The sequence below is a fragment of the Amycolatopsis vastitatis genome (assembly GCF_002234595.1).
Classification (GTDB): Bacteria; Actinomycetota; Actinomycetes; order Mycobacteriales; family Pseudonocardiaceae; genus Amycolatopsis; species Amycolatopsis vastitatis.
Window position 1 is genome coordinate 229,035 of sequence record NZ_NMUL01000030.1, and the last position, 57,149, is coordinate 286,183.

At 71.7% G+C, this 57,149-nt stretch carries 51 protein-coding genes (2 of these 51 cut by a window edge); 37 read left to right on the forward strand and 14 right to left on the reverse strand.

Going from position 1 to position 57,149, the window contains the following annotated elements; translation table 11 throughout:
* Together CF165_RS27875 and CF165_RS27880 are read left to right on the forward strand one after the other, a co-directional pair.
* Window positions 1-709: the 3' portion of a class II fructose-bisphosphate aldolase gene (locus CF165_RS27875; RefSeq protein WP_093950528.1), read on the forward strand. The gene continues 116 nt to the left of window position 1, outside the view; only the last 709 of its 825 coding nucleotides appear in the window; its start codon lies beyond the left edge, outside the window; it ends in the stop codon at window positions 707-709.
* Window positions 710-802: 93 nt separating this feature from the next.
* Window positions 803-1,051, forward strand: coding sequence for a hypothetical protein (locus tag CF165_RS27880; RefSeq protein WP_143268685.1), 249 nt, complete (start codon window positions 803-805; stop codon window positions 1,049-1,051).
* A gap of 1 nt (window position 1,052) precedes the next feature.
* On the opposite strand, the gene CF165_RS27885 is transcribed toward CF165_RS27880, so the two are convergent.
* From CF165_RS27885 to CF165_RS27900, 4 genes are all read right to left on the reverse strand, one after another.
* Complete coding sequence (locus CF165_RS27885) at window positions 1,053-2,726, reverse strand: MOSC and FAD-binding oxidoreductase domain-containing protein (RefSeq protein ID WP_093950530.1); 1,674 nt, start codon at window positions 2,724-2,726, stop codon at window positions 1,053-1,055.
* A gap of 72 nt (window positions 2,727-2,798) precedes the next feature.
* Window positions 2,799-3,209: a hypothetical protein gene (locus tag CF165_RS27890; protein WP_093950531.1), complete on the reverse strand. Its 411-nt coding sequence runs from the start codon at window positions 3,207-3,209 to the stop codon at window positions 2,799-2,801.
* 114 nt (window positions 3,210-3,323) lie between these two features.
* Window positions 3,324-4,367, reverse strand: coding sequence for a hypothetical protein (locus tag CF165_RS27895; protein ID WP_093950532.1), 1,044 nt, complete (start codon window positions 4,365-4,367; stop codon window positions 3,324-3,326).
* Between the two features lie 6 nt (window positions 4,368-4,373).
* On the reverse strand, window positions 4,374-4,895 hold the full coding sequence (locus CF165_RS27900) for a DUF3313 domain-containing protein (protein ID WP_143268686.1): 522 nt from the start codon (window positions 4,893-4,895) through the stop codon (window positions 4,374-4,376).
* A gap of 170 nt (window positions 4,896-5,065) precedes the next feature.
* On the opposite strand from CF165_RS27900, the gene CF165_RS27905 reads away from it, so the two are divergent.
* From CF165_RS27905 to CF165_RS27920, 4 genes are read left to right on the forward strand one after another with little or no spacing between them, the layout of a single operon-like run.
* Window positions 5,066-5,506, forward strand: coding sequence for a tautomerase family protein (locus CF165_RS27905; protein ID WP_093950534.1), 441 nt, complete (start codon window positions 5,066-5,068; stop codon window positions 5,504-5,506).
* Entirely contained in the window at window positions 5,499-6,515 is a 1,017-nt protein-coding gene (locus tag CF165_RS27910) for a zinc-dependent alcohol dehydrogenase (RefSeq protein WP_093950535.1), read from the forward strand. The genes CF165_RS27905 and CF165_RS27910 overlap by 8 nt, the downstream gene beginning before the upstream one ends.
* Window positions 6,508-7,632, forward strand: a complete 1,125-nt coding sequence (locus CF165_RS27915; RefSeq protein ID WP_240521829.1) for an alcohol dehydrogenase catalytic domain-containing protein — start codon at window positions 6,508-6,510, stop codon at window positions 7,630-7,632. The genes CF165_RS27910 and CF165_RS27915 overlap by 8 nt, the downstream gene beginning before the upstream one ends.
* Window positions 7,629-8,117, forward strand: a complete 489-nt coding sequence (locus CF165_RS27920) for a tautomerase family protein (protein ID WP_093950537.1) — start codon at window positions 7,629-7,631, stop codon at window positions 8,115-8,117. The genes CF165_RS27915 and CF165_RS27920 overlap by 4 nt, the downstream gene beginning before the upstream one ends.
* Here CF165_RS27920 and CF165_RS27925 read toward each other — a convergent pair.
* Both CF165_RS27925 and CF165_RS27930 read right to left on the reverse strand, forming a co-directional pair.
* Window positions 8,111-9,121, reverse strand: a complete 1,011-nt coding sequence (locus CF165_RS27925) for an SMP-30/gluconolactonase/LRE family protein (protein WP_093950538.1) — start codon at window positions 9,119-9,121, stop codon at window positions 8,111-8,113. The genes CF165_RS27920 and CF165_RS27925 overlap by 7 nt on opposite strands.
* 38 nt (window positions 9,122-9,159) lie before the next feature.
* A complete protein-coding gene (locus CF165_RS27930) occupies window positions 9,160-10,740 on the reverse strand; it encodes a PQQ-dependent sugar dehydrogenase (RefSeq protein ID WP_439098523.1) in 1,581 nt (526 codons plus the stop codon).
* A gap of 344 nt (window positions 10,741-11,084) precedes the next feature.
* Between CF165_RS27930 and CF165_RS27935 the strand changes: the two genes are divergently transcribed.
* Window positions 11,085-11,528: a hypothetical protein gene (locus CF165_RS27935; RefSeq protein WP_093950539.1), complete on the forward strand. Its 444-nt coding sequence runs from the start codon at window positions 11,085-11,087 to the stop codon at window positions 11,526-11,528.
* A 10-nt stretch (window positions 11,529-11,538) separates the two neighbouring features.
* Here CF165_RS27935 and CF165_RS27940 read toward each other — a convergent pair whose 3' ends face one another.
* The gene (locus tag CF165_RS27940; RefSeq protein WP_093950540.1) at window positions 11,539-12,447 is read right to left on the reverse strand and encodes an SDR family NAD(P)-dependent oxidoreductase; all 909 of its coding nucleotides are present in this window, start codon (window positions 12,445-12,447) and stop codon (window positions 11,539-11,541) included.
* 129 nt (window positions 12,448-12,576) lie between these two features.
* On the opposite strand from CF165_RS27940, the gene CF165_RS27945 reads away from it, so the two are divergent.
* From CF165_RS27945 to CF165_RS27990, 10 genes are all read left to right on the forward strand, one after another.
* Complete coding sequence (locus CF165_RS27945; protein ID WP_093950541.1) at window positions 12,577-13,242, forward strand: TetR/AcrR family transcriptional regulator; 666 nt, start codon at window positions 12,577-12,579, stop codon at window positions 13,240-13,242.
* Window positions 13,243-13,665: 423 nt separating this feature from the next.
* Window positions 13,666-14,838, forward strand: coding sequence for a 5-aminolevulinate synthase (gene hemA / locus CF165_RS27950; protein ID WP_093950542.1), 1,173 nt, complete (start codon window positions 13,666-13,668; stop codon window positions 14,836-14,838).
* Window positions 14,839-14,854: 16 nt separating this feature from the next.
* Window positions 14,855-15,700, forward strand: a complete 846-nt coding sequence (locus CF165_RS27955; protein ID WP_093950543.1) for a TauD/TfdA dioxygenase family protein — start codon at window positions 14,855-14,857, stop codon at window positions 15,698-15,700.
* A gap of 68 nt (window positions 15,701-15,768) precedes the next feature.
* Window positions 15,769-16,665, forward strand: coding sequence for a 3-oxoacyl-ACP synthase III family protein (locus CF165_RS27960; RefSeq protein ID WP_240521832.1), 897 nt, complete (start codon window positions 15,769-15,771; stop codon window positions 16,663-16,665).
* Window positions 16,662-17,837 carry an ATP-grasp domain-containing protein gene (locus tag CF165_RS27965; protein WP_093950545.1) on the forward strand — a complete coding sequence of 392 codons (1,176 nt, stop codon included), beginning with the start codon at window positions 16,662-16,664 and terminating at the stop codon, window positions 17,835-17,837. Before CF165_RS27960 ends, CF165_RS27965 begins: the two co-directional genes overlap by 4 nt.
* On the forward strand, window positions 17,834-19,702 hold the full coding sequence (locus CF165_RS27970) for a phenylacetate--CoA ligase family protein (RefSeq protein ID WP_093950546.1): 1,869 nt from the start codon (window positions 17,834-17,836) through the stop codon (window positions 19,700-19,702). The genes CF165_RS27965 and CF165_RS27970 overlap by 4 nt, the downstream gene beginning before the upstream one ends.
* Before the next feature lie 11 nt (window positions 19,703-19,713).
* Window positions 19,714-21,036 (forward strand): hypothetical protein, encoded by a 1,323-nt coding sequence (locus tag CF165_RS27975; RefSeq protein WP_093950547.1) that lies wholly within the window; start codon window positions 19,714-19,716, stop codon window positions 21,034-21,036.
* Window positions 21,036-22,286 carry an MFS transporter gene (locus CF165_RS27980; RefSeq protein WP_093950548.1) on the forward strand — a complete coding sequence of 417 codons (1,251 nt, stop codon included), beginning with the start codon at window positions 21,036-21,038 and terminating at the stop codon, window positions 22,284-22,286. Before CF165_RS27975 ends, CF165_RS27980 begins: the two co-directional genes overlap by 1 nt.
* Window positions 22,283-23,278 carry an MDR family NADP-dependent oxidoreductase gene (locus CF165_RS27985; protein ID WP_093950549.1) on the forward strand — a complete coding sequence of 332 codons (996 nt, stop codon included), beginning with the start codon at window positions 22,283-22,285 and terminating at the stop codon, window positions 23,276-23,278. Before CF165_RS27980 ends, CF165_RS27985 begins: the two co-directional genes overlap by 4 nt.
* A gap of 46 nt (window positions 23,279-23,324) precedes the next feature.
* The gene (locus tag CF165_RS27990; RefSeq protein WP_093950550.1) at window positions 23,325-24,938 is read left to right on the forward strand and encodes a peptide ABC transporter substrate-binding protein; all 1,614 of its coding nucleotides are present in this window, start codon (window positions 23,325-23,327) and stop codon (window positions 24,936-24,938) included.
* A 76-nt stretch (window positions 24,939-25,014) separates the two neighbouring features.
* On the opposite strand, the gene CF165_RS27995 is transcribed toward CF165_RS27990, so the two are convergent.
* The 3 genes from CF165_RS27995 to CF165_RS28005 form a co-directional block, all read right to left on the reverse strand.
* Complete coding sequence (locus tag CF165_RS27995) at window positions 25,015-26,787, reverse strand: ABC transporter substrate-binding protein (RefSeq protein ID WP_158226842.1); 1,773 nt, start codon at window positions 26,785-26,787, stop codon at window positions 25,015-25,017.
* A gap of 145 nt (window positions 26,788-26,932) precedes the next feature.
* The gene (locus tag CF165_RS28000; protein ID WP_093950552.1) at window positions 26,933-28,126 is read right to left on the reverse strand and encodes a cytochrome P450; all 1,194 of its coding nucleotides are present in this window, start codon (window positions 28,124-28,126) and stop codon (window positions 26,933-26,935) included.
* Between the two features lie 105 nt (window positions 28,127-28,231).
* Entirely contained in the window at window positions 28,232-28,570 is a 339-nt protein-coding gene (locus CF165_RS28005) for a hypothetical protein (RefSeq protein ID WP_093950553.1), read from the reverse strand.
* A gap of 276 nt (window positions 28,571-28,846) precedes the next feature.
* Between CF165_RS28005 and CF165_RS28010 the strand changes: the two genes are divergently transcribed.
* The 17 genes from CF165_RS28010 to CF165_RS28090 all read left to right on the forward strand — a co-directional run bounded on the left by CF165_RS28010 (window position 28,847) and on the right by CF165_RS28090 (window position 48,295).
* Entirely contained in the window at window positions 28,847-29,917 is a 1,071-nt protein-coding gene (locus tag CF165_RS28010) for a hypothetical protein (protein WP_143268687.1), read from the forward strand.
* A 44-nt stretch (window positions 29,918-29,961) separates the two neighbouring features.
* Window positions 29,962-30,387 carry a hypothetical protein gene (locus tag CF165_RS28015; RefSeq protein ID WP_143268688.1) on the forward strand — a complete coding sequence of 142 codons (426 nt, stop codon included), beginning with the start codon at window positions 29,962-29,964 and terminating at the stop codon, window positions 30,385-30,387.
* A 63-nt stretch (window positions 30,388-30,450) separates the two neighbouring features.
* Window positions 30,451-31,653: an ROK family transcriptional regulator gene (locus CF165_RS28020; protein ID WP_093950556.1), complete on the forward strand. Its 1,203-nt coding sequence runs from the start codon at window positions 30,451-30,453 to the stop codon at window positions 31,651-31,653.
* A 223-nt stretch (window positions 31,654-31,876) separates the two neighbouring features.
* Window positions 31,877-33,055: an ROK family protein gene (locus tag CF165_RS28025; RefSeq protein ID WP_093950557.1), complete on the forward strand. Its 1,179-nt coding sequence runs from the start codon at window positions 31,877-31,879 to the stop codon at window positions 33,053-33,055.
* Window positions 33,052-34,548 carry a sugar ABC transporter ATP-binding protein gene (locus CF165_RS28030; protein WP_093950558.1) on the forward strand — a complete coding sequence of 499 codons (1,497 nt, stop codon included), beginning with the start codon at window positions 33,052-33,054 and terminating at the stop codon, window positions 34,546-34,548. Before CF165_RS28025 ends, CF165_RS28030 begins: the two co-directional genes overlap by 4 nt.
* The gene (locus tag CF165_RS28035; protein WP_093950559.1) at window positions 34,545-35,558 is read left to right on the forward strand and encodes an ABC transporter permease; all 1,014 of its coding nucleotides are present in this window, start codon (window positions 34,545-34,547) and stop codon (window positions 35,556-35,558) included. Before CF165_RS28030 ends, CF165_RS28035 begins: the two co-directional genes overlap by 4 nt.
* Entirely contained in the window at window positions 35,555-36,610 is a 1,056-nt protein-coding gene (locus CF165_RS28040; RefSeq protein WP_167441582.1) for a substrate-binding domain-containing protein, read from the forward strand. Before CF165_RS28035 ends, CF165_RS28040 begins: the two co-directional genes overlap by 4 nt.
* Window positions 36,611-36,640: 30 nt before the next feature.
* A complete protein-coding gene (locus CF165_RS28045; protein ID WP_093950560.1) occupies window positions 36,641-37,789 on the forward strand; it encodes a Gfo/Idh/MocA family protein in 1,149 nt (382 codons plus the stop codon).
* Complete coding sequence (locus CF165_RS28050; RefSeq protein ID WP_093950561.1) at window positions 37,786-38,790, forward strand: sugar phosphate isomerase/epimerase family protein; 1,005 nt, start codon at window positions 37,786-37,788, stop codon at window positions 38,788-38,790. The genes CF165_RS28045 and CF165_RS28050 overlap by 4 nt, the downstream gene beginning before the upstream one ends.
* A 149-nt stretch (window positions 38,791-38,939) precedes the next feature.
* Window positions 38,940-40,016 carry a substrate-binding domain-containing protein gene (locus CF165_RS28055; protein WP_093950562.1) on the forward strand — a complete coding sequence of 359 codons (1,077 nt, stop codon included), beginning with the start codon at window positions 38,940-38,942 and terminating at the stop codon, window positions 40,014-40,016.
* A gap of 78 nt (window positions 40,017-40,094) precedes the next feature.
* Window positions 40,095-41,402, forward strand: a complete 1,308-nt coding sequence (locus CF165_RS28060; RefSeq protein WP_093950563.1) for an ABC transporter substrate-binding protein — start codon at window positions 40,095-40,097, stop codon at window positions 41,400-41,402.
* Window positions 41,403-41,420: 18 nt separating this feature from the next.
* Window positions 41,421-42,371 carry a carbohydrate ABC transporter permease gene (locus CF165_RS28065; RefSeq protein ID WP_093950564.1) on the forward strand — a complete coding sequence of 317 codons (951 nt, stop codon included), beginning with the start codon at window positions 41,421-41,423 and terminating at the stop codon, window positions 42,369-42,371.
* Window positions 42,368-43,210 (forward strand): carbohydrate ABC transporter permease, encoded by an 843-nt coding sequence (locus CF165_RS28070; RefSeq protein WP_093950565.1) that lies wholly within the window; start codon window positions 42,368-42,370, stop codon window positions 43,208-43,210. Before CF165_RS28065 ends, CF165_RS28070 begins: the two co-directional genes overlap by 4 nt.
* Complete coding sequence (locus CF165_RS28075; protein WP_093950566.1) at window positions 43,207-44,211, forward strand: hydroxyacid dehydrogenase; 1,005 nt, start codon at window positions 43,207-43,209, stop codon at window positions 44,209-44,211. Before CF165_RS28070 ends, CF165_RS28075 begins: the two co-directional genes overlap by 4 nt.
* Complete coding sequence (locus CF165_RS28080) at window positions 44,208-46,049, forward strand: DUF2264 domain-containing protein (protein ID WP_093950567.1); 1,842 nt, start codon at window positions 44,208-44,210, stop codon at window positions 46,047-46,049. Before CF165_RS28075 ends, CF165_RS28080 begins: the two co-directional genes overlap by 4 nt.
* A 67-nt stretch (window positions 46,050-46,116) precedes the next feature.
* Window positions 46,117-47,616 carry a family 43 glycosylhydrolase gene (locus tag CF165_RS28085; RefSeq protein ID WP_240521833.1) on the forward strand — a complete coding sequence of 500 codons (1,500 nt, stop codon included), beginning with the start codon at window positions 46,117-46,119 and terminating at the stop codon, window positions 47,614-47,616.
* 88 nt (window positions 47,617-47,704) lie between these two features.
* Window positions 47,705-48,295, forward strand: coding sequence for a dihydrofolate reductase family protein (locus CF165_RS28090; protein ID WP_093950568.1), 591 nt, complete (start codon window positions 47,705-47,707; stop codon window positions 48,293-48,295).
* A 3-nt stretch (window positions 48,296-48,298) separates the two neighbouring features.
* Here the strand turns inward: CF165_RS28090 and CF165_RS28095 are convergent, their stop codons facing one another.
* The 4 genes from CF165_RS28095 to CF165_RS28110 are packed head-to-tail and all read right to left on the reverse strand — an operon-like array spanning window position 48,299 to window position 54,372.
* Window positions 48,299-51,592, reverse strand: a complete 3,294-nt coding sequence (locus CF165_RS28095) for a hypothetical protein (protein WP_093950569.1) — start codon at window positions 51,590-51,592, stop codon at window positions 48,299-48,301.
* Window positions 51,593-51,640: 48 nt separating this feature from the next.
* Entirely contained in the window at window positions 51,641-52,624 is a 984-nt protein-coding gene (locus CF165_RS28100; RefSeq protein ID WP_093950570.1) for a HEAT repeat domain-containing protein, read from the reverse strand.
* A complete protein-coding gene (locus CF165_RS28105; protein WP_093950571.1) occupies window positions 52,618-53,265 on the reverse strand; it encodes a HEAT repeat domain-containing protein in 648 nt (215 codons plus the stop codon). Before CF165_RS28105 ends, CF165_RS28100 begins: the two co-directional genes overlap by 7 nt.
* A 60-nt stretch (window positions 53,266-53,325) precedes the next feature.
* Complete coding sequence (locus CF165_RS28110; RefSeq protein WP_093950572.1) at window positions 53,326-54,372, reverse strand: NAD(P)-dependent alcohol dehydrogenase; 1,047 nt, start codon at window positions 54,370-54,372, stop codon at window positions 53,326-53,328.
* Between the two features lie 6 nt (window positions 54,373-54,378).
* On the opposite strand from CF165_RS28110, the gene CF165_RS28115 reads away from it, so the two are divergent.
* The 3 genes from CF165_RS28115 to CF165_RS28125 all read left to right on the forward strand — a co-directional run.
* A complete protein-coding gene (locus CF165_RS28115) occupies window positions 54,379-55,176 on the forward strand; it encodes an SDR family NAD(P)-dependent oxidoreductase (RefSeq protein ID WP_093950573.1) in 798 nt (265 codons plus the stop codon).
* A 77-nt stretch (window positions 55,177-55,253) separates the two neighbouring features.
* Entirely contained in the window at window positions 55,254-56,123 is an 870-nt protein-coding gene (locus CF165_RS28120) for a branched-chain amino acid ABC transporter permease (RefSeq protein WP_093950574.1), read from the forward strand.
* Between the two features lie 8 nt (window positions 56,124-56,131).
* Window positions 56,132-57,149, forward strand: the beginning of a protein-coding gene (locus tag CF165_RS28125) for an ATP-binding cassette domain-containing protein (RefSeq protein ID WP_093950575.1). The gene runs 1,484 nt beyond the window's last position; the window shows 1,018 of its 2,502 coding nt (coding positions 1-1,018); it begins with the start codon at window positions 56,132-56,134; the stop codon falls past the right edge of the window.

The window sequence follows — 57,149 nt, forward strand, 5'->3', positions numbered from 1 at the left end:
GCTCCCGGTGGTCCTGCAGATCTCGCAGAACGCCGTCCGCTACCACGGTTCGCTCGCGCCGTTCGCACTCGCCTGCCTGCGGCTCGCCGAGACGGCGACCGCGCCCGTCCTGGTCCACCTCGACCACATCGAGGACGAGGAGCTGATCCGCGAGGGACTCGACCTGGGCATCACGTCCGTCATGTTCGACGCCGCCGCGTTGCCCTACGCCGAGAACGTGGCCAGGACGAAAGCCGTCGTCGAACGCTGCCACGCGGCGGGTTGCCGAGTCGAGGCGGAGCTCGGCGAGATCGGCGGAAAGGACGGCGCCCACGCGCCGGGCGTGCGCACGGACCCGGACGAGGCCCGCGAGTTCGTCGCCGCGACCGGCGTGGACTCGCTCGCGGTGGCCGTCGGATCGTCGCACGCCATGGCCGACCGCAGCGCGGTGCTCGACGAGGAGCTGATCACCGCGCTCGCGCACAGCGTTCCCGTGCCGCTCGTGCTGCACGGTTCGTCCGGCGTACCCGACGAGGGACTGCGCGGGGCGGTGACGAGCGGAATCGTCAAGGTCAACATCGGGACGCGGTTGAACCAGGTGCTCACCGAAGCTGTGCGCTCGACGCTCGGGACGCACACAGCCCTCACCGACCCCCGCCGCTACCTGGCCCCCGGCCGGGACGCGGTCCGGGACGAGGTGGCCCGGCTGCTCACGTTGCTCGCGAAATGAGTCCCGACCTCAGCCAGGGCGCGCGCCGGCCCGGTGAAGGCGAGATGCCGCTTGGACAGCAGCCAGCCGAGCGCGGTCAGTACCACTGCGGCGGTGAGCAGGCCGTTCCCGATGCCGGAGCCGATCGTCACGAGCAGGAACCCGGCCGGCGCCGGCGCCCAGCACAAGACCGCGTGCGCGATCGACCGGGCTTGGCTGACCGGCGCCCCTTCGTCCGGGTACAGCAGCCGGAAAAGCCGGCTCTCCCGCGGCGGAGAGTGCGAGCTTTTCGCCGATCCATTCCCGCACGACCCGCAGAATTGCGTCTACCGCCCGCCCGGTGACATCCACTGGCGGCGGTAGCTCAGAGGTCCAGGACGACGTCCTCCCGCGGACGGGCGCAGCAGACGAGTGCTTCGCCGGGCGCGGGCGGCTCGAGCGGGTCGGGGTCGTACCGCACGCGGCCGGAAAGCACCGGGGTCACGCAGGTGTGGCAGACGCCGGTGCGGCACGACCAGCGGGTCGGCACGTCGCACGCCTCGGCGAACTCGAGCAGGCTCGGGTAGCGGTCGTTCCACGGCACGGTGAGCCCGCTGCGCGCGAACGTGACCGCGGGCCCGGTGCCCGCGGTGCCGGCCGGGGGATGCGGGGTCTTGCGGACGACGCCGGTGAGGCCCGGGTTGATCGCGGACACGCCGCCGAACAGTTCACTGTGGACACGCGCCGGGTCGAACCCCAGAGATACCAAGGATTCCCGCATCGCCGTCATGAAGGCGTCCGGTCCGCACAGGTAGGCGGTGCCGTCGGCGGGAAGGTTCAAGGTGGACAGGGTTTCGCGCGTCAGCCAGCCGTTTTCCGCGGTGTAGCGGATGTACTCGTGGCCGTGCGGAAGGCTCGCCAGCAGCCGGTGTGCCTCGTCGGCGAAACCGTGCTCGGCGGCGGTCCGGGTGGTGTGCAGCCACCAGACCTCTCGCGAAGCCCGGTTCGCGGCGAGTGCGTGCAGCATGGCCAAGACCGGCGTCGCGCCGATGCCCGCGGAGATCAGGACCACGGGACGGTCGTCTCTGGTCAGGACGAAGTCGCCGCGGGGGGCTGCGACGTCCACGACCGCGCCGGCCGCCAGGTGCGTGTGGAGGTAGCTGCTGACCACTCCGTCGCGCTTGACGCTGATGCGGTACTCGCGGTCCGACGGCGCCGCCGACAGCGAGTAGCTCCGGACCGGCGCCGGGTCTCCGGCCCCGGGAACGCGCAGGGTGAGGTACTGGCCCGGCTCGGGACGGGGGAGCGGCGCGCCGTCCTCGGCGGCCAGGTGGAGGGAGGCCACGGTCGTGCTCTCGGGCACCACCCGGGCGACGCGCAGCGGCCGGAACCCGCTCCAGCCGCGGGGTGCCGGTTCCTCCGCGGCCAGCAGGTCCCGGAACGACCCTTGCCAGCCGGGGCTGAGCGCCGGGATGTCGACGGCCTTGCGCAGCGCGTCCCGGTCGCGGCCCGGCAGGTAGAGGAGCGCGTCGACGTCCGCGACGCTCATCGCGTGCCGGCCGGTCCGGGTGCGGACGATCTCGTCGCCGGCCTGGACGTGGCCTTCGGTGACGACCCGCAGGTAGAAGCCGGGCCGGTGGTGTGCCACCAGCAGGGAGGGCATCCGCGGCTCGCCGAGGCGCATCCCGACGCGGAAGCACGTGACGCGCGGCTGGGTGACCTCGAACTCGGCTTCGCCGATCCGGTACCGGTCGCCGATGTGCACCTCGTCGTCGGGCAGGCCGTCGACGGTGAAGTTCTCACCGAACCGGCCGTCCTCGAGGTCGTCGCGGCCGAGGAACCGCCGCCAGTGCTCGTAGGACTGGCGCTGGTACACGAGCACCGCGCGGTTCTCGCCGCCGTGGCCGCCGAGGTCGCCCTGGCCGTCGCCGTCGACGTTGAGCCTGCGGACCAGGCGGCGGCCTTCGACCGGGTACTTGAAGATTCCCGTGTGGACGGTCCGGCCCCGCCAGGGCACGTCCTGGGGCATGCCGACGTTCAGTGACACCAAGCGGGCCATGGTGGTCCCCCCAACTTCGCGCTCGCGCTGGTCGACTTCGCAAGGAAGGCGTGAGCCCACGACGTGCTGGTTCTACCGGGCGGCTCCCGGGGCATCGGTGGCGGCCTTCGGCGCGGCGACGAGCGAGATTACGGCCAGCGCCGTGTTGACGGCGGAGATCGTCGTGGTCAGCCGGGCCGCCTTGGCGGGCAGTTCGCCGCGGCGGCCCGCGTAGGCGGCTGCGGCGGTGTCGGTGGCGTGGATCAGCACGGCTTCGCGGAGCAGCCGCCGGTCGGCCGCCGAGCCGTCGCGCAGGCGCAGGAGGTCGAAGCCGAGGACCAGCGTGCGGATCCCGAACATCCGGGCCGGGTAGACGAACGCCTTGTCGGCACCGAGCTCGCTGCCCAGCTGGGCGGCCATGCGGTGGGCCGCGAACAGGCCGACCGCGCCGTTGAAGATCCGGATTCCGGCCAGCGTGGTCCGGGCGGCGGTTCCGATGGACATCGTGCTCCTTGCCGGGTCGGTTGCCGCGAATACTACGACGCAAAGGTCGACTCGCGCGCGTCCGGCCTGCGCGCACCACCCGCCACGATCGTGGTCGGCGGCGGAGGTCGTCGTTCATGCCGGGAGGCGGCCGTCGGCCTGGCGGCGGGCTTCGGTCCGGGCCTCGAGGTCTTCGAACCACCGCTGTCCGCGGGCTCCGCAGTCGTCCCTGATCGAGAACTTGAGATCGGCCGTTCTGGCGTTCAGGTTCTTGACCATCGTCAGGCCTTTGCCCACCTCGTCGCTGATCCTCGACCGGGTCAGCGCCAGGCTCGTCGCCGCGGCTGTCATCGCCGACCGGTTCGGCCGCTCCCGGCGCCCGGTGGCCGGGTTGACTTCCGACCGCACCCGCATGGTGACGGTGGCACGGGCGCGAACGACGATGCCGGCCAGGCCACGCGCCACGTCGCGGCTCATGTCGTAGTACTGGTAGGCGTTGTCGGCGCAGCCGCGTGACTCGTAGTGCAGCTCGCACAGGCCCGCGAAGTCCAGGTTCAGCCTGGCGGCCTGGAGCTGCTGCTCGACCGCCGCGGCCATCCGGTCGACGCGGTGGTTGTTGGCCCGGACTTTCCGCAGCGTCTGCTCGGCCTCGGCCGTGGCCGCCTGCACCGCTGCCAGGGTGACCGGCTTGAGGCGCTCCCCGGGCGGGAACCACCGGTCCCACAACCGGAACGCGATCAGGGCGACCGCGCCGGCGGCACCGCTGCCGCCGAAAAGGATCGCCGTCTGCTGGGCGGCGTGCGGGCCGTGGGCGACATTGCCGTTCAGCAGAAGCACCAGCGCGGTGATGTTCGTGGCCAGCAGGAGGATCCCGGCACGGGACAGAGCCCGGCGGACCGTCGCCCAGCGCTGACGTGCGGTCGGAGAGCGCCGCCTCCGCCGGCTCCTCGGGCTGCCTCGGGAGACGAGAAGCAGGGCCACGAGCGGGGCGGCGCCGAAAAAGCACCACCAGGCTGTCCGGTGTTCCGCGAACTGCGCCGGGTCCGCGGCGACGAGGAACGGCACGATGGCCGGGGCGGTCAGTGCCAGCACCACGGCCGCGGCCGCTCCGCTGACGAACGGAAGCCCGACCGTCAAGGCTACGAACCAGAACCCGCAGCCGAACTTCCGCCGACCCACACTCTCCTACTTTCGCCGGCCGTTGCCGCGCCCTTGGGGTTTGCGGTTCCGCGGGCGACCGCCGTCCGGTGCCCCGGATCCGTTGAGCACCTTGTCGATGTGGTCACCCAGTCCCGCCCGGCCCGAGGCGGTTTCGGACACCAGGAGCTTGCCGAGCACCTCGACCAGGTTCGCGTGGAGCTGCTGCTCGTCGAACGAGGTGGCCTGAACGAGGTGCTGCTGCTCCTTGGCGATGCATTCCAGCAGGCCACGTGCGTTGACACCGGCCAGCGCGCCGCTGTTGCGCATTTCCCGCAGCGCGGCGCCGACGGCGGCCCGGCGGTCGGCGAGGGCGGTCAGCCGCTCACCGCTGTCCGCGTCGATCCGCTTGCTTTCGACCTTGAGCCGGCCCATCTCGGTGATGCAGGCGGAAACTTCGGCGACGGCCCTGGCCGCCGCACCGAGCGGGTTGAGCGACTCGGCAAGTTGAGAAACCGCGTTCCCGTAGAAGATCCGGCCATTCTCGACGGAGACCATTTCTCTGCTCAACTAACCAACCTCGCGCCGTGGGCAGTAGGGGAGTGCACAGTAGGTCGACGCGAGGGGGACCGGCGTTACAGCGAAGATCCCCCGTCTGCCGCCCCGGTCCTTGTCTATAACGACCGTCATAGGGTAGCGTCCGCCCCGGGTTATAACGAGTGTTATAGAGGAGCGGTACCATGCCGATGATCCAGCTGACCGTCCCCGCCGGAGCCCTGACGAGCGAGGGCCGCGAGAGCGTGCAGCGCGAGCTCGCGGCCGTGCTGCTGCGCTGGGAGGGCGCGCCGGACACGGAGTTCTTCCGCGCGCAGGCGTGGAGCTACCTGCACGAGCTGCCCGCGGGTGTGCAGACCACGGCCGAAGACGACGCGCCGCGGTTCCGGGTGGACGTGACGGTGCCGCAGGGCGCGGTGTCCGATCGTCGCAAGGCGGGGCTGGTGAAGGAGGCCACGGAAACCGTGCTGAAGGCCGCTGGACTGGGCGAGGCCGACGCGGTCCGGGTGTGGGTGCTGATCCACGAGCAGCCCGAGGGGACGTGGGGTGCCGGCGGCGGCATCGTTCGCTACGCCGAACTGGTCGCCCTCGCGAAGCAGGCCCGGGGGACGACGGCCGATGCGTGAGCTGACCTACGTCGCCCGCCGGACTGTCGAGTGGCGGGAGGCGCCGGATCCCACGCCGGAGTCCGCTCGGGACGCGATCGTGGCGCCGGTGGCGGCGACCTCGTGCGACGTCGATTCGGCGATCCTGGCCGGGCACGGCCCGATCCCGCCGCCGTTCGCCCTCGGCCACGAGTGCGTCGCGCGCGTGACCGACGTCGGCGACGCCGTCACGCACGTGGCGCCCGGGGACCTCGTGGTCGTGCCGTGGGCGATCTCCTGCGGGGAGTGCGCTCGGTGCCGCGCGGGGCTGACGGCGCACTGCGCGTCGGTACCGCACATGGCGATGTTCGGCGCCCCGATCGGCGGGGCCTGGGGCGGGTTGTTCGCCGACCTGGTGCGCGTCCCGTGGGCCGACGCGATGCTGGTGCCGCTGCCGTCCGGGCTGGACCCGGTGGCGATGGCGGCGGCGAGCGACAACTGGTCGCTGTCCTGGCGGCTGGTGGCCCCGCACCTGAAGGCCCGGCCGGGGGCGCGGGTGCTGGTGATCGCCCGCGGCAGCATCGGCCTCTACGTCTGCGACATCGCCCGCGCGCTGGGGGCGTCCGACGTGCTCTACGTCGACCCGGACCCGGCGCACCGGGCGATCGCCGAGACCTACGGCGCCCGCACGGCCGAGGCGATCGAGCCGGTCCATCACGGGTTCGACCTGGCGATCGAGTCCACCGGCCGCGTCGACGAGCTGGCCACGGCGCTGCGATCCCTTGTCCCGGAAGGGATCTGCGAGAGCGCCGGCAACCACTTCCGGCCCGGCGAGCTGCCGCTGCTGGAGATGTACCTGACCGGGGTGAACCTGCGCATCGCCCGCGACAACGTGCGCACCCACCTGCCGGACGCGCTCGACCTCGCGCGGAGCGGCCAGGTGGACCCGCGGCGGGTCGTGTCCGACGTCTTCGACTGGGAACAGCTGCCGGAGGCGTTGCCGGAGCGGCACCTCAAGCCGGTCTTCGTGCGGGAGCCTGCCGGTGCGTGAACTGCGGTTCGAACGCGCCGGCCGGCTGGCCTGGCACGAGCGGGACACCCCGGCGCTGGAGGAGCCGACGGACGCGATCGTGCGGCCCTTCGTCGCCGCGCGATGTGACGGCGACACCCTGCCCGTCCACCGGCCGGTGTCCCGGGCCCTGCAGGCGGGGATGGCCCTGGGGCTGGTCGACCGGGTCGTCGGCGGCATCTGCGGGAAGGTCCCGTTCCGCGGCCCGTTCGCCATCGGCCATGAATGCGTCGCCGAGATCGTCTCGCTCGGCACCGCGGTGACCGGGCTGCGGATCGGGCAGCGCGTGATCGTGCCGTGGGCGGTGTCCTGCGGCACGTGCCCGCCGTGCCGCCGCGGCCTGACGGCGAAATGCGCCACGACCGCCGGTGGCGGCGTGCTCGCGGCCTACGGGTTCGGGCCCGCGAGCGGACCGTGGGGCGGCATGGTCGCCGACGCGCTGCGGGTCCCGTTCGCCGGGCACATGCTCGTGCCCGTTCCCCCGGGAATCCCGGTCGGACGGATCGCCGCCGCGAGCGACAACCTCGCCGACGCCTGGCGCGCGGTCGTCCCGCCGCTGGCCGCCCGGGAAGGCGGCTCGGTGCTCGTCCTCGGCGGCGGGGCCAAGAGCATCGGCCTCTACGCGGCCGGGCTGGCGGTCGCGCACGGTGCGTCCACTGTGGACTACATCGACGCCGACCCCGGAAGGCGCTCGATCGCCGAGTCGTTCGGCGCGCGGCCGCTGACCCGCGAAGCCGGTGACTACGACGTGATCGTGGAAGCTACCTCGCGTCCTGCCGGGCTTCGCCGCGCGCTCCGGGCTTCGGCGCCGGGCGGGGTGTGCACCGCGGTCGGCTACTACCTCGGCACCGGCACCCGCGTGCCGCTGATGCGCGTGTACGCCACCGACGCGACACTGCGGCTCGGCGTCTCCCACAGCCGTGCCGTGCTGCCCGGCCTGCTGGAGTTCGTGCACCGCACCGGTTTTCCCGCCGAACGCGTCACCACCCTCGACGCGCCGTGGGACGACGCCCCGGCCGCCTATGCGGCCCGGACCACCAAGCTCGTCCTCCGCCGAGACCCCCTCACCCGGCCCCACGCCACCACGGAGGAATCATGACCGTCATCACGGTGAACACCAAGAAGGACCGCCTGAGCCTCGACCAGCGCCGCACCCTGGCCGAAACGCTGACCGACGCCGTGCTGGTGCCCGAGGTCGGCCGGTTCGCCCCGGCCGCGCGGCCCGGCTTCCAGGTGCACTTCGTCGAGCGCGAACCGGACATGATGGCCATCGGCGGGCGGCTGCTCGCCGACGCCGGACCGGACCCGGACGTCATGGTGATCGACGTGGCGGTCATGGACGCGGACTGGCGCCCGGAGGTCCGGACCGAGGTCATCGAGCGCGTCCTCGCCGCGATGGCCGGCGCCTGCGGGCTCGGCAAGCCGTCCCCGGCCTGGTGGGTCAACTTCCGGACCATCGACGAGGGCAGCTGGGGGGCGAGCGGCGGTGTCCTCTCCATCTTGTCCCTGCTCGGCAGCGGCGTGTTCACCGAGGAGAAGGCGAAGGCGATTCGCACGGCGATGGAGAGCCGTGCCGTTCAGTAAGGGTTGCCGGGCACGTTGAGACGCGTCTGGTAGAGGCCGAACCCGCCCCCGGAAACACCGGAGGTGAGGTACAGGGTCTGCCCGTCCGGCCCGCCGAACGCCGCGTTGGTGGTGTTGCGGCCGGCCGAGATGGTGCCGAGCTGCGCACCCGACGGGGAGAAGACGTGGACGAGCCCTTCGTCGTAGGAGGCCCAGTACAGGTTGCCCGCGCAGTCGATGGTCGCGCCGTCGGGTGTCCGCATGCTCGCGAACGTCGTGCGGTTGCCGGTGGTGCCGTCGGCGAAGACGGTGTACTTCATGATCGCGTTGGCCCCGGTGGATCCGACGTAGAGCGTCTTGCCGTCAGGGGACAGGACGACGCCGTTCGGCTGCGGCAGCGTGTCGTCGACGAGGCTGACCACGCCGTCGCGGACGCGGAAGACGCTGGTCCGGCCGCCCTGCTCGTCGGCGCGGTTGCCGCGCTGGTAGTTCGGGTCGGTGAAGTAGGTGGTCCCGTCCTGGCCGGTGGTCAGGTCGTTCGGCGAGTTGAAGGCGCGGCCGAGGTAGTCGGCCGCGACGGTCGTCCGGCTGCGGTCGGTGAGGCTGTAGGCGGAAACCGTGCGGTTGTCGTGGGTGGCGGCGAGCACCCGCGTGCCGTCGGCGGTGATCGCCAGTCCGTTGCTGCCGGAGTCGGCGATGAACGTCTCGAAGGTGGCCGGCGGCGTGTACCGGAGTATTGCCGACGGTTGCACGCCTTGGGGGCCGGCGGGGTTCTGCATGTTCGACAGCAGCAGGGAGCCCGTCCGCCGGTCCCAGGTGGGGCCTTCGAGGAAGTTGAACCCGCTCCGGATGAGCTGGGACGTCACCGCTTGCGTCGGTAACGGCGGGCCGTAGGTCGCTCCGGGGGTGCACGGTGAAGCCGTCACGGCGCCGGACGCCGCGGGTGTCACGGCGCCCGCCATGACGATCGCCGCCGCCGTCAGTGTCCCCGTGCGACGGTGACGCGGTGTCCTGCGGTGACCCATGGCGACTCCCTTTCGTCGACGGACCGGCCGCGGCCGGTTCACCGTCCGAGCTCGACCTTGAGGATGCTTTCGTTGCTGTTGTTCGCGATGCTGTCCTTGTCGCCGTAGTTGCTGGTGGTCAGCCACAAGCCGCCGTCCGCGGACGGTTCCACGGTGCGCAGCCGCCCGTACGTGCCGTTGAGGTACTGCTGGACGTTGGTCAGGCTGTCGCCGGAGATTTCGGCCCGGTACAGCCGTGTTCCGCGCTCGCAGGCGACGTAGAGGGCGTCTCGGACCACGGCGATGCCGCTGCACGAAGCCTCGGCGACGGGGTAGGTGTGCTTGGGGGCGATGAAGCCGGGTTCGCCGCAGCTGCCCGTGGTGCCCTCGCAGCGGGGCCAGCCGTAGTTGCCGCCGCGGACGATCAGGTTGGTCTCGTCCATGACGTTGTTGCCGAACTCCTGCTCCCACAGCCGGCCCTGGGAGTCGAAGGCCAGGCCCTGGGGGTTGCGGTGGCCGTAGCTCCACACCGGAGTGCCGAAGGGGTTGTCCGAGGGGACGGACCCGTCGGGGTTGAGGCGCAGGACCTTGCCGGCGAGGACGGTGAGGTCCTGGGCCCAGTCGCCGTTCTGGCCGTCGCCGGTCGAAATGTAGAGCTTGCCGTCGGGCCCGAAGCGCAGCCGGCCGCCGTTGTGGTACTTGTTGCGCGGGATGCCGGTGAGCAGCACCTCCGGGGTACCCGTGAGCACGCCGTCGAGGTAGCGGATGCGCACCACCCGGTTGTCGGTCGGGCTGGTGTGCATGACGTACAGCCACGGGTCGGCCGCGAAGTCGGCGGCGACGGCGATACCGAGGACCCCACCCTCACCGTCGGTCCCCGCGACGTTCGGCACCCGTCCGACCACCGTCTTCGTGCCGGTGGCGGGGTCGAGGCGGACGATTTCGAAGGCGTCGCGGCGGCCGTAGAGCACCTGCCCGTCGGGCAGGGTGGTCAGTCCCCACGGCAGATCGGTCTCGGTGGCGACCCTGGTGACCGAGCACAGCGCCGTGGCGCAGGAGGTGCCCGTGGTGACCGCGACCGGCGCGCTCGGGGCCGACCGGTTGGCCTGGGCGTCGCGCGCCCGCACCTGGTAGCGGTAGCGGGTGTTCGCGGCCAGGCCGCTGTCGGTGAACGAGGTCGTGGCCGCGCCGCCGGCCGAGCCGACCTGGGTGCCGTCGCGGAGCACCTCGTAGGCCGTGACGCCGACGTTGTCGGTGGACGGCGACCAGCGCACGGTGACCGTGGTGCCGGACGCGGCCGCCGTCACGCCGGTGGGGGTGGTGGGCGGCTCGGTGTCGGCCTGGCACTGCGGCACGCTGATGGTGACCGTGGGGCTGGCTTGGGAGACGTTGCCGGCGGCGTCGCGGGCGTTGACGTACAGGCCCCAGGTGGCCCCCGGCACGACGGTCAGGTCGGCCGACAGCGCCGTGCCCGGCACCGATCTCATCAGCTGCCCGTCGTGGTAGACGTCGTAGAACGCCACGCCGACGTCATCGGACGACGCCGACCACGAGAACGTCACCCCGGTGCACGTCAGGTTCGAGGTCCGCGGGTTGGCCGGCGCGGTCGGTGGCGTGGTGTCGGCGGCGGAGGAGCGCACCACGGAAAATGCGCCGGTGTCCGAGGTGGCGGCCGATGCGGCAGGTGCCGGAAATACGACGCCGAGGCTCACCAGCGCCGCTGTCCACCCCGCTCGGCGGGCCGAGCCACGGAACACTGCTGACCCGGACGAATTTCGCGCACGTAGAGCCATGCTTCGCCTCCTTGCGAGCAAGGTGCGTACTGGTCGTCGCCGACGTGACTGGGAGCGCTCCCAGGTCACCGTAGCGCAAGCCGTTGGCCACCGACAAGACCGGTTGGTGGATCTTCAACTCCTAAGCTCCGGCGCCGGCCGGCGAACCTGTTCCCCTGGGATACTTCGCCGGTGATGCGGGAAGGACGTCGATGAGCCCTCATGCGGGGATGGGGATCGTCCTGCTGGCGATCTGCGCTCTTCTGGTGACGACGGTGTTCGCCGGGGGCCGGTGGCGGGAGAAGACCGGAGGTCTCGGCCAGGTCCCGCCACCAGCCCCGGAGCACGCGCGCCGGATCACCGCGCTGCGGGACGAGGACTACGACTTCGTCCTGCGGGGCGGGGCCATCGTCAACGGCGTCAGCGCGACGTGGCCGTTCGCCATCCTGCTGGTCAGCCGGGACCAGATCGAGCTGCGCGTCCGGATCCTCGTGCCGATCCGGATCGCCCGCGCCGAGGTGACCGGCGTACGTCGGGTGCGTGGCCTGTCCGGCCGCGGCTTCAAGTTCCGGACCGAGTCGGGCCGGTTGGACAAGGTGAGCTTCTGGCCCGTGGGCAAAGCCGGGAAACAGCTGGCCGAGCTCGGCTGGTACTGAAAACGGCCGGTCAGCCGACGGGGAAATTCACGGCGGTGAGCTCCTCCGACACCGCCCAGAGCCGCTGCTGGACCGCCACGTCGTAGGACTGCGGGCTGGAGGCGACGACCTCGGGGCGCCCGCGGTAGCCGCCCGGGCCGGCAGGGCCGTAGTACTGGCCGCCGAGTGCGGCGGGATCGGTGGCGGCGCGCAGGATCGGGAGCGCGCCGCGCTCCGAGCTCTGGGTGAACAGCGGCGCGACCAGGGGGAACAGCGCGCGGGCCACCGCGGGGGAGTTGCGCATCAGCTCCGTGCGGGCCACGCCGGGGTGCGCGGCGATCGACGCCGTCGTGCCGTGCGGGGCGAGGCGGCGCTGCAGCTCGTAGGCGAACATCAGGTTGGCGAGCTTGGCCTGCCCGTAGGCCGCGACGCGGTCGTAGGAGTTCTCCCACTGCAGGTCGTCGAAGTGGATCGACGCGCGGATGCGGTGGGCGATGCTGGCGACGGTCACCACCCGGGAGCCCTCGACCGGCAGCAGCAGGTCCAGCAGCAGGCCGGTGAACGCGAAGTGTCCGAGGTGGTTGGTGCCGAACTGCAGCTCGAACCCGTCCCGGGTGCTCTGCCGCGGCGGGTACATGACGCCGGCGTTGTTGATCAGCAGGTCGATCTTCGGCAGCGTGGCGTGCAGGTCCGCCGAGGCGGCGCGGACGGACTCCAGCGACGCCAGGTCGAGCTCTTGCACGGTGACGTCGGCGTTCGCGCCGAACCGCGCGGCCGCCTGCTTGCCCTTCTCGACGTCGCGGACGGCGAGGACCACCGTCGCGCCGCGCTCGGCCAGCACCTTCGCCGTGTCGAACCCGAGGCCGGTGTTGGCGCCGGTGATCACGGCCACGCGGCCGCGCTGGCTGGGGACTTCGCGCTCGGTCCAGTTCTCGCTCATGGCAGTCCTCCGGGGTCGCGGCCCTTTCGGACCGTCGGTCTGTTATGACGCCGACGCTAAGGGACCGTCGGTCTGTTGTCAACAGACTGCCGGTCTTCAATCTGGCCGCCGGGGCGTTACGCTGGTCTCATGACGTTCCAGCGGGCGCGCAGCGCGGAGCAGCGGGAGGAGCGGCGCCGCACGATCCTCGACACGGCGCTGAAGATGCTCGACGAGATGCCGGTCGCCGAGGTCAGCCTCAACGAGCTCAGCCGCCGGGTCGGCCTGGCCAAGTCGAACGTCCTGCGCTACTTCGAATCCCGGGAGGCCGTGCTGCTCGAGCTGCTGGACCGCGCCCTGCGGGACTGGCTGGCCGAGGTGTCCGGCGAAGTGGCCGCGGGCGTCGCCCCGGACCGCCCGGCCCGGGAGCGGGCCGAGGCGTTCGCGGCGGTGGTCGCCCGCTCGCTGGCCCGCCGCACGGTGTTGTGCGACCTCATCGGCGCGCAGGCGGGCGTCCTGGAACACAACGTGTCCACCGACGTCGTGGTGCGGTTCAAGCGGTCCGCCCTCGGCGGACTGGACGCGATGGCCGGGCTGCTCCGCGGTTCCGTGCCCGAAGTCGGCGGCGAAGCGACATCGGTGTGCCTGCTGGCCATGATCCTGGCCGGCGGGCTGTGGACCCACTGCCGCCCGTCGGCCAGCGCCCGCGCGGCGTACGAAGTGGACCCGGCGCTGGCCGCCCTCCACCTGGAGCTGGCGCCGGCCTTGGAGCACGGCTTGGCCATGCTGATCGTGGGGGCGATGGCGCGGGGCTGATCCGACGCGCCGGGTTCCGGCGTCTTGGCCGCTTCCCGTGGGCAGGTATGGACCACTGGTCTTCGGTGCCGGCGTCCCGCGGGCTGGGATCGGACATGCGGATTCCGCTGCCCGGAACGGCGTTGACGGATGATTCCGTATCCGACGCCTTCAAGATCGATGTGGTGGCGTAAATATCGTGCTGTGATGTGATTCGCGTAACATTCCGGTATTCTTGCACGGCGAGCCTGCTCATTCCTCTGTGGACATTTCTGCTGAAATCAACTCCGCGAATCCCGGCTCCGCCATTGGGGTAATAAAAGTGGACAGCGGCAAACCCGGGGTGGTTCCATCATGGAGCGGCGCCGAGCGCCGTCTGGGGTGAGCATGTACTGACTGGGGGGTTCTTTAGTGGTGCAATCGTTACGTGACCAGACCGACGAGATGTGGGATGACCTTCGGGTCAAGCTTGCTGAACTGGAACGGTCGGGTCTTTACCGAAGATTCATTCCCTGTTCCCACATTGTGTCGGAAAAAGGCCACTCCACGCACGGTGGACGGCGGATCCAGATCTGGTGCAGCAACGACTACCTGGGGCTCAGTCAGCACCCGGACGTGGTGGAAGCGCAGGTGGCGGCCACGCTCGCGCACGGCACCGGCAGCGGGGGCTCGCGGAACATCGCCGGCACCAGCGTCGCGCACGTCGAACTGGAGGAACGGCTCGCCGCGTGGCACGAAAAAGACCGGGCGCTGGTGTTCACGAGTGGATATTCGGCGAACTTCGAGACGCTCAGCACCTTGCTCGCGGTGCTGCCGGGGCTGGTCGTGTTCTCCGACGCGAACAACCACCGGTCCCTGATCGAAGGAATAATCCGATCCGGGGTGCAGAAGCACGTTTTCCCCCACAACGACGCCGCGGCGCTCGAAGCGGCGCTGGCCGCGTACCCGCGGGAAACGCCCAAGCTGATCGTGTTCGAGTCGGTCTACTCGATGGACGGCGACACTTCGCCGGTTTCGGAGTTCTGTGATCTCGCTGAGCGGTACAACGCGATCACATTCCTCGACGAAACCCACGCCATCGGGATCAAGGGTGAAACCGGTGCCGGGCTCTGCGAAGAGCTGGGTGAGCACCGGCCGACCTTCGTCCAAGGCGTGTTCGGCAAGTCGATCGGGACGCTCGGCGGGTACGTCGCCGGCCCGGAGACCGCGCTCGACTACGTGCGCTCCCACGCGCCGGGCTTCATCTTCACCACCGCCCTTCCGCAGGCGACGCTCGACGCCACGCTGAAAGGCCTCGACCTGATCCAGAAGGGCGCCGACCTGCGTCAGGAGCTGGCCGGGAAGGTCGCGTACCTGAAGGCCGCGCTCCGGGCGGCGGAGATCGAGTTCATCGACGCGGACAGCCATCTCGTGCCGGTCATGGTGCGGGGGGAGAAGCGGGTCAAGCAGGTCTCGCAGCGGATGCTCGAAGACCACGGGATCTACCTGACCGCGGTGAACTTCCCCTCGGTGCCCCGCGGCACCGAGCGGTTCCGCGTGACCGTGGCGCCGTACCGGACCTTCGAGCAGATCGACACCTTCGTCACCGCGCTGCGGCGCGTCATGGCAGACGTCTGAAAGAGAGAGAAGAAACATGAAGAGTGCCGAAATCACCCCGTTCATCGGCGTCGAGCTGTTCGACGTGGCGTACGAGGACCTCGCGCGGCCGGGGAACTTCGCCGAGTTCACCACGCTGCTGCACCGCCACGAGCTGGCGGTCGTCCGCGGGCTCGAACTGAGCCCGCAGCAGCAGATCTCCCTGGCGCGCCGGCTCGGCGAGCCGGTGCCGTTCGTCATCGAGCGGTACCGGCACCCGGAGTTCCCCGAGATCATGATCTCGTCGAACGAGACCAGGAACGAGAAGCCGATCGGCGTCGCGCGGGTGGGCAACTTCTGGCACCAGGACTCGACGTTCATCGCCGACCCGCCGCCCTACACCATGCTGCACGGCGTCAACGTGCCCTCGACCAGCGGGCACACCCTCTTCGCCAGCGCGATCGACGTCTACGACCGGCTGCCGGAGCTGTGGAAGCGGAAGATCGAGGGCCGGGTCGGCATCGGCTCGGTCGCCAAGCGGCTGCGGATCCGGCCGGACCACGTCGGGCTCTCCCCGGCCGAGTTCAAGGTCGTCGCCGAGACCGAGCACCCGCCGGTGCGCCACCCGCTGGTCAAGGTCGACCCCTACACCAAGCGCCGCTACCTCTACGGCTCCCCGGAGTACCTCGACTCGATCCTCGGCTTCGACGCCAACGAAACCGAGGCGTTCTTCGGCGTCGTCAACTCGCTCCTGCAGGATGACGCGGACCACGTCTACACCCACCGTTGGACGCCGAACGACCTGGTCGTGTGGAAGACGCACACCACCTACCACGCGGCGACCGACGTCGAGCCGGGCGTCGGGCGCACGGTGCACCGCGTCAGCATCAAGTCCGCGGCCTGAGCGGCACCATGGGGGGCATTCTCGATTTCGAGATCCGGTTCCCGCGGTCTCACGTGAGTGTGGCGGAGATGTCCGCGACGTCGGGAGCCGGCGTCGCGGACATCCGCGAGATCACGCACACCGCGGAGATCCCGGTCCTGCGGGACGGCGAGCTGTCCTGGCGGCTCGCCGCCGACGCGGCGGCCGAGCTGCTCAGCCGGACCGGCACCGCACCGGCGGAGATCGGTCAGGTCGTCTTCGCCGGCTCCGGCGAGTGGGACCTCCCGTTCTGGTCGCCGGCGGCCAAGGTCGCCGCGGAGCTGGGCATCGCGGCCGCGCACTGCTTCGAGGTGACGAACTTCTGCAACGCGGGCACCACCGCGCTGCGCGTCGCGCTGGACGGCGTCGCCCTGCGCGGCGGGCTGGTCTTGGTGCTGGCGGCCGACCGGCTCAGCCGGATGGTCGACTACACCGACGCGGGGTCGAAGGAGCTGTTCAACTTCGGTGACGCCGCCGCCGCGGTCCTCGTCGGCAGCGCGGGCGTCCGCTACGAGCTGCTGCACACGGCCATGCGGACCGATCCGAGCTGGGTTGACTACTACTTCGGGGACATCCGGCGGGACCGCGTCACCATCCGGCGCGGCCCGCACCGCGAAGGCCTCGCGACGGCCTACGTGCGGAACTTCACCGCGCTCGTCGACGAGACCCTGGGCGCGCTCGGCGCGAAGATCGACGACGTGAGCCGGTTCCTGATCAACCACGGCGACCGGCGGATGCACGAACGGCTGCTCCGGACACTGGGCATCCCGGAGTCCCGGAGTGCGTTCAACTACCACCGGCTGGGGCACATGGGCAGCGCGGACACGCTGATCGCGTTGCGGGACCTGGAAACCGAGGGCGCGCTGTGTCCCGGCGACCTCGTCCTGCTCGCCACCAGTGCGATGGGGTTCAGCTGGGGAATCACCGCGTTGGAGGTCGCGCCGTGAAGGTGCTCGTGATCCACCAGGTGCCGGACCGCAAGATCGGTTACCGGGACTGCCTCGACCACGAAAGCCACGACGTCACCTATGTCGGTTATCCGTCGAGGATGGCCGACCTGCCGGCGGACCTGCGCTGCCGGCGGATCGAGCTCGACCCCGGCGACGAGCTGGTCGCCGGCATCGTCAAGCGGGTGTCGGCGGCCGACGGCTTCGAGCACGTGCTGGCGCTTTCGGAGTTCGGGATCCTCGAGGCGCACGACGTCCGCCGCCACCTCGGCCTGCCCGGCCCGGCGCGCGAGCAGCTGGAGCTGGTGCGGGACAAGGTACGCATGAAGGAGGTGGCCGCCGCCGCGGGGATCCGGCATCCCCGGTTCGCGGCGGCACCTTCGAGCGGTGGCACACTGCCGTGGTCCGGCCGGACCGTGGTCAAGCCCCGCCTGGGTGCGTCCAGCGAGGGCATCGAGATCCACCCCAGCGCGGCGGAGGCCGTCGCCGCGGCCGGGCACCGGCCCGATCTGGAGTTCGAGGAGTACGTCGAGGGGGACATCCTCTACGCCGACGGGCTCGTCGACGGCGGCAAGGTGATCGGCTTCTCGGTCAGCAAGTACGTCAACACGCCGCTGCAGTTCATCGCCGGCCTGCCGCTCGGCGCGGCCCACGTACCGGCGGACCCGCACGGCGACTTCGTCACCCGCGCCGTCGAAGCGGCGAAGATCCAGGAAGGCTGTTTCCATCTCGAGTTCTTCTCGACCCCGCAAGGGGAAACCGTCTTCCTCGAGATCGCCAACCGCGTCGGCGGGGCCGGGGTGATCGGCGCGCACCTCGGGCACACCGGGGTGCACCTGCCCGCGCACGAGATCGCCATCCGGCTGGGGCTGCCCTTGCCGCAACCCCGGCCGCCGAGCGGGAAGTACCACGGCTGGCTGGTCTTTCCCGGTCATCATCTGCCGGCCGGCGGGAGCGCGTCGGTCGGGTTTCCCGGGCACCTCCGGACCCATCCGTGCGTGGACCGCGTGCACACGCTCGCGCCCGGTGCGCCACTGCCCGATCACGTGACCTACCAGGAATGGCTCGTCCCGCTGTTCGTCGAGGCGTCCCATCGCGATCCGGCCGCGCTGGAGCAGTTCCTCGAGGATTGCGCCCGCTCGGTCACCGTCAAGGCGAAAGGGAAGCTGTGACGAGGTATTACCCCACCGACCTGCTGCTGGCGGTCGAACGCGTCGAGGCGGAGCTGGCCGCGCCGGACTCGGCGGCCGCGAAACTGTTGCACGACAACGGTGTTCCCGAGCTGGTCGCGCTCTTCGCCGCGGACGAGCTGCGTGACGGGCTCGACGGGCTGTTCGGCGGCCTGAGCCAGTTCCCGTGGCGGCCGCTGATCGACACCAACGACGTCTGCGAGTACTCCCCGGCCGGCACCGTGGTGCTGGACGATCGCACCGCGGGCGCGACGCTGCGCGGGCTGCTGCTGGGCTGGGCGGCCGGCAACGAGGTCGTGATCCGATCGGCTCGCCGTCCGTTCTGGCGCGAGCTGATCGGGCTGGTGCGGGGTCAGGGACTGGCGCTGCCCGAAGCACGCACGGCCCGTGCGGACGCCGACGTCGCGGGGACGGCCGTGGTGGTCCCCGAAATCGCCTTTGACGGCCGGCCGGAACCCGCCACGCTCGCGGTGCGGGTCGACCCGGCGCGCGAGGCGCGCGAGCTCGCCGTGCTGGCGCTGGACTGCCGGTCGGCGTGGGTGCACCAGCTCTACCGCACCGAATACCTGCTGGGTACGAGCCTTTCCGCGGCCCGCAGCCGCGACACCGCCGAAGAGCGCGGCCGGCTCGACGCCAAGCTGCGCTACGTCGTCGAGCGGGCGCGACGGGCGCCGTTCTTCCGGGAGCTGCCCCCGGTCGCGGGCCTGGACGAGCTGGGCAAGCTCCCGATCATGGAGAAAAGCGACATCGAGGCGCATTCGCTGCCGCGCAGCCGGGACCTGTCCAGCGGCGACGTCCCCACGGGCGAAGTGCTGCAGAGCGGCGGTTCGAGCGGGACGCCGCGGTACATCGTCTACTCGCGGACCGACTGGCACAACATGGTCCGCGAGGCCATCCCGCTGTTCCACGCCCTGGGCCTGGCCAAGGGCGACCGGCTGATCAACACCCTCTACGGCGGCTCGCTCTACGGCGGGATGACCACGACGGTCACCGAGCTGTCGCGGATGCCGGTGGAGTGCTACACCACCGGCCAGCACATCACCGTCGACGACCTCCTCATGCTGTGCGGCAAGTTCGACGCCAACGCCATCCTCGCGATGCCCGCGCTGCTGCTCCCGCTGCTGCGCCAGGCCGTCGAGCGCCGGCCCGGGTTGCGGATCGAGAAGGTGATCTACGGCGGGACGCCGATGTCCGAAGTGGACAAGAAGTGGCTGCGTGAGCACCTCGGCACCCGGGTGATCTCCAGTATCCTCGCCGCCAACGACGGCGCGCAGCTGGGCTACCAGTGCGGCGAGCTCGGCGGCCGGTTGCACCACACCAGCCCCGACTACAACCTGATCGAGGTCGTCGACGAGGCCGGGAACCCGCTGCCCGAAGGGGAAATGGGCGACCTGCTCATCACCGGCATGCAGAAGTTCGAGGGCCCGCTGCTGCGCTACCGCATCGGCGACTGCGGCCGGGTCTTCCGGCACGAATGCGCCTGCGGCGTTTCCGGGCCGGTGCTGGAGTTCGCCGGCCGCACCGACGGCCTGATCAAGATCTACCCGAGCCGGGTGCTGCACGCCGATGTCCTGGCCGGGCTCGGCGTGTTCGGCGTTTCCCAGCTGCAGATCGAGATCACGCCGTCGGACGCGGGGGAGAGCGTGGTCGTGCGCACCGAATCGCCGCGGGTCCTCGATCCCGGCGAGGTGCGCGCCTTCCTCACGAAGGAGTTCCCGCCGCTGAGCCCCCCGGAGTCCGGCGACGGCCCGTCCGCACTGCACGTCGAGTGCTTCGCGGAAGGAAAGCTCCCGCGGCACGCGGTGAGCGGCAAGATCAAGACGGTCATCGACAACCGGCTGCGGTGAAAGGAATTCCGATGACCGATCGTGTGACGGAGGCGTTCATCGCCGCGGCGCGGACGCCGGGCAGCGCCCTGGCGAAGCTCGACGTCGGGGCGGCGCTGGGCTCACTCGGCTACGACTACCTCGCGCGGCCGATGTTCTTCGACGCGGCCGAGCTGGACCGGTTCTCGGCCGACACCGCCCGGACCGTCGAGCTGATCTTCGCGCTGCCGGACCTGCTCTTCGACGGCGATTTCGCGCGGTTCCGCGACGAGTTGCGCATCGCCCCGGAGCACGGCCGGCTGATGGAGCGGGCAGGCGCCGCGCCGCCACGGTTCGGGCGGATCGACGCCTACCACGACGGCGAGACGTTCAAGATCCTCGAGTTCAACATCGGCAGCGACGCCGGCGGGCAGGACTGGGTCGGCGCGGTGCCGCGCGCGCTGCTCGAGGTCGCGGAGTTCGCCGGCTTCGCGCGGGAGCACGAGCTGACCTACACCGACACTTTCCCGCTCGTCGCCCAGCTGCTGCGGGAAGCGGGCGGGCCGGATCCGGTCGTCGCCCTCGTCGGCGAGCCCGGCGACACGGATCCAGGCCCGTGGACGCCGTTCCGGGAGCTGCTCCGCGAGGCCGGGTTCGAAACGTACTTCGGGGCCATCACGGACCTTTCGGTGCGTGGCGGCCGCGTGTTCCTCGGGGACGTCCGCCTCGACGTGCTGTACCGGCTGTTCCTGGCCGATTCGCTCGACGGCGACCCCGCGGCGGCCGAGATCGCCCAGGCGCTCCACCGCACGCACGCGGACGGCGGCGTGGTCCTGTGGACGACGCTGGAGTCCGAGGTCTTCGGGAACAAGGGCTGCCTCGCGCTGCTGAACGAGCCGCGCGTCCGGCGCCAACTGTCCACTGTGGACAGCCAGCTGCTCGACCGGGTGCTGCCGTGGACCCGATCGCTGGCGGCGGGGGACGACATCGGAGAGTACCTCGGGCGACGGGAACAACTGATCCTCAAGCCGAACGGGTGCTTCGGCGGCCGCGGGATCACCGCGGGCTGGGAGGTCGACGAGGCGGTGTGGCGCCGGGCGCTGCTCGACGCCGCCCCGGGCGGCGCGGTCGTGCAGGAGCGCGTCGTACCGCGTGCGGAGCCCGTCTACGACCCGGCGACCGACGAAATCACGCCTTGGGAGGCCTGCTGGGGTCTCTACCACACCCCGTCCGGGAAGTTCGCCGGCGGCGGCTGCCGGTTCCTGCCGCACGGCTCGGCCCGGATCAGCGCGCCCGCGTCCGGCGTGCCCATCGAAGGCCGGAGCATTTTCGAGTCCTACCGCGCCGGGATCTTCCGCTACCCCGGAGGCCGCTGATGACCACCGAAGAAGCTGTCGGCAAGCGGCGCGGACTGGGCCGGGACTTCGGGTTCCTCTCCGCCGCGTACAGCATGCAGACCCTCGGCGAGGGCGTGCTCGTCACCGCATTGCCGCTGGTGGCGAGCAGGCTGACCAGCGACCCGAAGCTGATTTCATGGGTGCTGCTGGCCTGGGAACTGCCCTGGCTGCTGCTCGCCCTGCCCGGCGGCCTGCTCGTCGACCGCGGGAACCGCCGCCTGCTGATGATCGGCGCGCAGGGCGTCCAGATGCTGTTGCTGGTCCTGCTCGCGGTGGCGGTCTCGGCCGACGTCACGCGGATGTGGATGCTGTACGTGCTCGCGTTCGGCATCGGCACCGGGGACATCATCTTCATGGGCGCGAGCCGCGCGCTGATCCCGGACCTCGTGCCGCACCAGGACCTCGAAGCGGCCAACGGCCGGAACATGACCGCCGAGACCCTCGGCCGCAACTTCGTCGGCCCGCCACTCGGCTCCGCGCTGTTCGCGTTCCTGCTGCCGCTGCCGTTCTGGCTCAACGCGCTGACCTACCTCGTCTCGGTCGTGCTGATCTCGCGCATCCGGCGTCGTCCCGTGCGCACCGCACCCGCCCCCGAACGCCGGAGCCTCGGCGCGGAACTGACGGCGGGCCTGCGGTGGCTGCTGCGGCACCGCGTGCTCCGGATCGTCGTGCTGCTGGCCGCGGTGAGCAACTTCTGTGTCCTCATGGGACAGTCGGTGCTGGTGCTGTTCGCGAAGGAAGTGCTGGGTGTCGGCGACACCGGCTACGGCGTCCTGGTCGCCGCGATGGCGGTCGGCGGCGTCGTGGGCGGGTTCTCGAGCCGCCGCGTCGTGCTCCGGTTCGGGGCCCGCGCCGTCGCCGTCGCCGTGTCACTGGGCGGAGCACTGAGCCTGCTCGCGATCGGGCTGTTCGGCCGCCAGCCCGTGGTGGTCGCGGCGATCTTCTGCGTGTGGTCCACCGGGCTGGCGCTGTGGAACGTGATGGCCCAGTCGCTGAGCCAGCGGCTCATCCCCGAGGAACTGCGCGGCCGGGTCAACTCGGCCACCAGGATGATCTGTTTCGGGGCGCTGCCGCTGGGCGCGTTCGCCGGCGGCCTGGTCGCCGGGTCTCTCGGGCTGGCCGCGGCGTGGACGGTCGGCGGGGCGATCAACGTCGCTGTGGTCCTGGCGGCCATCCCGACCCTGCTGCGCTGGCCCGCGAACGCGGTCGAGGAGGAGAAAGCACGATGATCACCCGAGCGATCCACCTGAAGGCCCGGCCCACCGGTTTTCCCGTGCCGGAGCAGTTCGAGCTCGTCGAGCACGAACTGCCCGCCCTCGCGGACGGCACCGCGCTGGTGGAGAACGTCCACCTCTCCGTCGACCCGTACATGCGGGAACTGATGGACGAGGGCTGGGAGCCCGGCGCGCAGTGCGGGACCGGACGCGCGGTCGGACGTGTCGTCGCGTCGCGCGAGCCGTCGTGGCCCGTCGGCACGGTCGTCGCGCACGGCGAAGGCTGGAGCACTCACGCGACGTTGCGGGCCGGGCACCCGGGCGCCCGGATCCTGCAGCTGCACGACGGAATCCCGCTGTCGGCCCACCTTTCGGTGCTCGGCGGGACCGGGCTCACCGCGTACGTCGGGCTGGTGGAGATCCTCCGCCTGAAGCCCGGCGAGACGATCTATGTCTCGGCCGCCGCGGGGGCGGTCGGCGGCACGGCCGGTCAGCTGGCGCGCCTGCTCGGGGCAGGCCGGGTGATCGGCAGCGCGGGTTCGGCGGCGAAGGTGAAGCACGTCGTCGAGGATCTCCGCTTCGACGCCGCTTTCGACTACCACGACGGGCTCGGCCGGCTGGCCGAGCTCGTTCCCGGCGGCCTCGACGCCTCGCTCGAAGGCGTCGGCGGTGCCCACCTCGAGGCGGCCATCGGCGCCACGAAGGAGTTCGGCCGGATCGCCTGGGTCGGGGCGATCTCCCAGTACCACGACGCGGCGAACCCGCCGCCGGCACCGCGCAACCTCTACCGCGTCGCGGACTACAGCCTCCAGCTGCGCGGCTACCAGGTGCGCCATCACCTCCGGCTGCGCCCGGACGCGGAAGCCTTGCTGGTGCCCGCGATCCGCGACGGCCGGATCCTGGTCGACGAGACCGTCGTTCGCGGCTTCGACCAGGTCGTCCCGGCTTTCCTCGGCATGCTCCGCGGGGAGAACGTCGGAAAAATGATCGTCGCCATCGCGGACTGAGAGCCACTTGCGGGGTTTCACGGAGGAACCCGCTGAAGGGGGAAGAATGAACGTACGAAGACTGACCTACGCGACGGTGGGCGTCGCGCTCGCCGCGGGCGTGGCGGGCTGCGGGACGCAGCCCGCGGCACCGGCCGGCCCGGCGACGTCCGACGCTGTGATCAGCATCGGTATCGGCGAGCCGAAACACGGGCTGGTTCCCTCGGACACCGCCGAGACCCAGGGCCAGCTCGTGCTGACCTCGCTGTTCACCCCACTGGCCAAAGTGGACAGTGGTGGCAAGGTCACCGAAGTCGCCGCCGACTCGATCACCACGTCGGACAACAAGGTCTGGACGATCAAGCTCAAGGACGGCTACACCTTCCACAACGGCGAGAAGGTCACCTCCGACAGCTACATCGAGGCCTGGAACCGGGCCGCGTACAAGCCGAACGAGCAGGACGGCAACTACCTGTTCGCCAAGATCGACGGCTACGACGACGTCAACCCCGCCGCCGAGGGAGCCACCCCGAAGACGGACAAGCTCAAAGGCCTCAAGAAGGTCGACGACCTCACCTTCCAGGTGACGCTTTCCGCACCCTACGTCGCCTTCAAGGCGGTGCTCGTCAACCTCGCGTTCGCGCCGTTGCCGAAGGTGGCGTTCAAGGGCACCGGGTTCGACAAGGCGTTCGGCGAAGCCCCGATCGGCGATGGGCCGTTCGCGATCAAGGGCGGCTGGCGGCACAACCAGTCCATCGAGGTGGCGCGCTACGACGCCTTCCCCGGTGAGAAGCCCAAGGTCAAGGGCATCCTCTTCCACATCTACCCGGACCTCGACAAGCAGTACGCCGACCTGGTCGCGGGCAAGGTGGACATCGCTCCGGTGCTGCCGCTGCCGAAGCTGGAGGAGGCGAAACGGACGCTGGGGGAGAGGTACAAGCAAAGCCCGCGCGCGGGCATCGGCTCGCTCGGGTTCCCCAGTTTCGACCCGAAGTACGCCAGCACCGACGCGCGCAAGGCGATCTCGATGGCGATCGACCGGGAACAGATCGTCAAGACGGTGTTCGACGGCACCCGCACCCCGGCGCACTCGTTCCTCCAGCCGGGCATCGAGGGCTACCGCGCGGACTCCTGCGGCGAAGCGTGCCGCTTCGACCCGGTCAAGGCCAAGGAACTGTTCACCAGGAGCGGGTTCACCGGGCCGGTGGAGCTGACGTTCAACGTCGACGGCGGTTCGAAGGACTGGGTGGACGCGGTCTGCGGGCAGATCAAGACCAACCTGGGCGTCGACTGCGTGGAGAAGCCGATCGAGAAGTACGCCGACCTGCTGACCAAGCTGAAGGCGCACGCGCCCGGCCTCGGCGTGTTCCGCAGTGCGTGGACCTACGACTACCCGGCGCCGGAGAGCATCCTCGGGCCTCTTTACACCTGCGCCAGCACGTCGAACTACTACGGCTACTGCAATGCGCAGGTCGACCGGCTGATCGCCGCGGGCGACGTCGCGCCGAACCCGGACGAGGCGGTGAAGTCCTACCAGCAGGCCGAGGACATCATCGCGCACGACCTGCCGACGGTGCCCCTCTGGTACCTGCAGCACGTGTACGGGCTCGGCACCAAGGTGAAGAACGTCGAGGTGAACGACCTCGGCATGGTGGACTTCGTCAAGGTGGAAGCAGCCTGATCCACGAACCAAAACCGGTGGGTGACCCGCGCAGGGATGCGGGTCACCCACCGGTTTCGTTATCGGCCTGTCCTCGTCACCAGGCGAGCCGGACGTTCGCCGGATCGACCCGCGCGTTCGGGAACCGCACCGCGCCGCGCACCCGCGCGGACACGAAGAACGTCGCGTCGCGGGTGACCATCGGAACCACCGCGGCGTCGTCCAGGATCTGCCGCTCGGCCTCCTGGAACCGCGTGTTCGCGGTGGCCTGGTCCGGCGCGGTCAGCGCCTGGTGGATCAGCCCGTCGGTTCGCGGGTTGTGGTAGAACCCGTAGTTCGAACCGAAGTTCGGTGAGTCCGCGGAGTAGCCGGAGCTGTCGAACAGCGGGCTGAAATAGCTGCGCGCGTTGGCGCCGACGATCCAGTCCGGCCGCCAGTTCGGCGCGACGATGTCCCACGCACCCTCACGAGCGTAGGTGCTGTCCGCGAGGTACTTGCCGTAGTAGTCGCCGATACCCACCTGCACGAGCTCGACCGTGATCCCGGCGCGAGCCAGGCTGTCCCGGACCGACTGCGCGATCGCGGGCTGCGGCGGGACGTCACTGTGCAGCATCTTCAGCTTCAGGCCGTTCGGGTAGCCGGCTTCGGCGAGCAGCTGGCGCGCCTTCGCCGGGTCTCCGTGGTCACCCGGCGTCGCGTAGGGGCAGTACTGCCGGTACGCCGGGTTGGCCGGGCCGAGGATCTGACACGAGGGGTGCGCGATCTTCGCGCCGCCCGCGATGTCGGCGGCCGCGGCCTTGTCGATGCCGTATTGGAGCGCCTGGCGGACCAGCAGGTTGGCGGTCGCGTGGTTTTCGTTGGGGCTGAGCATGTTGATCACGAGATAGGGCTCCATCATGCCGACGTCGGCGTGACGCAGCCGGGGATCGTCGTTCGCCAGCAGCGGAGCCAGCCGGTCCGGCGGCACGGGGACGTCCCAGGTGGCGTCGGCCTGGCCCGTGTCGATCAAGGTGACGACCTCCTGCCGGTCCACGCCCAGCCGGACGTGGATCCCGTCGACGTGAGCGCGCCGGACGGGATCGGCCGACGCGTCCCACGCCGGATTGCGGGTGAAGACGATTTCCGCGCCCGGGGTGTACGAGGAGATCCGATATGGTCCGTCGGAAATCGTGTGCTGCCGGAATTCGGGGCCGTCCGGAAGGTAACGCAGGTATTCGCGGGGTGCGGGCGAGGAAAACCCGAGCGCGAGTATCTCGAGGAAGTCCGGAACCGGCGCGGACAGCGTGAACCGGACGGTCCGGTCCCCGAGCGCCCGCACACCGGTGATCTCGTGCCCGCCGAGGTAACGGGCGATCGCGCCGGTTTCCGGTGCCACCTGCGCGAAGCCGTCGCAGAACTCGCGCATCCCGGCGATGGTGTCCGTGAAGTACTGCGGCGCACCGGCCCCGGCGACCGGGTTGCACACCCGCTTGATGCCCAGCACCACGTCGTCGGCGGTGACCTGCCGCGCCCCGGACGGCGCGTCCCACTTGGCCCCCCGGCGGATCCGGAAGGTGTAGGTCCGGCCGTCCGCGCTGATCCCGCCGTTGGCGACGGTGGGCACCTCGGCAGCCAGATCCGCCACCAGCGCGCCGGCTCGAGCCGGGTCGTCGGTGGTCGGGTGCGTGACCAGCTGCCGGGTGTAGGCCCGTTGGATCATCGTCGCGACGGCCGTGTAGGCGCTGGCCGTGTCGAAATGATCGAGGTCTCCCAAACCGGCGAGCCGGAGTGTGCCTCCGTGCCGGTTTTCGGCTCCGGCGTTCCCCGGAACGGCGAACGTCAGCGCCACGACGGCCAGCAAGCTCGTCGTGGCGCGCATTCCTGCACGCATTTGCTTCCCCCCAAAAAAAAGATCCAGCTCCCCCGTCAACGCCGATAATACTCGATGCATTGCCGAAAAAGGACCTGTTCCGCTGAGCGGATTGAGCCGCGCGGCACGCTGGGTACGAACGCGTTCTCGCGTTTCCGTGGTCTCGTCACCAGCTGACCGGCAAGGCGATCGGTCCGCGCATGGCCATGCCGGTCCGCCAGGCGATCTCGTCGTCGGGCACGGCCTGCCGGAGCCCGGGGAGGCGGGTCAGCAGCGCCGTCAACGCCACCTGGATGTCCATGCGTGCCAGCTGGGCCCCGATGCAGTGGTGCGGTCCGTGGCCGAAGGCCAGGTGTCCCTTGGCGTTCCTGGTCACGTCCAGCCGGTCGGGGTCGGGGTCGGGGAAGTGGCGCGGGTCGCGGTTGGCCGCGTGCTTCGCCAGCAGCACGGGTTCGCCCGCGCGGACCGTGCCGCCGCTGAGCTCCACGTCTTCGAGCGCGTACCGGGGCAGGATGTCGGCGGCTTCCTGCCCCGGGATCCAGCGCAACAGCTCCTCCACGGCGCCGGGCATCAGCTCGGGCCGGGCGCGCAGCAGGTCCAGCTGGCCGGGGAACCGGAACAGGGCGTGGACGGAGTTGACGATCTGGCTCGCGGTGGAGTCGTACCCGGCGCCGAGCAGCAACACGGTCAGCTGCACGAGCTCCTCGGCGGTGAGCCGGTCGCCTTCCTCCTGCGCCACCACGAGCGCGCTGATCAGGTCGTCTTCCTGATGTTCGCGGCGCCGGTCGGCGAGCCCGGCCAGGTATTCGGCGAGCTCACCCAGCCGCGCGATCTTCTCCTCGTCGGTCAGCGCGGTGACGGACATGAACGCGGCGGCCAGTTCCCGGAAGTGGTCGCGGTCGTCGTAGGGAACGCCGAGCAGCTCGCAGACCATCAGGCCGGGCAACGGAATCGCGAACGCCGTCAGCAGATCGACGGGTGGGCCGGTCTTCTCCATCTCGTCCACCAGTTCGCCCGCCAGGCGTTCCGCGCCCGCGCGCAGCTGTTCGACGCGGCGGACGGTGAACGCGTGTGCCAGCAGCCGCCGCAGCCGGGTGTGGTCCGGCGGGTCGAGGTCGGTCAGGATCGCGCCCATCCGCTGCGGGCCCAGCCGTGGGGTGTCCCGCACGGCGGCCTGCGCGAGGCTGAACCTGCTGTCACTGAGCGCGATGCGGACGTCGTCGTACCGCGTGAGCAACCAGCCCTCCTCGCCGTAGGGGAGTTTCACGCGGGCCAGCGGCTCGTGGTCGCGCAGCCGGCCGTATTCCGGATCGATCTCCAGCCCGGTTGCCGGACCGAACGGGTAGGAACGCACGTTCATGGCACCCTCCCTGAGCTCACGTCGAGGCAGCCACCATGCTCTCACGGGGACCGGCACCGTTCGGGCGCTCGCGAGCTGCGGTCGTCGCCCGGTTCCCGGCCGGCCTCAGTCCCGTTCGGGCCAGTCGAGAACCTGCAGCAGGACTTCGTCGGGCGGGCCGTCGACCGGGCCACGCACGGGCGGTGCGCCGGGCCTGCCCCAGTCGCCCGGTGCGAACCGCGCGCCGATGGTGTGCATCTTCTCGTCCGCCAGATCGATCGAGACCACGTCCTGGTGGGTGCCGGTGGTGTGGTGGCCGACGAGCCGGTCCGGGGCGGCCGAGCCCGCCGGCACGCCCTTCCAGAGCCAGCCGCGCTGACGGGACAGGAAGAGGGCGCTGCTGGCTTTTTCCCAGGCGAGCGGAACTTTCGACCAGGAGTCGGGGGAATCGTTGCGGTCCGGCATGCTGGGCACCTTCTCGTGTCACACGAATGTGACAGCAACGGAAACCACCGTTTTCGCCCGATCGGGTGGCAAGTCGAAGAAACCGGGCGCCACAAAACGGGAGAAGCGCGCAATGGTCCCGCTTCGGGCGGTTCCGTCGGAAAAGAACGGTCTGGCGTGGCCGCGCGAGTGTGCGGTATTGTCGGCCGGTGGGCCGCGAGTGGCCCGCATTCCTGAGGGGGAGACACGATGAACGCGACTCGGTCACGCCTGCGCAAATCCGCCGGAATCATTTCCGTGATTGTCTCGGCGGTCGCGGTGTCGGCCGCCGTGGCGGCACCCGTTTCGGCCGCCACGACATCGGTTCCGGACGGGTGGAACGCGACCGGTGCCGCCACCGGGTGCCCGGCGGGCGTCCGTCTCCTGGCCCCGGCGCAGCCGACCGCTTTCTACGCCGCGCACCCGGAGGCGCTGGTGCCTCCGGGCGGCGGGCGCGCGGGCGCGGGAATTCTGCGGACCGCCCGGCGGAACGCGGACGCCCGCCTGCACTGGCGGACCGAGCTGACCTGCCGCCCGGGGCATCCGGGGCGTCCCGTCCAGCCCGCCCGCCAGCGTGCCGCGGGTACGACGGCCAACGGGGCCTCGACCAACTGGTCGGGCTACGTCACGAACAACGGTCCCGGGTACCTCGGCGCCGCGATGGAGTGGCTGGTGCCCTCGGTCGACCCGTCGAATCCGAACAACGCCCAAGCCTCGATCTGGCCGGGGATCGGCACGGGGAACTCGACGACCGACACCCTCGTGCAGGCCGGCACCCAGCAGACCGGATTCACCTCCACCAGCTGCACGAAAGGCAGTTGCGTTTCCCAGTGGAACGCTCTCTACAGTTTCTGGTTCGAGACGTTTCCGCAAGAACCCGAGCAGGAGATCACCAATCTGACCGCGTCGCCGGGTGACGATGTTTCCGCGATCGCCGAATACGATCCGGTGAGCGGCCAGGCCTACTTCGAGCTGGCCGACTACACCACGAATGAGGGCGTCTACTATTATCAGCCCGTGACGGGCTCGGCGATCGGCTCCGGCAGCCAGGCGGAGTGGATCATCGAGCGGCCCGAAACGTGCAATCTGGGCTGTTCCTGGTGGAAACTCCAGAACTTCGGGAACGAGCCGATCATCAACGCCCAGGCCGTCGAAGGGTCGACGTGGGACCAGGTGACCTACGCCGACGCCGCCGGGACCAACCCGGCCTCGATGACGCTGTACGACTGCGCGGGCGACCAGCTCGCCGGAGTCGGGCCGATCACCGGCTTCACCGACTTCACCACGTCTTGGCTCAGGTACGGCAATTTCGACAACGCACCCTGCTGAACACCTCGCCGGGGTACCGCTGCCGCAGAGAGGAGCGCGGGACCATGCGCCTTCCCGTGGTCGCCATGCTGGTCACGTGCGTCGCCACCGCGGTCGCGGCCTGCTCGGCCACGACGCAGCCGAGCGGGTTCGACGTCTGCGGCACCCATCTGAACACCGGCGCGAACATTCCGGCCAAGACGACGCTCCCGGCACCACGCCCGGAGCAGCTGCGACCGGCCCCGGCGAAGTCCGTGCTTCCCGGGCCGGTCGCCGGTCCCACGTCGAACGTCGTCTACCTGGCGACCGCGGACTGCGACACCGGAGCGCTGGTCACGGTCGACCCGGCGACGGCCACCAGGCTGGTGGGGGCCGCCTACGCCCGCGATGGGGGTGTCGCGGCCCTCGTGCTGACGACGTCGGACAAGGTCACCGTGCGCGCCTGGCGCGGCGGGACCATGACGGGGATCATCACGCTGCCGCCGGCCTGAGCGGCTTCGGCACTTCATCGGCGTCGCTCTGACCTGGGTGGCCGGCGCACTAGGCTGAGGCGAATGAGCGCGGCACCCACCCCGGAGCAGTCGATGGTCGAAACCCGGCACCAGACCCGGTTGCTCACGCTGCTCCGGGACGAGGGCCCGATGTCGCGGGTCGAGCTGGGGGAGCGCCTGGAGCTGCCGCGCGCCCGGGTGGGCGCCGAGGTGGCGCGGCTCGCCGAGGTCGGGCTCGTCGAGGCGGCGGGGCCGTCGGCCAGCCGGGGCGGGCGGCGCTCGACGCTGGTCCGGCTCGCGGGGGAGCTGCGGGTCCTCGCGGTGGACGTCGGCGCGACGTCGGTCGGGGTGGCGGTCACCGACGCTTCGTGCGAGGTGCTCGCGCACGCCGTCGAGGACTGCGACGTGCGGCAGGGGCCGCACCCGGTGCTCCGGCGGGTGGCGGAGCTCGCCGCGAAGGTCCGGGACGAGGCGCCAGGGCGGCTGATCGCGGCGGGCATCGGGCTGCCCGGGCCGGTCAGCTTCGCCGAGGGGATGGCCGTCGCGCCGCCGATCATGCCCGGCTGGGACCGGTTCAACGTGCGCGACCACCTCGGCGGGCTCTGGGGCTGCCCGGTCGCGGTGGACAACGACGTCAACGCGATGGCGCTCGGGGAGCGGCACGCCGGGGTCGCGCGCTCGACCGACGACCTGATGTTCGTCAAGATCGGCACCGGGATCGGCTGCGGGATCGTGCTCGGCGGCAAGGTGTACCGCGGGGTCGCGGGCACGGCGGGCGACATCGGGCACATCCGGCTCGACGAGTACGGCCCGACCTGCGCGTGCGGCGAGGTCGGCTGCCTGGAGGCCTACTTCGGCGGGGCCGCGCTGGCTCGCGACGGGCTGGCCCTGGCGCGCAGCGGCCGTTCGGCGCACCTGGCCCAGGTGGCCGCCGAACGCGGCGCCGTCACGGCCCGCGACGTCGGCCAGGCGGCCGCGGCGGGCGACTCCGGCGCGGTCAACCTCATCCGCGACGGCGGGCGCCGGCTCGGCCAGGTCGTCGCGTCGCTGGTCAGCTTCATCAACCCGGGGATGGTGGTGATCGGCGGCGGGGTGGCGCAGCTCGGGCACCAGCTGCTCGCCGAGGTGCGCAGCGCGGTGTACCGGCGCTCGCTGCCGCTGGCGACCGGGAACCTGCCGATCGTGCTGTCCGAGCTGGGCGAGACGGCGGGCGTGATCGGGGCCGCGTGGTCGGCCACGGACCGGGCTTTCACGCTCAGCAGCTGACCATTGCTGGCTACTATCAGTTACTGAACGCGTCCACAATGTAATGCCAGAACGCCACAGACTTTTGCATCTCATGATCGAAAGTCTGTCCGGTTTCGCACGTCTATCCGGGTGAAAACGGCCCATGACGCGCCGGTGTCACCTTGACGAGTGATGCGAGTCACCCTACTTTCGCTGCCGGAGCGACAAAGTCTGTTCAGTAGCTGCGCAAGATGGGGGCACCGTGGCCGTCACCGAACCGAGGCGAGCCGGCCCGCGGACGGCGAACCTGGCCGCGGTGCTGCGGGCGCTGCGCACCGGCCCGCTCTCGCGCACCCAGCTGGCGGCCCGCTGCGGGATCGCGAAGTCGGCGGTTCCCGGCCTGCTCTCCGAACTCGCCGAGCGCGGCCTCGTCCGGCCCGCCGGGGTGCTCCCCGGCAACGGGCGGCCGAGCCGGCTGGTCGAACTGCACGGCGAAGACGCGTACGCGCTGGCTCTGGGTATCGAGGCCGACCGGCTGTCGGCGCTGGTCACCGACCTCTCCGGCCGGGTCCTGGCCGAGCGGGCGGAGGCCGTCGACGTCGCTGGGCTCGGTCTCCAACGAGGCATGGACGAGCTCGCCCGCCTGGCCAGGGCAGTGCTGCCCGGTCCACCGGCCGGGGTCGCGATCTCGGTGCCCGGGCTGGTCGACCCGGCCGCCGCCGTGCTGCGGTTCGCGCCGGCGCTGCGCTGGCGGGACGCGGAAATCGCCGGTCTCATGGCGGCCCGGCTGGCCGTCCCGGCCGACGCCGTCGCCGTGGACAACGACGCCAACCTCGGTGCGCTCGCCGAGTCGGTCGCGGGCACCGGGACCGAGCTCTTCTACCTCGGCGGCGGGACGGCCGTCGGCGGTGGGTTCGTCTCCGGCGGCACGATCCTGCGTGGCGCGCGCGGCTTCGCGGGCGAGGTCGGGCACATCGCCGTCGACCCGTCCGGCGAACGCTGCTCCTGCGGCCGGACGGGCTGCCTGGCGACGAAGGCGAACCTGGCCGCGCTCCTGCGCGCGGCCGCCGCGCCGGGCGACCCGTTGCACGATCCCGCCCCCGGTGTCGAAGGCCGCGTCGCCCTGCTCAAGGACCGCGTCCGGCGCGGCGACCAGCGGGCGGTGACGGCGGTCCACGAACTCGGCGTCGCACTGGGCATCGCACTGTCCACTGTGGTCGATGTGCTCGACCCGGACGTCATCGTGCTCGGCGGCTACTTCGCGGAACTGGGGGAGTGGCTGGTCGAACCGGTCCGTGTCGAACTCGCCGCCCGGCCGCTCGGCCAGGCCCGGGTCGTCCCGTCCGCGCTCGGCCTGAAAGCCCCGCTGCGGGGGGCCGCGTCCCTGGCGGCCGAGCGGCTGTTCGCGAACCTGGCGCTCGCCGAGGAGGCCACGGTATGAGCCTGCTTTCCGTCCGCGGGATCGTGAAGACCTTCCCGGGGGTCCGCGCCCTCGACGGCGTCGACGTCGACGTCGAACCCGGCGAGGTGCACTGCCTGCTCGGCCAGAACGGCGCCGGGAAGTCGACGCTGATCAAGGTCCTGTCCGGCGCGCACCGGCCGGACGCGGGGGAGATCACCTGGGCAGGCGAGCGCGTCGAACTCGCGTCGCCGGTCGACGCCCTGCGCCTGGGCATCGCCACGATGTACCAGGAGCTCGACCTGGTGCCCGGGCTTTCGGTGGCGGACAACATCTTCCTCGGCCACGAACGCGCCCGCTTCGGGTTCACGCGGGTCTCCCAGGCCCGTGCCGAGGCCGCCCGCCTGATGGCCCGGCTCGGGCACCCGGGCATCCGGCCGTCGACCGAGGTCGGCAAGCTCTCCGCCGCCGGGCAGCAGCTCGTGTCGATGGCCCGCGCGCTGGCCCACGACGCCCGGCTGCTCGTGATGGACGAACCCACCGCCGCGCTGGCCGGCGAGGAGGTCGACAACCTCTTCCGCATCGTCGGCGAGCTGACCGCCGGCGGCGTCGCGGTCGTCTACATCTCCCACCGGCTCGAAGAGCTGCGCCGGATCGGCCACCGGGTGACCGTGCTCAAGGACGGCCGGACCGTCGGCACCGGTCTCGACGCCGCCTCGACGCCGACCGCCGACCTGGTCGCGCTGATGGCCGGGCGCAAGGTCGAGACGGTCTTCGGGCCGCGCCACGACGGCCATGCCAGGCCGGAGACGGCCCTCGAAGTCGAGCACCTTTCCCGGCAAGGCGAGTTCGAGGACGTGAGCTTCACCGTCCACGCCGGGGAGGTCGTCGGCATCGCAGGTCTGGTCGGCTCGGGCCGCAGTGAGCTGCTGGAGACGATCTTCGGTGCCCGCAAGGCCGACCGCGGGACCGTGACGGTGCAGGACAAACCGCTCGGACCCGGCGTGCGGGCGGCCGTCAAGGCGGGCGTCGGCCTCGCACCCGAGGAGCGCAAGAGCCAGGGCCTGCTGCTGGACCTGCCGGTGGTGCACAACGTGACCCTGGCCAGCCTCGGCCGGTACGCGAAGCTCGGGTTCACCGAGCGCGCCAAGGAGCTGGACGACGCCGGCGCGAGCCTGCGGCGCCTCGACCTGCGGCCCGCCGATCCGCGACGGATCGTCCGCACGCTGTCCGGCGGCAACCAGCAGAAGGCCGTGCTCGCGCGGTGGCTGGTCCGCGGGTGCCGGGTGCTGCTGCTCGACGAGCCGACGCGGGGCGTCGACGTCGGCGCCCGCGCGGAGCTGTACCGGCTGATCGACGAGCTGGCCGCGGCCGGCGTGGCGATCGTGCTGGTGTCCAGCGAAATCCCCGAGGTGCTCGGGCTGTCCGACCGGGTGCTGGTGCTGCGCGAGGGCCGTGTCCTCGCCGACCGGCGCTCCGGCGGGCTGACCGAGGCCGAGGTGCTCGACGTGATTCTCGAGGGGAGCGCGGCATGACCGAGACCCAAGCACCGCCCCAGGAAGCGACTCCCGTCGAGCGGAGGCGGTTCGCTTTCTCCGCCGACCCGCGGCTGCTCGGCCTGGCGGGCGTGCTCGTCGTGCTGTGCCTGGTCGGCCAGTTCACCCGGCCCGAGCTGTTCTTCACCGAAAGCAACATCTCGACGATCCTGCGGCTGGCCGCGGCGATCGGCGTGGTCAGCGTCGGGATGACGTTCGTGATCATCAGCGGCGGCATCGACCTGTCGGTCGGCTCGATGGTCGGCCTGGCCGGCGTCTGGCTGACGACTTTGGCGACACAGTCGTACGGCCCCTGGGTGATGGTCCTCTGTGGACTCGCGGTCGGGCTCGGCTGCGGCCTGGTCAACGGCGTGCTCGTCGCCTACGGCAAGGTCGTGCCATTCATCGCGACCCTGGCCATGTACGTCTCGGCACGCGGGCTGGCCGAGCGGATCAGCGGCCGGCGCACCCAGGTCGTCGCCGACCAGGACTTCCTCGCCTTCTTCCGCGGCGGCTTCCTCGGCATCCCGACGCTGATCTGGCTGTTCGCGCTGGTCTTCGCGGTCGGCTGGGTGGTGCTCAACCGCACCACCTTCGGCCGCCGGACGTACGCGGTCGGCGGCAACGCCGAGGCGTCGCGGCTGGCCGGGATCAACGTCAAGCGCCACCTCGCGCTCGTCTACGGCGTGGCCGGGCTGTGCTGCGGGATCGCCGCGCTCATGGTCGTCGCGCGGACGACGGCGGGCGCGTCGACCAACGGCATGTTCTACGAGCTCGACGCGATCGCGGCGGTGGTCATCGGCGGCACCCTGCTGACCGGCGGCCGCGGCTCGCTCATCGGCACCCTCGTCGGCGTGCTGATCTTCACGGTGCTGTCGAACATCTTCACGCTCAACAACCTGGACACCGACATCCAGAACATCGCCAAGGGCGTGATCATCGTGCTCGCCGTGCTCCTGCAGTTCCGGGCCCGCAAATCCAAGACCCAGTCACCCTGGAGGTCGTCATGACCGAACACCCCTTCCTCGGCCGCCGGGGATTCCTGCTGGGCGGGGCCGCGGTCGGCGCCGGCGCGCTGCTGGCCGGGTGCACGTCGAACACGCCCGCGAACTCGGAGTCGAACGCGCCGGTCGCCAACGCGGGCAGCAACGCCCAGCCGGGCAAGCCGGTCACCATCGGCTTCTCCGCGCCGGCCGCCGACCACGGCTGGATCGCGGCGATCACGAAGAACGCCAAGGCCCAGGCCCAGAAGTTCAGCGAGGTGAAGTTCAACGCGACCGAGGGCACCAACGACGTCAACCAGCAGATTTCGCAGGTGGAGACGCTGATCAACGCCAAGGTCGACGTGCTGGTGATCCTGCCCTTCGACGGCAAGGCGCTCACCGCGGCCGGCCAGCAGGCGATGGACGCGGGCATCCCGGTGATCAACCTCGACCGCGTCTTCGACACGCCGCTGGCGTACCGGACGTGGATCGGCGGCGACAACTACCGGATGGGCGTCAACGCGGGCAATTACATCGTCGCGGAGCTCAAGAAGAAGAACGTGGCGAACCCGGTCATCGGCGAGGTCGCCGGGATCGACTCGCTGCCGCTGACCCAGGAACGCAGCAAGGGTTTCAAGGACGCGCTGGGCCGCGCCGGGTTCAAGGTCGGCCCGCGCGTGTCGGCGCAGTTCACGTCGGAGTCGGGGGAACAGCAGACCGCGAACCTGCTCCAGGGCGCGCCCAAGCTCGACGCCCTGTGGAACCACGACGACGACCAGGGCATCGGCGTCAACGCCGCGATCGACACCGCGGGCCGCAAGGAGTTCGTCATGGTCGGCGGCGCCGGCTCGAAGAACATGATGAACCTGATCAAGGCCGACTCCTCGCCGATCAAGGCGACCGTGCTCTACAGCCCGTCGATGGCCTCGACGGCGGTGGCGCTCGCCCGCCTGCTCGGGCAGGGCAAGGGCATCGGCGACCTGGCCGAGCACGACATCCCGGCGGAGATCACCACGTATTCGGCGGTCGTGACGAAGGAGAACGTCGACCAGTACCTCGACGTCGGCTTCGACTCCTGACTCTCGCAAGGCACACAAAGAAGGAGGGGTATGAGCCCGGGACGGGAAACGATCGGGATCGGCATGGTGGGGCACGCGTTCATGGGTGCGGTGCATTCGCACGCGTGGCGCAGCGTGCACCGGTTCTTCGACCCGCCGCTGGTGCCGAGGCTCGCCGTGCTCGGCGGCCGCGACGAGACCCGGGCCCGTGTTGCCGCCGCCCGGTTCGGCTGGGAGGACGTCGAGACGGACTGGCGCAAGCTCGTCGCCCGGGACGACGTCGGCCTGGTCGACGTCTGCACGCCGGGGGACAGCCACGCGGAGATCGCGATCGCCGCGCTGGAGGCCGGGAAGCACGTGCTGTGCGAGAAACCCCTGGCCAATTCGGTGGCGGAGGCCGAAGCGATGGCCGAAGCGGCGCGACGGGCCCGTGAACTGGGGGTACGGGCCATGGTCGCGTTCAACTACCGCCGGGTGCCCGCGCTCGCGCACGCCAGGAACCTGGTCGCGGGCGGGGCACTCGGCGAGATCCGGCACGTGCGGTCGGTGTACCTGCAGGACTGGCTGTCCGACGCGCAGGCGCCGATGACCTGGCGGCTGCGGAAGGAATCCGCGGGGTCGGGCGCGCTCGGCGACCTGGGCGCGCACATCGTCGACGCCACCCAGTTCGTCACCGGGGAGGTGATCACCGGTGTCTCGGCGCTGACGAACACCTTCGTGAAGCAGCGCCCGTCCGAGAACGGCGGCACGGACGAGGTGACGGTCGACGACACGGCGTTGTTCTTGGCACGGCTTTCCGGGGGAGCCGTGGCGAGTTTCGAGGCCACGCGGTTCGCGCTCGGCCGCAAGAACGCCATGCGGCTGGAGATCAACGGCTCGAAGGCGAGCCTGGCGTTCGACTTCGAGGCGATGAACGAACTCCAGTGGTACGAGGGCACCGGGACCGAAGCCGGGTTCCGCCGCATCCTCGTCACCGAACCGCAGCACCCGTACGTCGGCGCGTGGTGGCCGCCGGGCCACCTCCTCGGCTACGAGCACACGTTCACCCACGAGGTCGCCGACCTCCTGGACGCCATCGGCTCGGGCACCGACCCCGAGCCGGGGTTCGACGACGGCCTGCGCGTCCAGCGGGTGCTGGACGCCGTCGAGCGCAGCGCGGCCGCGGAAGCGCACTGGACTTCGGTGGAGGAATCGAAATGAGCCGTCCCGTCACGTTGTTCACCGGCCAGTGGGCCGACCTGCCGTTCACCGAGGTCTGCAAGCTCGCCGCGGAGTGGGGCTACGACGGCCTGGAGATCGCCTGCTCGGGCGACCACTTCGAGGTCGACCGGGCACTGTCCGAAGAGGACTACGTGCCGGGCCGGCTGCGGCTGCTCGCCGAGCACGGGCTGAAGGTGTGGGCGATCTCCAACCACCTGGTCGGTCAGGCCGTCTGCGACGACCCGATCGACCACCGGCACCAGGCGATCCTCCCGGCCCGGATCTGGGGCGACGGCGAACCCGAAGGCGTCCGGCAGCGGGCGGCGGCCGAGATGGCCGACACCGCACGGGCGGCGGCGAAGCTCGGCGTGGACACCGTCATCGGCTTCACCGGGTCGAAGATCTGGAAGTACGTGGCGATGTTCCCGCCGGTCTCGAGCGCCGACATCGAGGACGGTTACGCGGACTTCGCCCGCCGGTGGAACCCGATCCTGGACGTCTTCGACGAGGCCGGCGTCCGGTTCGCGCACGAGGTCCACCCCTCGGAGATCGCGTACGACTACTGGACGACCAAGCGCGCGCTGGAAGCCGTGGACCACCGGTCGGCGTTCGGGCTGAACTGGGACCCGTCGCACTTCGTCTGGCAGGACCTCGACCCGGTCGGGTTCATCCTCGACTTCGCCGACCGGATCTACCACGTCGACTGCAAGGACACCCGCAAGCGCTTCGACGGCCGCAACGGCAGGCTCGGTTCGCACCTGGCCTGGGCGGACCCGCGGCGGGGCTGGGACTTCGTGTCCGTCGGCCACGGCGACGTCCCGTGGGAGGACTGCTTCCGGGCACTGAACTCGATCGGCTACACAGGTCCGGTTTCGGTGGAGTGGGAAGACGCCGGGATGGACCGGCTCCGCGGCGCGGCGGAGGCGGTGAAGTACGTGCGCGAGCACCTGTTCGACCGGCCCACGGCGGCCTTCGACGCGGCTTTCAGCAACCAGAAATGAGGGCGTTCGATCGCGCGACCGAGTTCCAAGCCACCCTCGACCGCTGAGCGCTTCGGGAAATCGGGACGCGCATCGGTTCGACCGGTACCCGGCTGATCGTTATGCTCTGCTGAAACGGTCGAACGAACAGCCGGCGGACGAAGGTCGAGATGCGGGAGTCGGGGGAGGACCGGCGGCGGCGGATCCTGGCCGTGGTCGAGGCGCGGGGTGAGGCGCGGGTCACCGAGCTCGCCGCGGAGCTGGCGGTCTCGGTGATCACCGTGCGCCGGGACGTCGAGGAGCTGGCCGGGGCCGGCCGGCTGCGGCGGGGGCACGGCGTCGTCCGCTCGCTGGTCCCGCGGCGGCCGGAGCCGGTGCCCGCGCCGGCCGACGGCGGCCCGGTGGTGCTGGTCGTTCCCGAACGCCACGCCTACCTCACCGAGGTCCTGCACGGTGCCCGTGGCGCGCTGGAGGAGGCCGACGTCCGCGTCGTGCTGCACCCCGCGCCGCAGGTGCCCGGCGCCGAGCGGCTGATCGTCGAGCGGCTGCTCGCCGACGACGCCCGGGGTGTGCTCATCGCGCCGCGCTGGCGCAGCGTGGTCACGGAGGAGGCGGACGACGGCTGGCTGGCCGCCGCCGACGTGCCCGTCGTCCTGATGGAACGCCGGCCGCGGCCGGGAAGTGCTTTGCACGCCAGGGATTCCGTCTGCACCGACCACTGGTACGGCGTCCACCTCGCCGTGACGCACCTGCTCGCGCTGGGCCATCGCCGGATCGTCCTGGCCGCCCGCGACGACAGCCCGACCGCGCGGGCGCTGCGCGCGGCGTTCACCGGCATCTGCGCCGGGCGGCCCGAGGTCGAGGACTGGGCCGTGGTGCTCAGCGCGCCGGGCGCAGGCCAGGAACCCGTGCCGGACTTCGAGCCGCTCGACGGCGTGCTGCGCGCGCACGCCGCGACGGGCGTGATCATGCACGGCGACGTCGATGCCCTCATGCTCGTCCAGCAGCTGGCGGACGCCGGGATCACGGTGCCCCGCGACTGTTCGGTGGTCGCCTACGACGACGTCGTGGCGGCTCTCGGCAGCACGCCGCTGACCGCGATCGCGCCGCCGAAGGCCGAGGTCGGCAGGCTGGCCGCGGAACTGCTGCTGGAGCGGCTCCGCGGACCGGCCGGCCGTCCGCCGCGGCGGATCACCGTCCTGCCGGAACTGAAGGTGCGCGGGTCGACGCGGCCGCTGATCGATTGACCGAGTTGACCGGGGCTATTGACCGGAATTCGTTCAGGCGCCCAAACTGCGGGGACCCGCGATCCGCAGGAGGCATCGATGCCCGTCCGACCCAGCCGCCGGACCGTCCTCGCCGCGGGTCTCGCGTGGCCACTGGCGGCCGCGTGCTCGAGCCCCGGCGGGGACGCTCCGCGCGGTGCCACCCGGATCACCTTCTGGTCGGCGCTGCGGGGCAGCCAGCAGGTCGTCGACGCGTTCAACCGCTCGCAGAACCGGATCCACGTCGTCTTCCAGCAGATCCCGTCCGGCGATCAGGGCGGGTACGCGAAGCTGAGCAACGCGGTCCGCGCGGGCAACGCGCCGGACGTCGCCACCATCGAATACCCGCAGGTGCCCGGGTTCGCCATCGACGGCGTGGCCCGGGACATCACCGATCTCGTTGGCGACCGCCTGCGCGCCAAGCTCCTCCCGCAGGCGCTGCGCCTGACGACGTTCGCCGGGCGGGTGTTCACCGTGCCGCTGGACGTCGAGCCGATGGTGCTGCACTACCGTACCGATCTGTTCGCCCAGCACGGTTTGACCCCACCTCGCACGTGGGACGACTTCACGGCGGCGGCACGGAAAGTCCGCGACGACCGGCGCCGCCTGGTGGCCTTCGCGACCGACGGGGCGACCCAGTTCGCGGCGGTCTCCTGGCAGGCGGGCGCGCAGTGGTTCGACACCGCGGGGGGCGCCTGGAACGTCTCGCTCGCCGACGCCGCGACGCGCCGCGTGGCCGGCTACTGGCAGGGCTTGATCGACGAAGGTCTCGTGTTCGCGAACGGCGTGCAGGGCAGGCAAGGCGACGCGCAGATCGGGCAGGGGCTCGTGCTGGCCCGGCTCAGCGGCGCCTGGGACGCGGGCGCCCAGATGAAGGCCCGGCCGGGCCAGAAGGGCCAGTGGGCGATCGCGCCGCTGCCCCAGTGGGATCCCGCGCACCCGGCGGTCGGGACGCACGGCGGTTCGACGTTCGCCGTCACCCGCGACAGCGCCCACCCGGAAGCGGCGATGGAGTTCATCGAATGGCAGGTGTCGCACCCCGACGCGTTGCGCGCCCGGCTCTCCAGCGGCACCAGCAGCCAGTACCCGGCCGCGCCGGACCTGGTCGAGGTCGGGCGGAAGGCGTTCGACCGCCGCTACTACGGCGGCCAGGACATCTACCGGCTGTTCGAAGCCGAGGCCGCGAAGATCCGGGACGGCTGGACGTGGGGACCCCGGATGAGCGCGACGCAACGCGTCCTGCAGGACGGGTTCGCCAGGGCGAGCGCCGGCCAGGGCACCCTGCTCGACGCCGTCCGCGACGCCCAGCGCGCCACCATGCCGGACCTGGTCGCCCTGGGGCTGGCGACGACCGAGCACAGCAGCTGACAGCAGCCGAGGAGACCCATGACGACGACACTCGCCCGTCCGGAAAGCGCTTCCAGGACGCCCGCGCCGCGCGTCCGGAGAAGGCACCGGCAGGGGACCGCCTGCGCCGTGCTGATGGCGCCGTTCTTCGTGCTGCTGGTGGTGGTCTTCCTCGTCCCGGCGGGGACGGCGCTGTGGCTGAGCTTCTTCGGCGCCGACGAACCGGGCCTGGGGTTCGGCCCGGAACACACGATCTTCGTCGGGTTGCGCAGCTACGCCGCCGTGCTCGCCGATCCGACGTTCCTCGGCGGGCTCGGGGTCGTCGCGCTGTACTGCCTGCTGTACCTGCCGCTGCTGGTCGTCTCGTCTCTGGGCCTGGCGCTGCTGCTGGACTCCGGCGTCGCGCGGCTGCGCGGGTCGGCGCGGCTCGCGCTGTTCCTGCCGCACGCGGTGCCCGGGATCATCGCCGCGATCATCTGGCTCTACCTCTACATCCCCGGCCTCAGCCCGGTGGTGGACCTGTTCGGCAAGGCCGGGATCACGGTGGACTTCCTCGGTATCCACACCGTCATCCCGTCGATGGTGAACATCGCGCTGTGGAGCAACCTCGGCTACAACGTCGTCGTCTTCTACGCCGCCCTGCAGGCCGTGCCCCGCGAGGTGATCGAAGCGGCGGTGGTCGACGGCGCCGGCGGGGTCCGGACCGCGCTGCGGATCAAGACCCCGCTGATCCGCGCGTCGATCGTGATGGTCGTGCTGTTCACGCTGATCTGGTCGCTGCAGCTGTTCACCGAGCCGATGCTGCTGTCGCAGGCCACGCCGATGATCACCGCGCGGTTCTCGCCGAGCATGTACATCTACGACGCCGCGTTCACCCGCAACAACTACGGTCTCGCCGCGGCGGCGTCGGTGATCCTTCTGGCTTGCACGATCGCGTTGTCCTACGGCGTGACGCGCTGGACGAACCGCACCCGGGAGGCCGCACTGTGAACCCGCCGAAGTTCCTCGGCCGCGCGGCCGTCAACACCGTCGTGGCGATCTCCGTGCTCTACACTCTGATCCCGGCGCTGTGGCTGGTGCTCGCCGCGATGAAGGACCGGGACGCGCTCTTCGGCAGTGACATCCTTTCGCTGCAGGGGTTCTCGCCGCTGAAGAACCTGCAGGACCTGTTCGCGATGGACAAGGGGATCTACGGCCGCTGGTACCTCAACAGCCTGCTCTACGCCGTCGGCGGCGCGGCGGTCAGCGCCCTGGTGAGCATCGCTTGCGGCTACGCCTTCGACAAGTACGTCTTCCGGCACAAGGAAAAACTGTTCGGGCTGGTGCTCGCCGCGGTGATGGTGCCGCAGACCGTGCTCGCGCTCCCGCTGTACCTGCTGGCGTCCGGCACCGGGGTCGTCGACACGGTGTGGGCGGTGTTCATCCCGGTGCTGTTCAACCCCTTCGGCGTCTACCTCGGCCGCGTGTTCAGTCAAGGCTACGTGCCCGGCGAGGTCGTGGAGGCGGCGCGGATCGACGGCGCGGGGGAGCTGGCGACCTACTTCCGGGTCGCGCTGCGGATGCTCGGCCCCGGCGTGGTCACCGTGTTCCTGTTCCAGCTCACCGCCATCTGGAACAACTTCTTCCTGCCGATGGTGATGCTGTCGAACCAGAAGCTCTATCCGGTCAGCCTCGGCCTCTACAGCTGGAACAGCGCGGCCACGACGTCCCCCGAATACTACCCGGTGGTGATCATGGGATCGCTGCTGGCGATCCTCCCGCTGGTGCTGGCGTTCGCGCTGCTGCAACGGTTCTGGCGCTCGGGGCTCACGGCGGGGGCGGTCAAGTGAGCCGTCTCCGCGCCGCGCTCGCGATGGCTCCCCGGGCCGCGGCGGCCGTCCTCGGCGACGGCGCGATGGCGGCGTTGCACCGCGTCTGCGACCTCGCGGACGGCGTGCTCGACGACTTCGGCACCGCCGGGGCCCACGCCGTCCTGCGCGACGTCGAGCTGCTGGTCACCGGCTGGGGCTGCCCGCCGCTGGACGCGGCCGTGCTCGCCGGCGCGCCGCGGCTGCGGGCGGTCGTGCACACCGCCGGCTCGGTCCGCGGGCACGTCACCGAAGCGTGCTGGGAGCGGGGGATCGCGGTGACGTCCGCGGCGGCGGCGAACGCGGTGCCGGTGGCCGAGTACACCGTGGCGATGATCCTGCTGTCCGGCAAACGGGTCCTGGAACGCGCCCGCGGCCACCGGGCGGCCCGCCGCGCCGACGACCCGCTGGGCGTGCCACTGCACCTGGGGAACTACGGCCGGACCGTCGGCATCCTGTCGGCGTCGATGATCGGCCGCCGGGTGATCGACCTGTTGCGCCCGCACGACTTCCACGTCCTCGTGCACGATCCCCACGTGACCGCGGCGGAGGCGGCGGAGCTGGGCGTGGAAGCGGTGAGCCTGGCCGAGCTGTTCGCCCGCGGCGACGTCGTCAGCGTGCACACGCCGTTGCTGCCCGAAACCCGGGGGCTGGTCGGGCGCGAGCTGATCGCTTCGATGCGACCGGACGCCGTGCTGATCAACACCGCCCGCGGGGCGGTGCTCGACCAGGACGCGCTGGCCGAGGCGACCGGGGCCGGCCGGATTCGGGCGATCCTCGACGTCACCGATCCGGAGGTGCTGCCGCCGGGGCATCCGCTGTGGACGGACGAGAACGTGCTGATCACCCCGCACCTGGCCGGTTCGCAGGGCAACGAGCTGCGGCGGCTGGCCGAACTGGCCGTCGCGGAGGTCACCCGCTGGGCGGCCGGGGAGGCGTTCGCCCACCCCGTCCGCCGCGAACGCCTGGGGATGATCGCGTGAAGCTGCCCGCCGAGGACCGCGCACTGAGCCCGCACACCGGGTACACGCGGGACCACTGGATCGCCGTGGCGGACAGCCTGCTGGCGGCGGCCTGGCGGTGGGCGACCCCGGGCGGCGCCCGGCTCGACCTGCCGGGCCCGCCGTCGGGCAGTGGCGTCCGCTCGGACGGGCTCGAGGGGTTCGCGCGGACCTTCCTCGCCGCCGCGTTCCGCGTCGCCGGTGAGGCGGGGAAGGACCCGCACGGCTGGCTCGAGCGGTACGCCCGGGGACTCGACGCGGGCACCCGCTCACCGGGTCGTGACGACGCCGAGTCGTGGCCGGTGATCCATGACCACGACGTCGCCGGCCAGCCGATGGTCGAATCCGCGTCCGTCGCCCTCGGCCTGCGGCTGACCCGGCCCTGGCTGTGGGACCACCTCGCGCCCGCCGTGCGGGACCGGGTCGAGGAGTGGTTGCGCGGCGCGCTGCGGCACGTCCCGGCGCCGAACAACTGGTACCTGTTCCCCTTCACCGTGGCCGGGTTCCTCGCCTCGGCGGGACGCGCCGACGCCGAGACCGAGCGGGCGCGCGACCGGGCACTGGAGCTGCTGGAGGGCTGGTACCGCGGGGACGGCTGGTACGCCGACGGCGACGGGCGAGCGTTCGACCACTACAACGGCTGGGCGCTGCACCTGTACCCGGTGCTGGACGCCCACCTCGCCGGCAAACCGGCCCCGTTCGGCGCGCGGCTGCGAGAGCACCTGGAGAGCTTCGCGTCGTGGTTCGGCGGCGACGGCGCGCCACTCCACTTCGGACGGTCGCTGACCTACCGCTTCGCCGCCGCGTCGGCCGTCGGCCTCGGTGCGGTCACCGGCGACACCCCGCTGCGGCCGGGCGTGTCGCGACGGCTGCTCAGCGGGACACTGCGCTACTTCCTCGACCGCGGTGCCGTCGGCGAGGACGGGCTGCTGAGCCTCGGCTGGCACGGCCCGCACGCGCCGACGGTGCAGTACTACTCCGGACCGGGCTCGCCCTACTGGGCGTCGAAGGCTTTCGTGTGCCTGCTCGCGCCGCCGGACCATCCACTGTGGACGTCCATTGAGGAACCGGCGCCGAGCGAGACAGCGGACACGGTGCTCGCGCTGCCGGAGCCGGGCCTGCTGCTGCAGTCGACCCGTGACGACGGCGTCGTCCGGCTGCACAACCACGGCAGCGACCACGTCCGGCCGCACGAGGCCGAGTCGGCGGCCGGGCAGGACCCGCACTACGGCCGGTTCGCCTACTCGACGCGGACCGGGCCGACCGCGCGGGACAACCCGGCGGACAACCACTTCGCGGTCGTCGTCTCCGGCGTCCGCAGCGTCCGGCGCCGGATCCACCCGCTCGGCGCGGGCCAGGACGGCGGCTGGGGCTGGGCGGGATCCTGGCACCGCCCGGTGTTCGGGTCCGGCCCGCCGACGGTGCCCGGCCTGCGCGTCGAGAGTGTCACGGTCGTGCGCGGGCGCGACGAGCTGCGGGTGCACCGCGTGCTCGGCGCCCCGCCGGGCGCGACCGTGGAGCAGACGGGCTGGGCGACCGCGCCCGGCGAGGCCGTGCTCCGGCCACTGGCCGGTTGGACGGGTAAGGACGAAGTCCGTGCTCCGCACGGCACCGCGTTCGTCCCGTGGGTGTCGCTCGCGCGGCTCACGGGCGAGGTGCACGGCACGGCGATCTTCGCCGCCCTGGCCGTGCTGGGTACCGAGATCGGCGAACCGGCCGCCTCGGTCACCGGAGAGGGGGTCGAGATCGGGTGGCCGGACGGATTCGCGGTGCGGATCCGGTTCGGGCCGCTGCGGGTGGGCGGTGCGTTCGAACACTGATGGTGCCGGCGAGCTTCCGGGAGCGCGGACAGCCGGATGAATCGGTATTCGATACGGAGGTCATGAAGTGCTGACGAAGAATGCCCGGCGAACACTCGCTTCGATCCTGTTGTCCCTTGCGGTCGCGCTGACATCCGTCGGCGCTGCCGAGGCGGTTCCCCGTGTTGCGGCGGCCGTCACGATCCAGAACGACGTGTTCTGGAAGGACACTTCGGGGAACCCGATCTACTCCCAGGGCGGGGGTGTGCTGAAGGTCGGCGGCACCTATTACTGGTACGGGGCCAAGTACAACGGCGCGGTCACCTACTACAACAACCCGGCGGCCGGGAAGAACGGTGACACGTCGCTGAGTGCGATCACCATCTATTCGTCGACCGACCTGGCGAACTGGAAGTTCGAAGGCAACGCGCTGACCGGATCCGATCTCGGCGGTGGCTGGGTCGGCCGGATCGGTGTGGCGCGGAACCCGAACACCGGCAAGTACGTGCTCGTCTCGCAGCTGGACAGTGGCCTGGTGTTCGCGACCAGCAGCACGCCGAACGGCCGGTTCACCCGGGCGGGGACGCAGTCGAGTATCGCGGGCGTGTCCACCGGCATGTCAGGTGACCAGTCGGTCTTCACCGACGACGACGGCAAGGCGTATCTGATCTACAGCAACAAGAGCGGCCGGTCGCACCTGTACGTGTCGTCGTTGCGGGCTTCGGACTTCCTGCAGGTCGACCCGGCGAAGAACGTGTACAACAGCTCGGCGGGTGGCCGTGAAGGCAACATCATGTTCAAGTACAACGGGACGTACTACTTCTGTTCGTCGGATCTGCACGGCTGGAACGCCTCCCACACGTACTGCATCAGCGCGAAGAACATCATGGGCCCGTACTCGTCGGAGTTCGTGCTGCAGGGAACGGACGCGGATTTCTCGCACGTGACTCAGACCGGGCTGGCGTTCACGGTGACCGGCTCCCAGGGTTCGTTCGTGATGTTCGGTGGTGACCGCTGGAGCGACTTCGCGGGCAACGGCCTCGGGTACAACGACTGGGTGCCGGTGACCTTCTCCGGGTCGACGCCGGTGTTCCATTCGCTGAGCCAGTGGACGGTCGACGCGGCGGCGGGAACGTGGGCGGTCGCGCGGGGCAACAACTACGTCCTGAACCCGGGTGCGGAGGCCGACCGGGTGGCGCAGAACGACCTCGCCGGCTGGAGCACGACCGGCGGGGCGGTGAACAGCAACAAGCAGGGCGGGCACACCGGGCGGTGGGCGTTCGCGCAGAGTTCGTCGTCGGCCTACACCGCGAGCAGGTATCAGGACATCTCGCTGCCGAACGGTACCTACACACTGTCGGCGTGGGTGAAGAGCAGTGGCGGCCAGAAGAAGGCGACCGTCTTCGCGAAGAACTTCGGCGGGAGTGAGGTCAGCGCGTCGATCAGCCAGTCGCTCGGGAGCTGGACGAAGGTGACCGTTTCCGGGATCGCCGTGACGAACGGGTCGGTCCAGGTGGGAGTGTTCTCCGACGCGAACTCGGGCAACTGGGTGAACGTCGACGACTTCAGCCTGGTGCAGACCGGCTGACCCCGGAAGAAATCCCGGACGGGCTGTCGAATCCGGCGCCGCGTGATCGACGCACGGGTGAGAAGCGGAGCCGAGGAAGGGATTCACCATGGTCAGGACGCCAGTGCGGCTTTACATGTCGATGTCGGTCGACGGGTACATCGCCGGGCCGGACGACCGGCCGGGCCAGGAGCTCGGCCGCGACGGCGGGCGGCTGTTCGACTGGCTCGACGACCGGATGTCCGAGGGGATCAACGGGCAGGTGTACGCCGAGGCCTCGGCGACCGGCGCCGTGATTTCCGGACGCCGCACCTTCGAGCTGGCCAAGCGATGGAACGGTGACCACCACGACGGCGTGCCGATCCACGTGCTCACGCACACGATCGACCCGGCCGACCAGCCTCCGGGCAGCGCGAAGTTCTACACCGACGTCGACGCGTGTGCCGACGAGGCCCGGGCAGCAGCGGGAGATCGACCCGTGCTGGTCCACGGCGCGGGGGCGGCACAGGCCCTGCTGGCCGCGGGCCAGCTCGACGAGATCGAACTGCACCTCATCCCCGTGCTGCTGGGTGGCGGACGGCGGCTGTTCGAGCCGGCCGGGCTCGGCCACGTCGAGCTGGAGCCGGTCCGGCGGCTCGAAGGCCGCGGCGTCACCCACCTGCGGTACCGCGTAGTCCCTCGAGACGGAAACCGGCCGTGATCGTCACTCGGGGGCGAACGAGAGGCGCGACGCACGTTCGCGGACGTCGGCGTCGGAGTGGTCGCGCAGCGCCCACACCAGCTCGCGCCACGGACGTGGCCACCCGGCCCGGGCGCCGGCCTGGCTCGCGATCCCCGCCGCGAGCAGCGCCTCGGCCGGGCTGGCCGTGAGGGCCCGGGCGGTGCCGAGCAGCTCGGGCCGTTCCGGGTCGTGGCCGGCCAGCCACGCCGCCAGCCGGCCCGCCACCTGCCAGGCCAGTGCGGGACGGTCGGCGAGGGCGGCGATCCGGCGGACCGCCGGCAGCAGGTCGCCGCGGCGGGGAAGGGCGGCGACGGCGAGCATCAGCGCGTCCGTCCGGTACTCCGGCCGGTCCGCCAGCGCCGTCGCCAGCCGGTCCGCCGCGCCGCGCATCGTTTCGCCGCCGGCGTCCAGGCGGGTCGCGAGGCAGGCGACGAAGTGGCGCAACCGTTGCCGTGCGGGCTGGTCCCGGTCGGCGACGACGACGTCGTCCGCTTCGGCGAGTGTCGTGACCACGGCCCGCAACGGCGCGGGATCGCCGGTGACCGCGCACGCGGTGAGCACCGCTTCGACCGCGGAACGCCAGGTCGCGGTGCCGGCCAGGTCGCCGATCAGGGCCACCAGCGCCGAGGGCCCCTCGCGGTCCCAGATGCTCCACGCCGGCCAGGCGGCCAACCCGGTCCGCGCGGTGTCCGGGTCGGCGTGGCCCGCCACGCTCCGGACCAGCGCGCCGTAGCGTGCGCGGTACCGCTCGGCGACCGTCAGCGGACCGGCTTCGGTCACGGCGGTGGCCACGGCGTCCACAGTGGACGCTTCGGCGAGCCACTGCCAGGCGCGGTCGTCGTCGAGCAGCCGGCGCGCGGCCGACACGATGGCACGGCGGAGGTCGCGGTGCAGGTCCGGGTCCGCCCACCGGGCGGCCAGTTCGCCGGCCGCGCCGGGCACGCGGTGCTCGGCGAGCAGCCGGACCGCTTCCTTGCGCGACGTCACCTTCTTCCCGGCCAGCACGGGACGGAGAGCGGCACCCAGTTCGGCCGGCGGGATGGTCCGGGCGGCCCGGACGGCCGCGTACACCGCGACCCGGGCGCGGTCGGTGTCCGCGTAGCCGAGCAGCGTGCCCAGTGCGTCGCCGGGCCGATCGGTCCACGCCAGCCCGGCCAGCGCGGCCTCGACCACCGCGACCTCGTCGTCCAGGAGGAACGGCTGCACGTCGCCGACGCCGGCGCCCGGCAGGGTCGCCAGCCGGTGCACGGCCGAGACCCGTTCCCAGACCGCCTTGCGGGGCGCGGTGGCGACGTCGGCCAGCAGCTCGGCGTACCGGGCGACCTGACGCGGCAGCCAGTGCCGCAACGACCCGCCGAACCTCGGCACCAGCCGGACACCACGCTGGACGAACCGGCCGCGCGGCGGCCGGTCCAGCACGCGGTCGAGCAGATCGGTCCGCCGCTCGCTGACCGCGTTCGCCACCGCGGCCACCGTGATCGTGGACGGGTCGCGGCGGATCACGGCCTCGACGCGTTCGTCCCGGGTCGCGGGCGGGGCCAGCCACAGCTCGAGCGCCCACTGCACCGTGCTGTCGTCGGCCGCACCGGTCGCTTCGCCCACGGCGGCCTGCAGCCCGGGCATCGTCCACGCACGCCGGCGCAGGCCCGCTGCCAGGGACAGGACCAGGTCGTAGCGGCCGGCGCGGGCGTCGTCGGCGATGCGCGGCCGCAGCGCGGAGAACAGGCCGTGCTCGGCGCCGCGGGGCAGATCCTGGTCCAGGCGGTGCAGGGTGAGGCTGCGCGCGTGGCCACCGGACAGCTCCAGGATCCGCAGTCCGCCTTCGACCAGGTCGGGCCGCGTCGCGAGCGTTCCCTGCCGGACCAGGCCGACGGCCAAGGTGCCGACGGCCTGCCGGGTGCCCCAGGACGCGTCCCTGGCCTGGACGGCGTCGGTGGCCAGCTTGACCACTGTGGACGGATCGGCCGACCGCAGCAGCCACCCCGGGATCGCCGCGACGGCCGCGAGCGCGGCGTGCCGGACCGGGTCCTGTTCGTTGGGCAGCCGGGTCAGCGACGCCAGCAGGCGGGCGACGACGTCCGGGTCCCCGGTCGCGGCGGCGGCGCCGACCAGCAGCGGGTAGCCGAGGGCCCGTTCCCCGGCGGTCGGCCGGGCGGTCGCGGCGCGCAGCAGGGGCTCGGCCTCCGGCCACGGCAGCCGGGCGGTCGCCTCCCGGCGGAGATCGGGGTGGTCGGCCACCGGGCGGGTGGCGAGCAGCCGGCGGGCCTGCTCGTGCCGCGCCCGCCACGGCAGGACGTCGAGCAGCGCGAGCGGAAGCCCGGCCTGCAGCAGGTCCCGTTCGCCCAGCGCTCCGTCCAGGACGGCCGCGCGCCGGGCGGGCGGGAGCCCGCGCAACACCGCCGTCAGCCGGGTCACGTCGGCGAGCAGGGCGCGCGCGAGCGAGGTCAGGGACTCGTCCGACGCCCGCCTCAGGGCGCGCTCCGTGCTGCGGCCCGCCTGGAACCGGATGCGCCGCGCGGGATCGGCGAGGAGCGCGACGACCCGGTCCGGATCGGCCGCGATCGCGGTGGCCAGCCAGCGGTTCGCGCCGGGCGGCAGCCCGGTCAGCGGTCCCGAGCGGGCGAGCAGGTCCACGAACTGCCCGGTGTCGTGCCGGACCAGGTGCCCCAGCGCGGGACCGAACCGCGCCCAGACGGCGTCGCGGCCGGCGTCACCGGCTTCGGTCAGCCGGCGGCGCAGGTGCGCGAGCACGACGGTGGGGTGCCGGCGGGCCAGGGCGGCCCAGTTCGGGACGGCGAAGTCCAGCTCCGGCAGCAACGCCGTCACCGTGCCGGGTTCGCAGGCCGGGAGCACGGCGGCGGCTTCGTGGTCACCGAAGCGGGCGCGCACCGGGGGCAGCAGAGCTTCGGCCCACTCGGTGGCACCGGTGGCGCGCACCGCGCGGTAGAGGATCTGCCGCCACGCGAGGGGCGCGGCCGGCAGGGCCGCCGTGACGACGTCGAAGTGCAGGCCGCGGCGGGCACAGTGCTCCAGCACCGGCCCGGCGACGCGGGTGTCGGGCGCGACGAGGCAGTGCCGCAGGTGCGCGTCGTCGCCCGCGATGACGCTCATCATCGCGGCCCAAGCCCGGGGCAGCCCGGGGACGGCGTCCAGTTCCGCGAGCAGTCCGGTCAGCTCCGGGGTACCGGCCAGCGCCCGTGCGGTATCGGCGAAGACCCGCCGTCGCGCGGGCGCGGCCAGCGGGTCGACCCGGTCGAGAAGGGCGCGCATGTCCATTTCGCCGATTGTTCCCGATCATGGAGCCCCCACCAACGCATTTCCGGCTCACGGATCGGCGGAAACCCCGGCGAGGGCCGAGGCGATGAGGGCGACCGCCCGGTCCTCGTCCCCGGCCAGCTGCCGCAGGAGGTCGTGCGCGAGGGTGCCCGGGAGTTCGGCGAGCGCCTGGGCCACGCGGATCCGCACCGCGGCGTCCGCGGCGAGTTCGCCGGCCAGCGCGTTCCGGATCTCCTTGCCGCGTACGGGGTCCCGGGCCAGCGTGCCCAGGACTTCCGCCGCTTCGACGTCGTTCGCGCCCTCGGCCACCATGCCGACGAGCACCGGCACGGCGGCGGCCGTGCCGCGCCTGCCGGAGGCCAAAGCGGCGGACCGGCGCACGTGCGGGTCACTGTCTTCGAGCGCGGCGGCGAGCACCGCGGTCGCCTCGTCGCCGGGTAGCTCGGCGATCGCCAGCACCGCGCGGCGCCGGACGTCGACGTCGTCGGAGCGCATCCCGGCGGCCAGGGCGGTCACGCCGTCTTCGCCCGCGCGGGCGAGAGCCCATCTCAGCGCTCCGGCGACGTTCGGATTCGTTTCGGTGAGGACCGCCTTGGCCAGCAGCGGCACGTCCTCGATCGGCGTCAAGGCGGCCTGCTGCCGACGTGACGGACTGGGGGAATCGAGCCCGTGCAGGAGGTCGACGACGTGCAGGACGCCGTCCCAGCCGGAGGGTTCCGAGGCGTCGATCGCCCGGAGCCGCTCGAGGAGTTCCTGTTCCCGCTTCAGCCGGTCTTCGGTCCGCCGGATGAGGTCGCCGACCAAAGTGGACGGTGTGAAGGCGGGATCCGCCAGCGCCCGGCCGACCTGCCGCAGCGACATCCCGAGGGAGCGCAGTCCTTCGACGTGGAAGATCCGGCGGATGTCCGCCTCGGCGTACTCGCGGTAGCCGCCGACGGTGCGGCCGGTCGGCCGCACCAGCCCGAGGGAGTCGTAGTGCCGGAGCATCCGCGTGCTCACCCCGGACCGGCGGGCCACCTCGCCGATCAGCACGCCGTGCTCCGTTCCGGGCCGAGCGCGACGATCCGCTTCGCCTCGTCGACGGCCAGGTCGAAACCGGCATCCGGGTCGTGCAGGAGCCGTTGCGTGGCACGGGCGTGCGCGCGCACACCGGGGTCGGGGTGGCCGAGTCTTGGCCGCAAGGCGGCCGCGTCGCCGAGCGCGACGAGGGCCCGGCTGAGGCTCAGCTGCACGGTCCGGTCGCCCCGGCCGAGCTGAACGGCCAGTTCCGCGGCCAGGTTCGCGCGTTCCGCGGGCGGCACGAGGACGACGGCGGCGCGCCAGGCACTTCGGGCGACCTCGTCGTCGGGGTCGTGCAGCAACGACCGCGTGATCGCGGGCCACGCCGTCCGGTCGCCGATCTTGGACAGCGTGTGCAGCGCCTGGCCGCGGGCCCGCGCCCGTCCGGAACGGAGTTCCGTGACGAGCTTGGGCACGGTGATGTCCGCCGGGAGGCGGGTCAACGCCCAGGTGAGCATGTCGCGCACGAAGAAGTCGGGCTCGATCGCGCACCGCGCGATGAGCGCGTCGGCCAGGCCGGGGTCGGCCAGGGTGCCCGCGGTAAGCGCTGCCCGGAGCCGTGTCGACGAGTTCCCGGCGCCCAGCGCGGCTGGTGAGTAATGGATGGTGACCACCTCCTCCCCGCAGTGAAGACCTTGTCACAGTGTCAAGGTCAAGCGCTGCGCCCGGCTCGGTCAGCCGGGCAGGAGGACCGCCCGGCCCAGGACGCGCCCCGCGCGCAGCCGGTCGAACGCTTCGCCGGCGTCCGCCAGCGGGAAGAGTTCGGTCTCCACCCGGATTCCGCCCGTCCTCGCCAGCGCGATCACCTCGGCCAGTTCGCGGCTGCCGCCCCAGAACGGGAGCGACACCGACGCGCCCTGGGGGAGCGGGCCCGGCTTGGTGATGGTGAGCTTTCCGCCGCCGCTGCCGACGAGCACCAGGTCGCCTCCCGGACGCAGGACGCCCGCGGAGAGGCGCAGCGTCGGGTCGCTGCCGACGAAGTCGAGCACCGCGTCGGCGCCGCCGGTCTCGCGCCGCAGGACGGTCTCGGTGTCGGCTCGCGCGAGCAGGGTGCGGTGGGCGCCGGACCGGCCGGCGAGGGACAGGGCGTCCTCGCGGACGTCGACGGCGAAGACCCGGGCTTTGGTGACCGCGCGCAGGATCTGGATCGCCACGTGCCCGAGCCCGCCGACGCCGACGACCACCACGGACGCGTCGTCGCCCAGCCGCAACCGGGCCACCGCGTGGTACGGCGTCAGTCCGGCGTCGGTGAGCGGTGCGGCCTGGGTGGCGTCGAGGTCGCCGATCGGCACGAGGTGGCGGGCGTGCGGGACCAGGACGTGGCCGGCCATGCCGCCGTCGCGGCCGAGACCCGCGCCGGCCCACCCCAGCTCGGCGCGCCGGTCGCAGTAGTTGTCTTCGCCCACCGCGCACCGGCGGCAGGTGCCGCAGCCCCACGGGCCGTGCACGGCGACCCGTTCGCCGGCTTCGAAGCCGGAACCGGCCACGACGTGCCCGGCGATCTCGTGGCCCAGGGTGAACGGCGGCCGGTAGGGGAGGGCACCCGGCGCCGCGTCGAGGACGTGCAGGTCGGAATGGCAGATCCCGGCCGCCTCGACGCGCACCAGGACCTCACTGCCCGTGGGTTCGGGCACGTCGACGTCGGCGAGCGCGGGCGGCTCACCCCACGCCGGAAGCCGCAGGGCCCGGGTCTTGCGCACCGCACTCACAGCACTCACCATACAGAAATGAACTCAGTTCAGGAAGCGTCGTTCGACGGCAAGGTGGCGCTCGTGACGGGCGCGGGCTCGGGGATCGGCGCCGCGGTGGCGCGGAAACTGGCCGAACGCGGTGCCGGGCACGTCGTGCTCGCCGACCGGGACCTCGCGGCCGCGGAAAAGGCCGCCGCGCCGCTGGCCAACGCTCAGGCCGTGGAGGTGGACGTCTCGGACGCCGGCCGCGTGGACTGGCTGGTCGCCGGGATCGAGCGCGACCACGGCGGGCTCGACGTCGTCGTGCACGCGGCCGGTGTCGACGATCCCCAGGCGAAGCAACGGATCGCGGACGCCTGGGAGGCCGGGCGGCCGCCGGAAGTCACGGCGGAGCTGGATGTGCGGTCGTGGCGGCGGGTCATCAGCGTGAACCTCGACGGCACGTTCCACGTCCTGCGCGCGGCGGTCCGGGTCATGGTGCCGCGGCGCGCCGGTGCCGTGGTCGTCGTCGGATCGTCGTCCGCGTTCGACGCCCCGGTGGGCTACCCGCACTACTCCGCGTCGAAGGCCGGGGTGCACGCGCTGGCCCAGGCGGTGGCGAAGGAAGTGGTGCCGTTCGGGGTCCGGGTCAACGTCGTGGCGCCCGGGCCGACAGAGACGGGGATGGCGGCGCGGACGCCGGACGCGCTCCGCCGGGCTTTCGCCGCGTCGGGCGGCGGGGCCTACGCCACCCCGGACGAGATCGCCGGCGTGGCGTTGTTCCTGGCCGGTGGGGAAGCGGCCAACCTGGCCGGCGCGGTGGTGCTGGCCAACGGCGGCCGCTTCACCGCCTGACGGGGTTGCCAGGCCGCGGCCCGGCGGCTACCGTCACCTGAACTGAGTTCACTTTGTCCTCAAGGGAGAGGATCGGCGTGGATCAATTCCTGCTCGTGCTCGTCAGCGGGATCGCCAGTGGCGCGATCTACGGCCTGATGGGCCTCGGCTTGGTGATCGTCTACCGGGCGACGGACGTCGTGAACTTCGCGCTCGCGAGTCTCGCGACGCTCGGCTTGTACGCCGCGATCACCTTCCACGACAACGGTGCCGCGGTGCTCGTCGGCGTGCTCGGCGCGGTCGTCGTGACCGTGGTGGCCGGGCTGCTCGTCCGCGAGGTCGTGATCCGGCCGCTCGGCCAGGGCCGGCTGTTCGCCGCCCTCGTGGTGACCATGGGTGTCGCGCTCATCGCCGAAAGCGTGGTCAGCTCGGTCTGGGGCACGCAGCCCAAGTCGTTCCCCAGCATCGTCGACGGCACCGTCCGCCTGCGCGGCGTCGCGATCCCGGCGCAGAGCCTGCTGACCATCGCGGTGGCCGGCGTGGCGATGGGCCTGGTCGCGTTCCTGTTCGGCCGGACCACCACCGGCTCGGCGATGCGCGCGGTCGCGGAGTCCGCCGACACCGCCCAGGTCGTCGGGATCAGCGCGCAGCGGATCGCGCGGCTGGCCTGGGCGCTGGGCCTCGGGCTCGGCGCGCTCGCCGCGTGCCTCTACGCGCCGAAGGTCGGCCTGGCGCCCACCGTGCTGTCCGCGCCGCTGTTCCGGGCCTTCGCCGGGATCTTCCTCGGCGGGCTGAACAGCATGTACGGCGCGGTCGTCGGCGGACTGGCCGTGGGGGTGCTCGAGAACCTCGGCGCGAGCTACGTCTCGGCGAGCTTCCGCGACACCTTCGTCTTCACCTTCACCGTCCTCGTGCTGCTGATCCGGCCCCAGGGCCTGTTCGGCACGCGCACCTTCCAACGGGTTTGAGGTACGCCATGTCCTTCCTCGGCTCCCGGGTGACGCGGGCCCTGCTCGGCCCGCTCGCCGCGGCCGCCCTGATCGCCGTGCTGAACTCCGGCGTGGTCCCGCCGTTCCAGGCGTATTCGGTCGCGCTGGCCGCCGTCTACACGATCGTCGTGCTCTCGGTCGGCCTGCTGGCCGGCTGGTCCGGCGTCTGGTCGGTCGGGCACCCGGCGTTCTTCGCGCTCGGCGCGTACTTCGCCGCCTACGGCAGCGGCCACGGCTGGTCGCTGGAGACGATCGTGGTCGGCACGGTCGTGGCCAGTGCGGTGCTCGGCGGCTTCCTCGGCTACGCCGGCGCCCGGTTCTCGACGCTCTACATCGCCCTGCTCACCTTGGCGTTCAGCCTCGTCTCCCTCGAGGTCATCAACCGCTGGACCGACGTCACCGGCGGCGACCAGGGCGTCCCGGTGTCGCAAGTGGACACTCTCGCCGGCGTGCTGCCGAGCGGCGGAACGGAAGCGCAGACCCTCGCCGTCGCCGCCGCCGGGGTGTGCCTGGCGATCGCCGTGCTGGCCAAGGGGTCCGCGTTGCGGATGCGCCTGGTGGCGGCGAAGTCGCACCCGCTGGTCGCCCAGTCGATCGGCATCGCGCCCGAGGCGCAGTCGGCGCTCGCGTTCGCCGTGAGCGCCGCGTTCACCGGGTTCGCCGGGGTGCTGCTGGGCCTGCTCAGCGGGTTCGTCAGCCCCGACCCGTTCTCGCTCAACCTGGGGATCTCGCTCATCGCCTCGTGCGTGCTCGGCGGGGTCGGCAGCGTGCTCGGCGCCGTGGTCGGCGGCGGCTACCTCGCCTGGTCGCCCACGCTCGCCTCGTCCGCCGGGCTGCCACAGCCGGTGGTCCAGGGCCTGGTCCTGATCGCCGCACTGATCTTCCTGCCCAGCGGCGTGGTGCCCTCCCTCGGCAAGCTCGCCCGGAAGCTGGCCCGCCCGTCGCGTCCCGCACCGGTGACCGTGCCGGAACCCGAGATCACCCGCCGGGTCCTCGACGGACCGC

Bases quoted from the DNA above. Each gene is read 5' to 3' on its own strand.
- CF165_RS27885 (WP_093950530.1), bottom strand. From the start codon at position 2,726: ATGGCCCGCTTGGTGTCACTGAACGTCGGCATGCCCCAGGACGTGCCC.
- CF165_RS28115 (WP_093950573.1), top strand. From the start codon at position 54,379: ATGAACTCAGTTCAGGAAGCGTCGTTCGACGGCAAGGTGGCGCTCGTG.
- CF165_RS28050 (WP_093950561.1), top strand. From the start codon at position 37,786: ATGAGCCGTCCCGTCACGTTGTTCACCGGCCAGTGGGCCGACCTGCCG.
- CF165_RS28020 (WP_093950556.1), top strand. From the start codon at position 30,451: ATGAGCGCGGCACCCACCCCGGAGCAGTCGATGGTCGAAACCCGGCAC.
- CF165_RS27905 (WP_093950534.1), top strand. From the start codon at position 5,066: ATGCCGATGATCCAGCTGACCGTCCCCGCCGGAGCCCTGACGAGCGAG.
- CF165_RS28090 (WP_093950568.1), top strand. From the start codon at position 47,705: ATGGTCAGGACGCCAGTGCGGCTTTACATGTCGATGTCGGTCGACGGG.
- CF165_RS27925 (WP_093950538.1), bottom strand. From the start codon at position 9,121: ATGGGTCACCGCAGGACACCGCGTCACCGTCGCACGGGGACACTGACG.
- CF165_RS28040 (WP_167441582.1), top strand. From the start codon at position 35,555: ATGACCGAACACCCCTTCCTCGGCCGCCGGGGATTCCTGCTGGGCGGG.
- CF165_RS28065 (WP_093950564.1), top strand. From the start codon at position 41,421: ATGACGACGACACTCGCCCGTCCGGAAAGCGCTTCCAGGACGCCCGCG.
- hemA (WP_093950542.1), top strand. From the start codon at position 13,666: ATGTGGGATGACCTTCGGGTCAAGCTTGCTGAACTGGAACGGTCGGGT.
- CF165_RS27945 (WP_093950541.1), top strand. From the start codon at position 12,577: ATGACGTTCCAGCGGGCGCGCAGCGCGGAGCAGCGGGAGGAGCGGCGC.
- CF165_RS28030 (WP_093950558.1), top strand. From the start codon at position 33,052: ATGAGCCTGCTTTCCGTCCGCGGGATCGTGAAGACCTTCCCGGGGGTC.
- CF165_RS27985 (WP_093950549.1), top strand. From the start codon at position 22,283: ATGATCACCCGAGCGATCCACCTGAAGGCCCGGCCCACCGGTTTTCCC.
- CF165_RS28060 (WP_093950563.1), top strand. From the start codon at position 40,095: ATGCCCGTCCGACCCAGCCGCCGGACCGTCCTCGCCGCGGGTCTCGCG.
- CF165_RS28035 (WP_093950559.1), top strand. From the start codon at position 34,545: ATGACCGAGACCCAAGCACCGCCCCAGGAAGCGACTCCCGTCGAGCGG.
- CF165_RS27990 (WP_093950550.1), top strand. From the start codon at position 23,325: ATGAACGTACGAAGACTGACCTACGCGACGGTGGGCGTCGCGCTCGCC.
- CF165_RS27975 (WP_093950547.1), top strand. From the start codon at position 19,714: ATGACCGATCGTGTGACGGAGGCGTTCATCGCCGCGGCGCGGACGCCG.
- CF165_RS27955 (WP_093950543.1), top strand. From the start codon at position 14,855: ATGAAGAGTGCCGAAATCACCCCGTTCATCGGCGTCGAGCTGTTCGAC.
- CF165_RS27960 (WP_240521832.1), top strand. From the start codon at position 15,769: ATGTCCGCGACGTCGGGAGCCGGCGTCGCGGACATCCGCGAGATCACG.
- CF165_RS27910 (WP_093950535.1), top strand. From the start codon at position 5,499: ATGCGTGAGCTGACCTACGTCGCCCGCCGGACTGTCGAGTGGCGGGAG.
- CF165_RS27935 (WP_093950539.1), top strand. From the start codon at position 11,085: ATGAGCCCTCATGCGGGGATGGGGATCGTCCTGCTGGCGATCTGCGCT.
- CF165_RS27920 (WP_093950537.1), top strand. From the start codon at position 7,629: ATGACCGTCATCACGGTGAACACCAAGAAGGACCGCCTGAGCCTCGAC.
- CF165_RS27890 (WP_093950531.1), bottom strand. From the start codon at position 3,209: ATGTCCATCGGAACCGCCGCCCGGACCACGCTGGCCGGAATCCGGATC.
- CF165_RS28095 (WP_093950569.1), bottom strand. From the start codon at position 51,592: ATGGACATGCGCGCCCTTCTCGACCGGGTCGACCCGCTGGCCGCGCCC.
- CF165_RS27980 (WP_093950548.1), top strand. From the start codon at position 21,036: ATGACCACCGAAGAAGCTGTCGGCAAGCGGCGCGGACTGGGCCGGGAC.
- CF165_RS28045 (WP_093950560.1), top strand. From the start codon at position 36,641: ATGAGCCCGGGACGGGAAACGATCGGGATCGGCATGGTGGGGCACGCG.
- CF165_RS28015 (WP_143268688.1), top strand. From the start codon at position 29,962: ATGCGCCTTCCCGTGGTCGCCATGCTGGTCACGTGCGTCGCCACCGCG.
- CF165_RS28110 (WP_093950572.1), bottom strand. From the start codon at position 54,372: ATGGTGAGTGCTGTGAGTGCGGTGCGCAAGACCCGGGCCCTGCGGCTT.
- CF165_RS27995 (WP_158226842.1), bottom strand. From the start codon at position 26,787: ATGCGTGCAGGAATGCGCGCCACGACGAGCTTGCTGGCCGTCGTGGCG.
- CF165_RS28055 (WP_093950562.1), top strand. From the start codon at position 38,940: ATGCGGGAGTCGGGGGAGGACCGGCGGCGGCGGATCCTGGCCGTGGTC.
- CF165_RS28000 (WP_093950552.1), bottom strand. From the start codon at position 28,126: ATGAACGTGCGTTCCTACCCGTTCGGTCCGGCAACCGGGCTGGAGATC.
- CF165_RS27940 (WP_093950540.1), bottom strand. From the start codon at position 12,447: ATGAGCGAGAACTGGACCGAGCGCGAAGTCCCCAGCCAGCGCGGCCGC.
- CF165_RS28005 (WP_093950553.1), bottom strand. From the start codon at position 28,570: ATGCCGGACCGCAACGATTCCCCCGACTCCTGGTCGAAAGTTCCGCTC.